46 protein-coding genes and 1 riboswitch (2 of these 47 running past the window's edge) are annotated in these 57671 nt (G+C 74.0%); of the genes, 18 read left to right on the top strand and 28 right to left on the bottom strand.

The features are described from left to right. The 4 genes from ABD350_RS20500 to ABD350_RS20485 all read right to left on the bottom strand — a co-directional run. Positions 1–1985 carry the 5' portion of a xanthine dehydrogenase family protein molybdopterin-binding subunit gene (locus ABD350_RS20500; protein WP_344349657.1) on the bottom strand. It extends 130 nt beyond the left edge of the window, so only the first 1985 of its 2115 coding nucleotides appear in the window; its start codon is at positions 1983–1985; the stop codon falls past the left edge of the window. 19 nt (positions 1986–2004) lie between these two features. Further along, on the bottom strand, positions 2005–3000 hold the full coding sequence (locus ABD350_RS20495) for an FAD binding domain-containing protein (protein ID WP_344349656.1): 996 nt from the start codon (positions 2998–3000) through the stop codon (positions 2005–2007). Next, complete coding sequence (locus tag ABD350_RS20490; RefSeq protein ID WP_344349655.1) at positions 2997–3527, bottom strand: 2Fe-2S iron-sulfur cluster-binding protein; 531 nt, start codon at positions 3525–3527, stop codon at positions 2997–2999. The genes ABD350_RS20495 and ABD350_RS20490 overlap by 4 nt, the downstream gene beginning before the upstream one ends. Positions 3528–3633: 106 nt before the next feature. Further along, positions 3634–5532 carry an ABC transporter ATP-binding protein gene (locus ABD350_RS20485; RefSeq protein WP_344349654.1) on the bottom strand — a complete coding sequence of 633 codons (1899 nt, stop codon included), beginning with the start codon at positions 5530–5532 and terminating at the stop codon, positions 3634–3636. Positions 5533–5622: 90 nt separating this feature from the next. Here ABD350_RS20485 and ABD350_RS20480 point away from each other — a divergent pair, with 90 nt between their 5' ends. Further along, positions 5623–6561, top strand: a complete 939-nt coding sequence (locus tag ABD350_RS20480; RefSeq protein ID WP_344349653.1) for a lysylphosphatidylglycerol synthase transmembrane domain-containing protein — start codon at positions 5623–5625, stop codon at positions 6559–6561. A 48-nt stretch (positions 6562–6609) separates the two neighbouring features. Here ABD350_RS20480 and ABD350_RS20475 read toward each other — a convergent pair whose 3' ends face one another. From ABD350_RS20475 to ABD350_RS20465, 3 genes are read right to left on the bottom strand one after another with little or no spacing between them, the layout of a single operon-like run. After that, positions 6610–7842 (bottom strand): NAD(P)/FAD-dependent oxidoreductase, encoded by a 1233-nt coding sequence (locus tag ABD350_RS20475; protein ID WP_344349651.1) that lies wholly within the window; start codon positions 7840–7842, stop codon positions 6610–6612. Continuing rightward, positions 7839–9242: an FAD-dependent oxidoreductase gene (locus ABD350_RS20470; RefSeq protein ID WP_344349650.1), complete on the bottom strand. Its 1404-nt coding sequence runs from the start codon at positions 9240–9242 to the stop codon at positions 7839–7841. Before ABD350_RS20470 ends, ABD350_RS20475 begins: the two co-directional genes overlap by 4 nt. Beyond that, entirely contained in the window at positions 9239–10669 is a 1431-nt protein-coding gene (locus ABD350_RS20465; RefSeq protein ID WP_344349649.1) for an FGGY family carbohydrate kinase, read from the bottom strand. Before ABD350_RS20465 ends, ABD350_RS20470 begins: the two co-directional genes overlap by 4 nt. A 326-nt stretch (positions 10670–10995) precedes the next feature. On the opposite strand from ABD350_RS20465, the gene ABD350_RS20460 reads away from it, so the two are divergent. The 5 genes from ABD350_RS20460 to ABD350_RS20440 all read left to right on the top strand — a co-directional run bounded on the left by ABD350_RS20460 (position 10996) and on the right by ABD350_RS20440 (position 18333). Beyond that, a complete protein-coding gene (locus ABD350_RS20460; RefSeq protein ID WP_344349648.1) occupies positions 10996–11982 on the top strand; it encodes a hypothetical protein in 987 nt (328 codons plus the stop codon). 62 nt (positions 11983–12044) lie between these two features. After that, entirely contained in the window at positions 12045–13580 is a 1536-nt protein-coding gene (locus ABD350_RS20455; protein ID WP_344349647.1) for an amino acid permease, read from the top strand. A 189-nt stretch (positions 13581–13769) separates the two neighbouring features. Further along, the gene (locus ABD350_RS20450) at positions 13770–14861 is read left to right on the top strand and encodes a mechanosensitive ion channel family protein (protein ID WP_344349646.1); all 1092 of its coding nucleotides are present in this window, start codon (positions 13770–13772) and stop codon (positions 14859–14861) included. A 335-nt stretch (positions 14862–15196) separates the two neighbouring features. After that, positions 15197–17416: an NADP-dependent isocitrate dehydrogenase gene (locus ABD350_RS20445; RefSeq protein WP_344349644.1), complete on the top strand. Its 2220-nt coding sequence runs from the start codon at positions 15197–15199 to the stop codon at positions 17414–17416. Between the two features lie 95 nt (positions 17417–17511). Continuing rightward, positions 17512–18333 carry an N-formylglutamate amidohydrolase gene (locus ABD350_RS20440; protein WP_344349643.1) on the top strand — a complete coding sequence of 274 codons (822 nt, stop codon included), beginning with the start codon at positions 17512–17514 and terminating at the stop codon, positions 18331–18333. 54 nt (positions 18334–18387) lie between these two features. On the opposite strand, the gene ABD350_RS20435 is transcribed toward ABD350_RS20440, so the two are convergent. Genes ABD350_RS20435 through ABD350_RS20425 form a run of 3 tightly spaced genes read right to left on the bottom strand, consistent with a single transcriptional unit; the run spans position 18388 to position 20917 of the window. Further along, positions 18388–18840: a hypothetical protein gene (locus ABD350_RS20435; RefSeq protein WP_344349688.1), complete on the bottom strand. Its 453-nt coding sequence runs from the start codon at positions 18838–18840 to the stop codon at positions 18388–18390. A 14-nt stretch (positions 18841–18854) separates the two neighbouring features. Further along, a complete protein-coding gene (locus ABD350_RS20430; protein WP_344349642.1) occupies positions 18855–19493 on the bottom strand; it encodes an RNA polymerase sigma factor in 639 nt (212 codons plus the stop codon). After that, positions 19490–20917 carry a S8/S53 family peptidase gene (locus tag ABD350_RS20425; protein ID WP_344349641.1) on the bottom strand — a complete coding sequence of 476 codons (1428 nt, stop codon included), beginning with the start codon at positions 20915–20917 and terminating at the stop codon, positions 19490–19492. Before ABD350_RS20425 ends, ABD350_RS20430 begins: the two co-directional genes overlap by 4 nt. 76 nt (positions 20918–20993) lie before the next feature. Between ABD350_RS20425 and ABD350_RS20420 the strand changes: the two genes are divergently transcribed. Further along, positions 20994–23606, top strand: coding sequence for a CHAT domain-containing protein (locus ABD350_RS20420; RefSeq protein ID WP_344349639.1), 2613 nt, complete (start codon positions 20994–20996; stop codon positions 23604–23606). Between the two features lie 28 nt (positions 23607–23634). On the opposite strand, the gene ABD350_RS20415 is transcribed toward ABD350_RS20420, so the two are convergent. Continuing rightward, positions 23635–25620, bottom strand: coding sequence for a helix-turn-helix transcriptional regulator (locus ABD350_RS20415; protein ID WP_344349638.1), 1986 nt, complete (start codon positions 25618–25620; stop codon positions 23635–23637). A gap of 94 nt (positions 25621–25714) precedes the next feature. Between ABD350_RS20415 and absR1 the strand changes: the two genes are divergently transcribed. Continuing rightward, positions 25715–26800, top strand: coding sequence for a beta-glucuronidase AbsR1 (gene absR1 / locus ABD350_RS20410; protein WP_344349637.1), 1086 nt, complete (start codon positions 25715–25717; stop codon positions 26798–26800). 105 nt (positions 26801–26905) lie between these two features. Here the strand turns inward: absR1 and ABD350_RS20405 are convergent, their stop codons facing one another. The 10 genes from ABD350_RS20405 to ABD350_RS20365 form a co-directional block, all read right to left on the bottom strand. Continuing rightward, the gene (locus ABD350_RS20405; protein ID WP_344349636.1) at positions 26906–27730 is read right to left on the bottom strand and encodes a TauD/TfdA dioxygenase family protein; all 825 of its coding nucleotides are present in this window, start codon (positions 27728–27730) and stop codon (positions 26906–26908) included. 55 nt (positions 27731–27785) lie between these two features. Beyond that, complete coding sequence (locus ABD350_RS20400) at positions 27786–28883, bottom strand: LLM class flavin-dependent oxidoreductase (RefSeq protein ID WP_344349634.1); 1098 nt, start codon at positions 28881–28883, stop codon at positions 27786–27788. Beyond that, entirely contained in the window at positions 28880–30277 is a 1398-nt protein-coding gene (locus tag ABD350_RS20395) for an NtaA/DmoA family FMN-dependent monooxygenase (protein ID WP_344349633.1), read from the bottom strand. The genes ABD350_RS20400 and ABD350_RS20395 overlap by 4 nt, the downstream gene beginning before the upstream one ends. A 21-nt stretch (positions 30278–30298) precedes the next feature. Continuing rightward, on the bottom strand, positions 30299–31507 hold the full coding sequence (locus ABD350_RS20390; protein ID WP_344349632.1) for an LLM class flavin-dependent oxidoreductase: 1209 nt from the start codon (positions 31505–31507) through the stop codon (positions 30299–30301). 152 nt (positions 31508–31659) lie between these two features. After that, entirely contained in the window at positions 31660–31773 is a 114-nt protein-coding gene (locus ABD350_RS38000; RefSeq protein WP_382466714.1) for a putative leader peptide, read from the bottom strand. 116 nt (positions 31774–31889) lie between these two features. Then, positions 31890–32909, bottom strand: coding sequence for an ABC transporter substrate-binding protein (locus ABD350_RS20385; protein WP_344349631.1), 1020 nt, complete (start codon positions 32907–32909; stop codon positions 31890–31892). A 119-nt stretch (positions 32910–33028) separates the two neighbouring features. After that, positions 33029–34012, bottom strand: a complete 984-nt coding sequence (locus tag ABD350_RS20380; RefSeq protein ID WP_344349629.1) for an amino acid ABC transporter permease — start codon at positions 34010–34012, stop codon at positions 33029–33031. Positions 34013–34183: 171 nt separating this feature from the next. Further along, a complete protein-coding gene (locus ABD350_RS20375; RefSeq protein ID WP_344349628.1) occupies positions 34184–34333 on the bottom strand; it encodes a hypothetical protein in 150 nt (49 codons plus the stop codon). Positions 34334–34365: 32 nt separating this feature from the next. Next, positions 34366–34476: riboswitch (SAM riboswitch) on the bottom strand. A 77-nt stretch (positions 34477–34553) separates the two neighbouring features. Continuing rightward, positions 34554–35441, bottom strand: a complete 888-nt coding sequence (locus ABD350_RS20370) for a glutathione S-transferase C-terminal domain-containing protein (protein WP_344349627.1) — start codon at positions 35439–35441, stop codon at positions 34554–34556. An 80-nt stretch (positions 35442–35521) separates the two neighbouring features. Beyond that, the gene (locus ABD350_RS20365) at positions 35522–35644 is read right to left on the bottom strand and encodes a putative leader peptide (RefSeq protein ID WP_344349626.1); all 123 of its coding nucleotides are present in this window, start codon (positions 35642–35644) and stop codon (positions 35522–35524) included. Between the two features lie 381 nt (positions 35645–36025). On the opposite strand from ABD350_RS20365, the gene ABD350_RS20360 reads away from it, so the two are divergent. After that, on the top strand, positions 36026–37516 hold the full coding sequence (locus ABD350_RS20360; protein WP_344349625.1) for an amino acid permease: 1491 nt from the start codon (positions 36026–36028) through the stop codon (positions 37514–37516). On the opposite strand, the gene ABD350_RS20355 is transcribed toward ABD350_RS20360, so the two are convergent. The 4 genes from ABD350_RS20355 to ABD350_RS20340 form a co-directional block, all read right to left on the bottom strand. Then, on the bottom strand, positions 37496–38782 hold the full coding sequence (locus ABD350_RS20355) for a sensor histidine kinase (protein ID WP_344349624.1): 1287 nt from the start codon (positions 38780–38782) through the stop codon (positions 37496–37498). The genes ABD350_RS20360 and ABD350_RS20355 overlap by 21 nt on opposite strands. Before the next feature lie 43 nt (positions 38783–38825). Next, entirely contained in the window at positions 38826–40580 is a 1755-nt protein-coding gene (locus ABD350_RS20350) for a sodium/solute symporter (protein WP_344349623.1), read from the bottom strand. Between the two features lie 28 nt (positions 40581–40608). Then, entirely contained in the window at positions 40609–40854 is a 246-nt protein-coding gene (locus ABD350_RS20345; protein WP_344349622.1) for a hypothetical protein, read from the bottom strand. 435 nt (positions 40855–41289) lie between these two features. Continuing rightward, a complete protein-coding gene (locus ABD350_RS20340; protein WP_344349620.1) occupies positions 41290–41811 on the bottom strand; it encodes an EF-hand domain-containing protein in 522 nt (173 codons plus the stop codon). A 510-nt stretch (positions 41812–42321) separates the two neighbouring features. Here ABD350_RS20340 and ABD350_RS20335 point away from each other — a divergent pair. Both ABD350_RS20335 and ABD350_RS20330 read left to right on the top strand, forming a co-directional pair. Further along, the gene (locus tag ABD350_RS20335) at positions 42322–44862 is read left to right on the top strand and encodes an SdrD B-like domain-containing protein (RefSeq protein WP_344349619.1); all 2541 of its coding nucleotides are present in this window, start codon (positions 42322–42324) and stop codon (positions 44860–44862) included. A gap of 301 nt (positions 44863–45163) precedes the next feature. Beyond that, entirely contained in the window at positions 45164–45844 is a 681-nt protein-coding gene (locus ABD350_RS20330; RefSeq protein ID WP_344349687.1) for a hypothetical protein, read from the top strand. A gap of 7 nt (positions 45845–45851) precedes the next feature. On the opposite strand, the gene ABD350_RS20325 is transcribed toward ABD350_RS20330, so the two are convergent. Beyond that, positions 45852–47063 (bottom strand): right-handed parallel beta-helix repeat-containing protein, encoded by a 1212-nt coding sequence (locus ABD350_RS20325; protein WP_382466715.1) that lies wholly within the window; start codon positions 47061–47063, stop codon positions 45852–45854. 220 nt (positions 47064–47283) lie between these two features. On the opposite strand from ABD350_RS20325, the gene ABD350_RS20320 reads away from it, so the two are divergent. Both ABD350_RS20320 and ABD350_RS20315 read left to right on the top strand, forming a co-directional pair. After that, a complete protein-coding gene (locus ABD350_RS20320; RefSeq protein WP_344349617.1) occupies positions 47284–48435 on the top strand; it encodes a Dyp-type peroxidase in 1152 nt (383 codons plus the stop codon). A 433-nt stretch (positions 48436–48868) separates the two neighbouring features. Continuing rightward, positions 48869–49291: a VOC family protein gene (locus ABD350_RS20315; protein ID WP_344349616.1), complete on the top strand. Its 423-nt coding sequence runs from the start codon at positions 48869–48871 to the stop codon at positions 49289–49291. A 71-nt stretch (positions 49292–49362) separates the two neighbouring features. Here the strand turns inward: ABD350_RS20315 and ABD350_RS20310 are convergent, their stop codons facing one another. Then, complete coding sequence (locus ABD350_RS20310) at positions 49363–50868, bottom strand: SulP family inorganic anion transporter (RefSeq protein WP_344349614.1); 1506 nt, start codon at positions 50866–50868, stop codon at positions 49363–49365. Positions 50869–51266: 398 nt separating this feature from the next. On the opposite strand from ABD350_RS20310, the gene ABD350_RS20305 reads away from it, so the two are divergent. From ABD350_RS20305 to ABD350_RS20295, 3 genes are all read left to right on the top strand, one after another. Then, entirely contained in the window at positions 51267–51677 is a 411-nt protein-coding gene (locus ABD350_RS20305; protein WP_344349613.1) for a MerR family transcriptional regulator, read from the top strand. 408 nt (positions 51678–52085) lie between these two features. Next, positions 52086–52595: a hypothetical protein gene (locus ABD350_RS20300; protein WP_344349611.1), complete on the top strand. Its 510-nt coding sequence runs from the start codon at positions 52086–52088 to the stop codon at positions 52593–52595. Between the two features lie 92 nt (positions 52596–52687). Continuing rightward, complete coding sequence (locus ABD350_RS20295; protein ID WP_344349610.1) at positions 52688–54217, top strand: flotillin family protein; 1530 nt, start codon at positions 52688–52690, stop codon at positions 54215–54217. A 71-nt stretch (positions 54218–54288) separates the two neighbouring features. On the opposite strand, the gene ABD350_RS20290 is transcribed toward ABD350_RS20295, so the two are convergent. After that, positions 54289–55350, bottom strand: coding sequence for a PucR family transcriptional regulator (locus ABD350_RS20290; protein WP_344349609.1), 1062 nt, complete (start codon positions 55348–55350; stop codon positions 54289–54291). A 730-nt stretch (positions 55351–56080) separates the two neighbouring features. Here ABD350_RS20290 and ABD350_RS20285 point away from each other — a divergent pair. After that, complete coding sequence (locus tag ABD350_RS20285) at positions 56081–57565, top strand: PP2C family protein-serine/threonine phosphatase (RefSeq protein ID WP_344349608.1); 1485 nt, start codon at positions 56081–56083, stop codon at positions 57563–57565. Then, positions 57565–57671: the 5' end (the start) of an STAS domain-containing protein gene (locus ABD350_RS20280; RefSeq protein WP_344349607.1), read on the top strand. It continues 385 nt past the right edge of the window; the window shows 107 of its 492 coding nt (coding positions 1–107); its start codon is at positions 57565–57567; the stop codon falls past the right edge of the window. The genes ABD350_RS20285 and ABD350_RS20280 overlap by 1 nt, the downstream gene beginning before the upstream one ends.

The raw sequence follows: 57671 nt of genomic DNA, 5'->3' as shown, positions 1-57671 counted from the left end.
ATGCCCTTGCTGCCCATGGGGTTGAGGTGGGGGTCGTCCTCCTCGATCCAGTGGGCCTCGATGTCGGGGACGTCGGCGTGCACGGGCACGTGGTAGGAGGCGAGGTCGGCCTCGGGGAAGTCGCCGAACGCCGCGTCCAGGGTGCTGTGTTCGGTCAGGGCCATGCCGAGGCCCATGACCATGCCGCCGGTGAACTGGGAGCGCGCGGTGCGGGCGTTGAGGATGCGGCCGGCGGCGTAGACGCCGAGCAGCCGGCGGACCCGGATCTCGCCGGTGACGGTGTCGACGGCGACCTCGGCGAAGTGGGCGCCGAACGCGTGCTGGGCGTAGGGGCCCTCGGCGCCGGCCTTCCCGGTGGTGTCCGCGCGGGTCTCGATCCCGTCGGCGGGCAGCGGCCCGGGGTGTGCGGCCAGCCGGGAGGCGAGTTCGGCGCAGGCGTCGTGGACGGCCCAGCCCCAGGAGGCGGTGCCCATGGAGCCGCCGGCCAGCGGGGCCGGGGGCAGGTCGCTGTGGCCGACCTCGATGCGCACCCGGTCCAAAGGCACCCTCAGGGCGTCGGCGGCCACCTGGGCGAGGACGGTACGGGCGCCGGTGCCGATGTCGGTGGCGTTGGTCCGGACGGTGAAGGTGCCGTCGGGCAGGGCGCGGGCGGCGGCCGTGGACGGGGCGGTCTGGGCGGGGTAGGTGGCGGCGGCCACGCCGGTGCCGAGCAGCAGCGGGCCCTCGCGGCGGACGCCGGGGCGCGGGTCGCGGCCGGCCCAGCCGAAGCGGCGGGCGCCCTCGCGCAGGCACTCCACGAGGTGCCGGCTGCTGAAGGGTTTGCCGCTGCCGGGCTCCTCGTGCGGCTCGTTGCGTACGCGTAGCTCCACCGGGTCCGTGCCGAGGGCGTGGGCGAGTTCGTCCACGGCGGACTCCAGTGCGTACATGCCGGGTGCCTCGCCGGGGGCGCGCATCCAGGACGGGCCGGGGATGTCGAGCGGGACGGCCCGGTGGGTGCTGAGCAGGGCCGGGGTGGCGTACATGACGCGGGAGGGCACCGCGGCGTGTTCCACGAACTCGCGCACCCGGGAGGTGGGGGTGGTGACCTCGTGCAGCAGGGCGGTGAGCCGTCCGTCGGGGGTCGCGCCGAGCCGCAGCCGCTGCACGGTGGCGGCGCGGTGGCCGACGGTGGTGGGCAGGTACCGGCGGGGGTAGGCCACGGTGACGGGGCGGCCGGTGTGGCGGGCGGCCAGGGCGGCGAGGACGACGTCGGGGCGGGGGGTGCCCTTGGAGCCGAAGCCGCCGCCGACGTGCTCGGAGACGACGGTGATGTGGTCCTCGGGCAGATGGAACATCCCGGCGAGCACGGACCGCACGGTCGTGCCGCCCTGGGTGGAGGAGTACACGGTGAGCCGGTCGCCGTCCCAGTGGGCGGTGCCGGCGTGCGGCTCCATGGGGTGGTTGTGCAGCGGGGGGATCCGGTAGGTGACGTCGACGCGGACCTCGGCGGCGGCGAAGGCGGCCTCGGGGTCGCCGTGTTCCAGCCGGCCGGGGTGGCCGCCGGCCTCCTGGGGTTCGTAGGCGTCCGGGTGGCCCGGGTCGAGGGCGGTGTCGTGGGGCTCGGGGGCGTAGTCGACGCGGACGGCGCGGGCGGCGGCGCGGGCGGTCTCCAGGGTGTCGGCGACGGCGAGGGCCACGCACCAGCCGCGGTGCGGCACCTCGGGGCCGCGCAGCACGGCGAGGGTGCCGTCCTCGGGGTCGCCGAGCCCGGCCGCGGCGCCGGGGGTGAGGACGGCGAGGACGCCGGGCAGGGCGAGGGCCGCGGAGGTGTCGACGGCGGTGACCCGGCCGCGGGCGATCGCGGCGGGTACGGGCCAGGCGTGGGCGCGGCCGGGCAGGGTGTGCTCGGCGGCGTATCGGGCGGCGCCGGTGACCTTCTGGCGTCCCTCGCGGCGCTCGGCGGGGGCGCCCAGGGCGGTACCGGTCGTGCCGGTCGTACCGGTCATGGGGTCCTCCTGTGTCGGCTCAGGCGGTCGCGGGGGCCGGGGCGAGACGGTTCAGGACGTCCAGGGCGAGGTTGCGGGCGAGGGGCACCTTGTAGGCGTTGTCCCGCAGGGGCTCGGCGTGCGCGAGTTCGAGGGCGACGGCCCCTTCGAAGGCCTCCGGTGTGGCGGGAGCGCCGAGCAGGGCCAGTTCGGTGTGCCGGGCCCGCCAGGGGCGGTGGGCGAGCCCGCCGAAGGCGACGCCCACCTGGTCGACGATCCCGTCGGCGACGCGCAGCGCGACGGCGACGGAGGCGAGGGCGAAGGCGTACGACGCCCGGTCCCGGGCCTTGCGGTAGGCGGAGGGCACGCCGGCGGTGGCGGCCGGCAGCAGCACGGCGGTGATCAGTTCGCCGGGGCGGATCCAGGTGTCCCGTTCGGGGTGCTCGCCGGGCAGCCGGTGGAAGTCGGCCACCGGCAGCCGCCGGGTGCCCTCGGGGCCGTACAGCTCGACCTGGGCGTCCAGGGCGGCGAGGGCGACGGCCATGTCGGAGGGGTGGGTGGCGATGCACCGCGCGGAGTGGCCGAGGACGGCGTGGTCGCGGTGGACGCCGTCGCGGGCGCCGCAGCCGCTGCCCGGTTCCCGCTTGTTGCAGGGTTTGCCCAGGTCCTGGAAGTAGGGGCAGCGGGTGCGCTGGAGGAGGTTGCCGCCGGTGGTGGCGGCGTTGCGCAGCTGGGCGGAGGCGCCGGCGAGGAGGGCCTGGGACAGGGCGGGCCAGCGGTCGCGGACGCGCGGGTCGGCGGCGAGGTCGCTGTTGCGGACGGTGGCGCCGACGCGCAGGGAGCCGTCGGGCAGTTCCTCGGTGGTGTCCAGCGGCAGCCGGCCGACGTCGATGAGCACGGCGGGCCGTTCCACGCCGAGTTTCACCAGGTCGACCAGGTTGGTGCCGCCGGCCAGGTAGCGGGCGCCGGGGTGGGCGGCCCAGGCTTCGGCGGCCTCCTGGAGGGTGCGGGGGCGCAGGTATCCGAAGCCGTTCACCGGATCACGTCCTCGATCGCCTCGACGATGCGGGGGTAGGCGCCGCAGCGGCAGAGGTTGCCGCTCATCCGCTCGCGGATCTCGGTCCGGTCCAGCGGGACGGGCCGGCCAGAGGGGGCGGCGGGGTCGGTGACGTGGGAGGGGTGGCCGGCCGCGGCCTCGGCGAGCAGGCCGGCGGCGGAGCAGAGCTGGCCGGGGGTGCAGTAGCCGCACTGGAAGGCGTCGCGGTCCAGGAAGGCCCGCTGGAGCGGGTGCGGTTCCTCGCCGTCGCCGCCGAGGCCCTCGACGGTGGTGATCTCGCTGCCGTCGCAGGTGACCGCGAGCAGCAGACAGCTGTTGAGGCGGCGCCCGTCGACCAGCACGGTGCAGGCGCCGCACTGGCCGTGGTCGCAGCCCTTCTTGGAGCCGGTGAGGTCCAGGTCCTCACGCAGCAGGTCCAGCAGGACGCGCCGGTGGTCGACGCGCAGGGTGTGGGGTTTTCCGTTGACCCGGAGGGTGACCTCGGAGTGGTGGGGTGCGCTGGTCATGGGCGGGGATGACCTTCCGGACGGACGATGCTGCCGTTCCCACCGCGTATCCAGTCGCCCCCGCCTCACACGTCCCGGCGGCCATCCGGCACGGTCCCGGTGCCGCTCAGCCGGCCGCCGGCGCCGTCGCGGCCATCGTCTCGTCGGGGCCCGCGAACTGGGTGCGGTGCAGCTCGGCGTAGCGGCCCCGGGCCGCCAGCAGCTCGTCGTGGGTGCCGCGTTCCACGATGCGGCCAAACTCCACGACCAGGATCTGGTCGGCGGCGCGGACGGTGGACAGGCGGTGGGCGATGACGACGGCGGTGCGGCCCTCCAGTGCCTCGGTGAGCGCCTCCTGGACGGCCGCCTCGGAGGTGTTGTCCAGGTGGGCGGTGGCCTCGTCCAGGATGACCACGCGCTGGCGGGCCAGCAGCAGCCGGGCGATGGTCATGCGCTGGCGTTCGCCGCCGGAGAGCCGGTAGCCGCGTTCGCCGACGACCGTGTCCAGGCCGTCGGGCAGGGACCGTACGACCTCGGCGAGCCGGGCCCGGCCGAGGGCGTCCCACAGCTCGTCGTCGGTGGCGTCGGGGCGGGCGAGCAGCAGGTTGGCGCGGACGGTGTCGTGGAAGAGGTGGCCGTCCTGGGTGACCATGCCGAGGGTGGCGCGCAGGGAGGCGGAGGTGAGGTCGCGGACGTCGATCCCGCCGATGCGGACGGCCCCGGAGTCGACGTCGTACAGGCGTGGCAGCAGCTGGGCGATGGTGGACTTGCCGGCGCCGGAGGAGCCGACGAGGGCGACGGTCTGGCCGGGTTCGGCGCGGAAGGAGACGCCGTGCAGCACCTCGGTGCCGCCGCGGGTGTCGAGCGCGGCGACCTCCTCCAGGGAGGCGAGGGAGACCTGGTCGGCGGCCGGGTAGGCGAAGCGGACGTCGTCGAACTCGACGGCGACCGGGCCCTCGGGGACCTCGCGGGCGTCCGGCTTCTCCTCGATGAGGGGCTTGAGGTCCAGCACCTCGAACACCCGCTCGAAGCTGACGAGTGCGCTCATCACCTCGACCCGGGCCCCGGCGAGCGCGGTGAGCGGGGCGTACAGCCGGGTCAGCAGCAGGGCGAGGGAGACGACCGCGCCGGGCTCCAGGGTGCCGTGCAGGGCGAACCAGCCGCCGAGGCCGTAGACGAGGGCCAGGGCGAGGGCGGAGACCAGGGTGAGGGAGGTGATGAAGACGGACTGGGCGGTGGCGGTGCGCACGCCGATGTCCCGGACCCGGGCGGCGCGGGCCGCGAACTCCGCGGACTCCTCCTCGGGGCGGCCGAACAGCTTGACCAGGGTGGCGCCGGGGGCGGAGAACCGCTCGGTCATCCGGGTGCCCATGGCCGCGTTCAGCGCCGCCGCCTCCCGCTGCATGCGGGCCATCCGGCTGCCCATGCGGCGGGCGGGCAGCACGAACACCGGCAGCAGCACCAGCGCGAGCAGGGTGATCTGCCAGGACAGGGTGAGCATGACGGCGAGGGTGAGCAGCAGCGTGACGAGGTTGCTGACGACGCCGGACAGGGTGTTGGCGAAGGCGCGCTGGGCGCCGATCACGTCGTTGTTGAGACGGCTGACCAGCGCGCCCGTACGGGTACGTGTGAAGAACGCGACGGGCATGCGCTGCACATGATCGAACACAGCCGTTCTGAGGTCGAGGATGAGTCCCTCCCCGAGCGTCGCCGACAGGCGCCGGCCGAGGATGCCGAGCCCCGCCTCGGCGAGCGCGACGAGCGCGATGAGCAGGGAGAGCCGGATCACGCCGGCGGAGTCGTGCCCCGCCACGATCGCGTCGACGACGCGTCCGGCGAGTACGGGGGTGGCGACCGCGAGCAGCGCGGTCGCCACCCCGATCAGTACGAACCGGGCGATGCCGGCGCGGTGCGGGCGGGCGAAGGCGGCGATCCGGCGCAGCGTGGCGCGGGCGAACGGGCGGCGCTGGGACTGCGCGTTCATCACGCTGTGCAGCTGCGTCCAGGCGGTGGTCTCCATGCTCATGCCGACGACGGTAGGACCTCAAGCTTCGTTGAGGTCAAGGTCGGCGGTTTTTCACCCGGGGTTCGCGGGGCGCGGCCATCCTCGGATGCCATGCCCCTCCCCCGTCGTGTCCCCGTCCGCCGGGTGCTGTGCCTGGTGCCGCTCGCGCTGGTCGCCGTGGCCGCCGTACGGCACCGCGCCCTGCTCGCCGAGGGCTTCGTCCAGTTGCGCGGCGCGTCCTGGCCGTGGCTGCTCGCCGCGGCCGGTGCCACTTGTCTGACCTGGGTGGCCGCGGCCGTCACCCGGCAGGGCGCGGTGGTGCAGCCGCTGCCGAAGGGCCGGCTGCTGGCCACCCAGTTCGCGGCGGGCGCCGCCAACCACCTGCTGCCCGCGGGGCTCGGCGCGGGCGCCGTGAACCTGCGGTTCATGACCGTGTGCGGGGTGCCGCTCGCCCGTTCCTCGGCCGCGCTCGCCCTGTATCTGCTGGCCGAGTCCGTGGGCCGGCTCGGTCTGCTGGCCGCGCTGCTGATCGCCTTCCCGGACGCGCTGCGGTTCGGCGCGCTGCTGCCGGACGATCCGGGGCTCCCGCTGCCGGCCGCGGCGGGCCTGCTGTTCCTGGCGGGCGCCGGCCTGGCCCTGGTACGGCCGCTGCGCGCGCGGGTGCGGTGCTTCGTGCGGGAGGCCCTGGGCGAGGCGCGGTCGGTGCACGCCCGGCCCGCCCGGGCGCTGGCGCTGTGGGGCGGCTCGCTGGCGTTCCCCGCGCTCCAGGCGGCCGGGCTGGCGGCGGTCGGCCGGGCGCTGCGGCTGCCGGTGCCGTGCGCCCACATGGCGCTGGCCTATCTCGCGGCGACGGTCGCGGTGGCCCTGGTGCCGACGCCCGGCGGGCTCGGTTCGGTGGAGGCGGCGCTGATCGTGGCCCTGGTCGCGGTGGGCGGTCCGGCGGCGGTGGCCACGGCGGTGGTCCTGGCCTACCGGATCATCACCGTGTGGGTGCCGCTGCTGCCGGGGGCGCTGACCTTGGGGGCGCTGGTGCGGCTGAGGGTCGTCTGAGGCGCCGCCGGCCCACCGCGCCGTGTTCGGCCCGTGTTCGGCCCGTACTCAACCGGTGCTCACCCGTACCGGTCCGCCCCCGGGGTCGACGCGGTCGTGCCAGCGGGCGGTGAGGGTCAGGGGGCGGTGCGGGAGCGCGGTGCCGGGGCCGAGCCGGGCGCGGTGGAGGAGGCGGCCGTCCTGGTGGACGCACAGGATGGGGCGGGGCAGCGGGGCGCCGGTGCGCAGGAGGTGGCGGTCGGGCGGGGCTTCGGGGGTGACGCGGTTGGGGGTGATCCGGCACAGCGGTGCCGACAGCAGGACGGGCACCCCGGGGCCCGGCCAGGGGGCGCCCGCCAGGTGGGCGAGGACCGCGCGGGCCGTCCGGGCGCCGTCCAGGGCCGCGGTGCGGGCGGGCTCCACGGCGTGCAGCAGGTCGCCGGCAGCGAAGACGCCGGGGCGCGAGGTGTGCCAGGCGCCGTCGGTCGCGGGACCGCGGGTGCCGGGGTCGAGGACGAGGCCGCCGCGCCGGGCCAGTTCGTGCTCGGGTACGAAGTCGCCGGTGAACACCACGGTGTCGCAGGGCAGGACCGCCGTACGGCCGTCCCGGTGGCGGACGCGGACGCCGGACAGCCGTCCGTGGCCGAGGAGTTCGGTGACCGTGGCGGAGGTCAGCAGCGGAATGCGGTGGCACAGCCGGGCCGCCTGGGCTTGGGCGCGGCCGGTTCCAGGGCGCGGGTCTTCCGTGACCAGGGCGACGACCTCGGTGCCGGCCGCGCGCAGGGTGCCGGCCGCCGCGTAGGAGACGTCCTCGGCGCCGACGACGACCGCGCGGGTGCCGATGTGCTGTCCGAACAGGTGGACGGCCCGCTGGAGTTCGCCGGTGGTGTAGACGCCGGCGGGGCGGGTGCCGGGCACCAGGCGGGCGGCGCGGGGGCGTTCGCGGGCGCCGGTGGCGAGGACGACCGCCCGGGCCGCGACGGTCTCCGGCCCGCCGGGGCCCGCGGTGGTGAGCACGGGCCCCTCGGGCGCCCAGTCCAGTGCCGTCACCCCGGTGCGCAGGGTCGCGCCGGCCCGTTCGGCGGCCTCGGTGAGCAGCCGGGCGTAGCGGGGGCCGGTGAGCGGACGGATCCGGGTGCCGAAGCCGCCGTGGGCGCAGGTCCGGGGCACCCCGCCGGGTTCGGTCTCCCGCTCCAGTACCTCCACCCGCCCGGCGCCGGCGGCGGCCAGCCGTGCGGCGGCGGTGAGTCCGGCGGGACCGGCGCCGACGACGAGGACGTCCACGTGCCGCACGGCGGTCATGACCCCGTTCCCCGTTCGAACAGCGCGCGGACCGTCGCCCCGCAGTAGAAGCCCTGGCAGCGGCCGGCCCCGGCGCGGGTGCGGCGGCGCAGGCCCTCCAGGCCGCGCGGCGGGATGGTACTGGCGAGGGCGTCGCGGATCTCGCCCCGGGAGACGCGCTCGCAGGGGCAGACCAGGGCGCCGTACTCGGGGTCGGCGGCGACCAGGTCGGCCCGTCGGCAGGGGCGGGGGTAGGCCTCGCCGAGGCGGGGCAGGGCCACCGGCTCCGGTTCGCGTACCGGGCCGGGGTCGAGCCCGGTGCCGGCCAGCAGACCGGTGACGTGGGCAGCGATGGCCATGGAGGCGGTCAGGCCGGTGGAGCGGATGCCGCCGACGGTGACGTACGCCTGCCCCGGGTGCGCTGTGATGCGGTAGTCCTCGTGTCCGGTGGCCGCGCGCAGCCCGGCGTAGACGGCGGTGACCTCCTCCTCGACCAGGGCGGGCAGGACGCGCCGGCCCTTCTCCCGCAGGGCCGCGATCCCCTCGGCGGTGGAGCCGGTGGCGCTCTTGTCGTCCAGGTCCTCGGCGGTGGGGCCGAGCAGGACGTTGCCGTGGACGGTGGGCGCGACCAGGACGCCCTTGCCGAGGGCGGTCGGCACGGGCAGCAGGATGTGCCGCACCAGGGGGCGGGCGAACTTGTCGTAGACCAGGAGCTGGCCGCGGCGGGGGGTGACGGTGAAGTCGTCGTGACCGAGGGCGCGGTCCAGGGTGTCGGCGTGCAGTCCGGCCGCGTTGACCAGATGGCGGGCGTACAGGGTGCCCCGGCTGGTGGTCAGCCGGTGCCCGCCGTCCCAGGCCACCTCGCGTACGGCGGTGTTCAGGTGCAGGTCGGTGCCGGCGCGGACCGCCTGGGTGGCGTAGGCCAGGGTGGTCGTCCAGGGGCAGATGACGCTCTCGCCGGGCACGTGCAGGGCGCCGAGCGCGCCGGGGCCGAGGTGCGGCTCGCGGGCGTACAGCTCCTCGGGGCCGAGCGGGGCGGTGTCGTGGCAGCCGTTGCGCGCGGCCTTCTCGGCCAGCCGGGGCAGGGTGGCCAACTGGTCCCCGTCCCAGGCGACCAGCAGGGCGCCGGTCCGTTCGACGGGGATGCCGGTCCGGGCCGCGTAGGCGCCGAGCAGGCCGTGGCCCTCGCGGACCAGCCGGGCCTCCAGGGTGCCGGGGGCGGCGTCGAAACCGGTGTGCAGGATGGCGGTGTTGGCCTTGGAGGTGCCCTGGCCGATGTCGTCCTGGGCCTCGATCAGGGCGACGCGCAGCCGGGGATGGCGGGCGAGTTCGCGGGCGATGGCACAGCCGACCACGCCGGCGCCGACGATCGCCACGTCGTACGGCGTCCGCGGGAGCGGTCCGGTCGCGGTGACCGTCATGGGCCGAGGAGGGCGTCGACGGCGGCGCGGAACCGGGCGCGGCGCTCGGCGGCCTGATCGGCGGGGACGCGGGGCTCGTACACGGCGGCGGGTTTCCCGTCGGGCAGGGCGTCCGCCAGGCACAGCCCGGGGTCCGCGCCGAGGCGGGCGAGGGCGGCGGCGCCGAGCGCGGTGGCGTCGGGCAGCGCGGACACCTCGACGGGACGTTGCAGCAGGTCGGCCTGGGTCTGCATGAGCAGCGCGGAGCGGGTGAGGCCGCCGTCGACGCGGAGCGTGTCCAGCGGGGCGCCCAGCTCGCCGGCGGCGGCCTCGGCCAGCTCGGCGACCTGGGCGGCGATGCCCTCGCACAGGGCGCGCACCAGGTGCCCGGCGGTGGTGTCGAGGCCGAGTCCGGTGAGCGAGCCGCGCAGGTCGCCGCGCCACCAGGGGGCGGCGAGCCCGGCGAGGGCGGGGACGAAGGTGACCCCGCCGCTGTCGGGGACGCTGCCGCCGACGGGGTCGAGGTCGGCGGCGCGGGAGATGACGCCGAGGCCGGTGAGCCAGCGGACGGCGGAGGCGGCCGTGTAGACCTGGCCGTCCAGGCAGTAGCCGGCTTCCCCGGCGAGCCGCCAGGCGACGCAGGAGACCAGGCCGGACGCGCCACGCCGGGGCCGGTCGCCGGTGTGCGCGAGCAGGAACGCGCCGGTGCCGTAGGTGCACTTGGCGGTGCCGGGGCCGGTGATCCGCTGGGCGAGCAGGGCGGCCTGCTGGTCCACGATGGCGGCGGTGAGCGGGATCTCGGGGCCGAACGCGGTGGTGGTGCCGACCGGGTGGGCGTTGTCGGTGATCTCGGGCAGGCGTTCGCCGGCCAGGCCGTACAGGCCGAGGGCGCGCGGGGACCACTCGGTGCGGTCCAGGTCGAGCAGCTGGGTGCGGCCGGCGGTGGCGGCGTCGGTGGCGAAGGCGCCGGTGAGGCGGTGCACCAGCCAGGCGTCGGAGGTGGTGACGACGCCGTCGCGGGTGCGGTGGCGGCGGATCCAGGCCATCTTGGGCGCGGCGAAGTACGGATCGAGGGGCAGCCCGGTCAGTTGCCGCAACTCGTCGGCGTGGCCGGCGAGTTCCGCGCAGACGGTCTCGGCGCGCCGGTCCTGCCAGACCAGGGCGTCGGTGAGCGGGCGGCCGGTGGCCGGGTCCCAGGCGAGGACGGTCTCGCCCTGGTTGGCGAGGCCGAGCGCGACGACGTCCTCGCCGGCCTCGGCGAGCGCGCGCCGGCCGGCCTCGACCACCGAGTCGTACAGCTCGCCCGGGTCCGCCTCGACCAGGCCGCCGGTCAGGTGGCGGGGGCGGACCTCGGCGAAGCCGGTGCCGAGGACGCCGCGTTCGGGGCAGACGACGAGCGCCTTGGTGCCGGACGTGCCCTGGTCGACGGCGAGCACCGGCCCCGTCATCGCGCGTCCTTTGCTCCGGCCCTGACGATCACCGCGCCAGCCTGCCGTCGCGGCGGTCCGGCGTCAAGCACTCCCGGCCGCGCTGCCGGCCGTCCTCACGAGCGGACCGGCCGTCACCGGACGGCGGGGCAACCGCCCTTGCCGGATGGCTGCCTTGGCAGCACCGGATGGCCGCCTTGGCAGCACCGGATGGTTGTCCTGGCAACAATGGATAGGGCGAACGGTCGCCTCTATAGTGACCGCCGACCACCCGAGATCAGTCATCACCGCCCAAGGGGAGGGCCGTTGCCACGTCAGGTACGCCGGCGGCCGGGGGCCGGCGGCTGATGGCCAGAGACGGAGCCCGCCCCTCCTACGACCCCGCCGGCCCCGACCACGCGCTGCGGGCCGCGCTCCAGGAGCTGCGCGCGGGCCGCTGGATGGCCATGCGCACCCTGCTGGCGGAGACCACCGGGTGGCCGCGGTGGACGCAGCGCACCCAGGTCCTGGCGACGGCCGCGGCCGGCACCGACGTGGTGCGGGCGTGGCTCGCCGAGGAGCCGGGCAGCGTGCACGCGACGGTGATGCTGGCCCGGGTCGGCGTGGAGCGGGCGCTGCGGGCCCGCCGGGACCGGCACCGGCGCACCCACGAGTTGTGGATCGAGGCGTGGGACGCGGCCCAGACGGCCACCGTGGCCGCGCCCCGGGACCCGGTGCCCTGGGTGTGTCTGCTGGCCCTGGCCCAACTGGACCCGGAGCAGCGCTGGGAGGAGCACCGGGCCGCCCCGCCGGAGCCGGTGCTGCCGCCGGGCCCGTGGGGGCTGCTGGCCGAGGCGGACCGGCGCGACCCGTTCAACCGCGAGGCCCACCTGCGGATGCTGCAGTTCCTGTATGTACGCGGCGGGACGCGGCGGCTGGTGGAGGCGTCCGGGTACGCGCAGTGGGCGGCCGGCCAGGCGCCGCCGGGTTCGGCACTGCACCTGCTGCCGCTGTATGTGCGGGTGGAGCGCTACCGCCGGGACCGGGGGCAGGACGCGGCGCTGGACCTGCACTGGGTGGTGGACGAGGCGGCCCGGGAGGCGCGGTGGGCGCTGGAGTCCTGGTTCGACCGGACGCGACAGGAGGAGCGCGCGCTGCCGGACCTCAACCATCTGGCCCACGCGCTGTGGGGGTCCCTGCAGTTCCGGGACGCGGCGCGGGTGTTCGAGGCGATCGGCCCCTACTTCACGCCGCCGCCGTGGATGTACCGCACCCGGGACCGGGATCGCGCGGTGGAGGTCTTCACCCGGGCCCGGGACCGCTGCCGGGCCGCCGCCGACGGCTTCGACCCCTGAACGCCCCGTAGGAACACGTCAGTTCGACACCGTTCGGCAACCACGACCCGGAGGTCCCCCGCGTGTCCCCCACCCCCGATCCCTCGCCCGTGCCCTCCCCCGGGCTGCCGCAGCAGGACGAGGAGCAGCGGCTGCGCGAACTCGGCTACCGGCCGGTGCTGGCCCGCCGCATGGGCGGCTTCGGCAACTTCGCGATCAGCTTCTCGGTGATCTCGATCCTGTCCGGCTGCATGACGCTGTACGGCTTCGGCCTGAACACCGGTGGCCCGGCCGTGATGCTGTGGGGCTGGGCGGGCGTGGGCCTGTTCGTGCTGTGCGTCGGCCTCGCGCTCGCCGAGGTGACCAGCGCCTATCCGACCTCCGGCGCCCTGTACTACATGGCCGACCGGCTCGGCGGCCGGCGCTGGGGCTGGTACACCGGCTGGCTGAACCTGCTCGGCCTGCTCGGCGCGATCGCCGGCATCGACTACGGCGCCGCCCTGTTCGCCGGGGCGTTCGCCAACCTCCAGTGGGGTTTCGTGCCGACGCCCGGCACGACCATGCTGATCTTCTGCGTCATCCTGCTGCTGCACGCGGTGCTGAACCTGTTCGGCGTGCGCCTGGTCAGCCTGCTGAACTCGGTCAGCGTGTGGTGGCACCTGGCGGGCGTGGCGCTGATCGTGGGGGCGCTGGTGATCGTCCCGGACCACCACCGGTCGGCGTCCTTCGTGTTCACCGAGTTCGTCAACGAGACCGGCTGGGACAACCAGGTGTACGTGGCGGCGATCGGCCTGCTGCTCGCGCAGTACACCTTCTCCGGGTACGACGCCTCCGCCCACCTGTCGGAGGAGACCTCGCACGCCTCGGTGGCCGCCTCCCGGGGCATCGTCCGCGCCATCTGGGTGTCCTGGCTCGCGGGCTTCGTACTGCTGGCCGGACTGACCTTCGCCATCCAGGACTACGACGCCACGCGCACCACGGACACCGGGGTGCCGCCCGCGCAGATCATGCTGGACGGTCTCGGCACCGACGGCGCGAGCGCCCTGCTGCTGGTCGTGATCGTCGCCCAGTTGTTCTGCGGGAATGCCGAGGTCGCCGCGGCCAGCCGGATGGTGTTCGCGTTCAGCCGGGACGGGGCGCTGCCCGGCTCGCACCTGTGGCGCAAGGTGAGCGGACGCACCCAGACCCCGGTCGCCGCCGTCTGGCTCTCGGTGAGCGTGGCCTGCGTGCTCGCGCTGCCGTCGCTGTACTCGGCGACGGCGTACAACGCGGTGACCGCCATCAACGTCATCGGCATCACCCCCGCCTACGCCATCCCCGTGCTGCTGCGGCTGCGGGCGGGCGACCGCTTCCGGCCGGGGCCGTGGCACCTGGGCCGCTGGAGCCGGCCGGTGGGGTGGATCGCGGTCGGATGGGTGGCGTGCGTGACCGTCCTGTTCTGCCTGCCGCAGGCGTCGCCGGTCACGGTGGGCACGATGAACTACGCCTCCGTCGCCCTCGCGGTGGTGCTGGTCCTCGCCACCGTCTGGTGGTTCGTCGCCCGCCGGTCGTACGGCACGCCCTCCGCCGCCTACGGCAGCGGCCGTGACCAGGCGGATTTCGCGGAGGGCATCGTCTGAGGCGGTGGTCCGGCGGGCGCCGCTCCGGGTACGGACCGGTGTGCGGGATGCGGCAGGATGAACGAACGCGCCGGTGCCCGGAGTTCCTCCGGCCGGCGCGGTCGCACATCCCGGACATCGAGCAGGTGACAACGTGACGAGACTTCACAACCGGCCTCCCGCAGCCGCCGAGCGCCCCGGAGGTGACCGGTGAACCGCGCGCTGACCCTGGACGACCTCGTCCTCGCAGGAATCGCCCTGGCGGCCGGGTTGACGCTCGCCTTCATGTCGCGCACGCTGCTGCGCTGGCTCGCGAAGCACGCCAAGCGGACCCGCTGGAGCGGGGACGACGTCATCGTGGACGCGTTGCGCTCGGTCGTCCCCTGGGCGGCCATCGCGGGCGGCGCGGCGGCGGCAGCGGCCGTGCTGCCGCTCACCGGAAGCGTCGAGCACCACATCGACCAGGTGCTCCGGGTGTGGGTGATCGCCGTGGTGACCTTCTCCGCGGCCCGGGTCGTCGCCGGCCTGGTCCGCTCGGTCACCCAGTCCCGCTCGGGGGTGGCGGGTTCGGCGACCATCTTCGTCAACATCACCCGGGTGCTGGTGCTGGCCATCGGCTTCCTGGTCGTCCTGCAGACCCTCGGCATATCCATAGCGCCGCTGCTCACCGCCCTGGGCGTGGGCGGTCTGGCCGTGGCGCTGGCCCTCCAGGACACGCTCGCCAACCTCTTCGCGGGCATCCACATCCTCGCCTCCAAGACCGTGCAGCCGGGTGACTACATCCGGCTGAGCAGCGGCGAGGAGGGCTATGTCGTCGACATCAACTGGCGCCAGACGACCGTCCGCGAGCTCTCCAACAACCTGGTGGTCATCCCCAACGGACAGCTCGCCAAGGCCAACATGACCAACTACACCCGGCCCGAGCAGGAGCTGACCGTGCTGGTGCAGGTCGGGGTGAGCTACGACTCCGATCTGGAGCACGTGGAGCGGGTGACGGCGGAGGTGGTCACGGAGGTGATGCGGGACGTCACGGGCGCCGTCCCCGACCACGAGCCCGCGATCCGCTTCCACACCTTCGGCGACTCGCGGATCGGCTTCACGGTGATCCTCGGCGTGGGCGAGTTCAGCGACCAGTACCGGATCAAGCACGAGTTCATCAAGCGCCTGCACCGCCGCTACCGCACCGAGGGCATCCGCATCCCGGCCCCCGCCCGCACGGTGGCCCTCCAGCAGGGCTCGGTGACCATCCCGCAGCAGCGCAACGCCGAGGACCCGGTGTCGGGGGCCCCGGCCGCCGAATAGACCGACGGCCGGGGGCGCCGTGAAGGGCCGCGGCAGGGGCCGGGGGCGGAGGATGGCGGAGGGCGTTCCGGATCCGGTCCCGTCCCGGCGGATGGGACCCGGTGACCGCCCGCCGTAGGGCCGGCGACCCTGCGGTGGCGGCCCCACGGCCTGACCGCCCGGCGGGCCGGCGCCGGACCGGATCGAACATGCGTACGTGATGGACGTCGTCTGCCGCTGGATCGGGCGTGAGACGGCGGGCCGTGGATTTTCCGGGGCGGACCCCTGTCGAGCGGAGGGCGATCACGAGATATCTTGATGTCGAGCAATGTTGCAGACGTGGAGCGGAGCACCCGGTGACTGACTCGACCATCATCTACACCTACACAGACGAGGCCCCGGCCCTGGCGACGCATTCGTTCCTGCCGGTGATCCAGGCGTACGCCTCGCAGGCCGGTGTGCCCGTGGAGACCCGCGACATCTCGCTGGCCGGGCGCATCATCGCCGTCTTCCCGGAGTACCTGAACGAGGACCAGCGCATCCCGGACGCGCTGACCGAGCTGGGCGAGCTGGCCAAGACGCCGGCGGCCAACATCATCAAGCTGCCGAACATCTCGGCGTCCATCCCGCAGCTGAAGGCCGCCGTCGCCGAGCTCCAGGGCAAGGGCTACGCGCTGCCGGACTACCCGGACGACCCGAAGACGGACGAGGAGCGCGAGATCCGCGCCCGCTACGACAAGGTCAAGGGCTCCGCCGTCAACCCGGTGCTGCGCGAGGGCAACTCCGACCGCCGCGCCCCGGCCTCGGTGAAGAACTACGCCAAGACCCACCCGCACCGCATGGGCGCCTGGACCCCCGAGTCCAAGACGAACGTCGCGACCATGGGCGAGAACGACTTCCGCTCGACCGAGAAGTCCGTGGTGATCTCCGAGGCCGGCACCCTGCGCATCGAGCTGGCCGCCGAGGACGGCACCACCACCGTCCTGAAGGACTCCGTACCGGTTCTTGAGGGCGAGGTCGTCGACGCCTCCGTCATGCGCGTCGCCGAGCTGAACGAGTTCCTCGCCGCGCAGGTCGCCCGCGCCAAGGCGGACGGCGTCCTGTTCTCCGTGCACCTGAAGGCCACGATGATGAAGGTCTCCGACCCGATCATCTTCGGCCACGTGGTGCGCGCCTTCTTCCCGAAGACGTTCGCGAAGTACGGCGAGACCCTCAAGGCGGCCGGCCTCACCCCGAACGACGGCCTCGGCGGCATCCTCAAGGGCCTGGAGAGCCTGCCCGAGGGCGCCGAGATCAAGGCGTCCTTCGAGGCCGAGATCTCCGAGGGCCCGGCCCTGGCCATGGTGGACTCGGACAAGGGCATCACCAACCTGCACGTGCCCTCGGACGTCATCATCGACGCCTCCATGCCGGCGATGATCCGCACCTCGGGCCACATGTGGGGCGCCGACGGCCAGGAGCACGACGCCCTCGCCGTCATCCCGGACTCCTCCTACGCCGGTGTCTACCAGGCCGTCATCGACGACTGCCGGGCCAACGGCGCCTACGACCCGTCCACCATGGGCTCGGTCCCGAACGTCGGCCTGATGGCGCAGAAGGCCGAGGAGTACGGCTCCCACGACAAGACCTTCGAGATCCCGGCCGCGGGCACCGTCCGCCTGGTCGACCAGGCCGGCAACGTCCTGATCGAGCAGCCGGTCGCGCAGGGCGACATCTTCCGCGCCTGCCAGACCAAGGACGCCCCGATCCGCGACTGGGTCAAGCTGGCCGTCACCCGCGCCCGCGCCACCGGCGACCCGGCGGTGTTCTGGCTGGACGAGAACCGCGCGCACGACGCCAACCTGATCGCCAAGGTCGAGCAGTACCTGCCGGAGCACGACACCGAGGGCCTGGACATCCGGATCCTGTCCCCGGTGGAGGCCACCAAGCTGTCGGTGGAGCGCATCCGCCGCGGCGAGAACACCATCTCCGTCACCGGCAACGTCCTGCGTGACTACCTGACCGACCTGTTCCCCATCCTGGAGCTGGGCACCAGCGCCAAGATGCTGTCGGTCGTCCCGCTGATGGCGGGCGGCGGCCTGTTCGAGACCGGCGCCGGCGGCTCCGCGCCCAAGCACGTCCAGCAGCTGGTCAAGGAGAACTACCTGCGCTGGGACTCGCTCGGCGAGTTCTTCGCGCTGGTGCCGTCCTTCGAGCAGTACGCGGAGGCCACCGGCAACACCCGCGCCAAGGTCCTCGCCGACACCCTGGACCGGGCCACGGCGACCTTCCTGAACGAGGACAAGTCCCCGACCCGTCGGGTGGGCGGCATCGACAACCGCGGCAGCCACTTCTACCTGTCCCTGTACTGGGCGCAGGAGCTGGCCGGGCAGACCGACGACGCCGGCCTCGCCAAGGCGTTCGCGCCGCTCGCCGAGACCCTCGCCGCGAACGAGCGGAAGATCGTGGACGAGCTGAACGCCGTCCAGGGCGAGCCGGCCGACATCGGCGGCTACTACCAGGTCGACAAGGCCAAGGCGGACGCCGTCATGCGCCCGTCGGCCACCTGGAACGAGGCCCTGGCGTCCCTGAGCTGACGCCCGCGACGCCCTGAGGACCGCGCCCCGGACGGCACCGCCCGTCCGGGGCGCGGTCATGCGGGCCCGGCCCGTTGTCGGTGGCGTGTGGCACCGTGATCACGCACGATGCCACCGACACGCCCCTGGAGCAGCCCGTGACCTCCTTCGACCTCCTGCCCGGTGCCCCGGACTCCCCCGTGCTGCTGCACGTGCCGCACTCGGCGCGGGCGATACCGGACGACGTGCGGGCGGGGATCGTACTGGACGACGACGGGCTGGAGCGGGAGCTGGACCACATCACGGACGCGCACACCGCCGAGCTCGCCGAGCGGGCCGCCGCGCTCGCCGGGCTCCGGCCGTGGCGGTTCGTCAACCGGCTGTCGCGGCTGGTGGTGGACCCGGAGCGGTTCCCGGACGAGCGCGAGGAGATGGCCGCCGCCGGCATGGGCGCCGTGTACACGCGGACCACGCACCGGGCCGTACTGCGGCCCGCGGACACCGACCCGGAGCCGCTGCTCGCCCGGTACTTCCGGCCGTACGCGAAGGCCATGACCGAGGCGGTGGCCGGCCGGCTGGCCGCGACCGGGCGGGCCGTGATCATCGACGTGCACTCGTACCCCGCCGGGCCGCTCCCCTACGAGCTGCACGGCACCGGTCCGCGCCCGCCGGTGTGCCTGGGCACGGACGCCTTCCACACCCCGCCCGCGCTGACCGAGGCCGCCCGCGAGGCGTTCGCCGGCTGCGGGGAGACGGGACTGGACAGCCCGTTCGCCGGGACGTACGTACCGCTCCGGTTCCACGGCACCGACGCCCGGGTCACCGCCCTGATGGTGGAGATCCGCCGGGACACCTACATGACGGAACCGGGCGGCCCGGCCGGCCCCGGCCTGGACCGCCTGGCCACGGCCCTGGCGAGGCTCGTCGACACGGTGTAGCCGGCTGTGCGGCACGGGCCCGGCCCGAGGGCACCGGCCCGCGCCGCGGCCGGGTCAGGCCCGCAGCCACTCCGTCACGATCACCTCCGCGCCGGTGCGCAGCCGCAGGGCGAACGGGCCGGTGGGCGGCGGGCCGCCGGTGAAGCGGCCGAGGGGGTCGGCGGTGAGCGGACGGACGTGTCCCGGGGCGCCGAGGAGTTCGATCCGCGCCGACTGCGGCGGCAGCAGCTGGCCGATCAGCCCGTCCCCGGTGACCTCCACGTCCACGGTCACCTCGCCCGCGCGGAAGGTGAGCATGCGGGGCGGGTCGAGGGCGCCCCTGACCGGCAGGGCGTCCACGAGCGAGTCGAAGGTCAGCTCGGCGAGCCGGGCGTCCAGGTCGTGCAGGGCGAACGCGTCCAGGGCCGACTGGAGCAGTTCGGCCGGCACCGGGTCCAGTACGGCGGCGGCCTGCCGCAGTTCCTCCTCCAGCAGCCCGTCCGCGGGCTCGTCCGGCCCCTCGGGCATCCCGTCGTCCCCGTTCACTGCCCACCTCGCGCGTCCATCCGGGCCCGCAGCCGGCGCAGACAGCGCTGGCGCAGCGGGCCGATGCTGCCGACCGCGATACCGAGCGCGGCCGAGATCTCCCCGTAGCTGGGCGGCGGCGAGGCCATCAGCACGCGCAGCAGCTGCCGGCAGCGCTCGCCCAGTCCGTCCAGCTCCTGCCACAGCCGGCGGACCCGCTCGGCCCGGTCCGCCGCCTCCTCCGAGTCGATCAGCGTCTCCTCCGGCGTCCGCTCCTCGCTGGCCCGGTCCAGCACCCGCGGATCGTCGGTCAGGGTCAGCCGCGCCAGGCCCTTGAGCACCTTCAGGCACTCGTGCCGGGCCGTACTGGCCAGCCAGGCACCGGCCTTGTCGGGTTCCCGGATACGGCCGAGGTGCTGGGCGAAGCGGAACCACACGGTCTGGAAGACCTCGTGCCCGTCGGCGTCCGAGAGCCGGTGTGCGCGCACCACCGACCACACCAGCGGGCTCAGCCCTTCCACCAGCGCCTTCCAGGCCGCGGCGTCCCCGTCGACGGCGGACCGGACCAACGCGCCGACCTCTGTTCGGTCCACGACTCCACCCCTTGTGTACGGCACGCCATCGTACGCCGTGCGGTGAAGGGTCCCGGCGCTCATACCGGCAGCGCCGGGATCGCGGCCGGGGCGGGGCGCCAGGTGGGCGGGCGGAGCGCCGGAGCGCGCGCCCCGCGCACCTCGGCCCGGTCCGTGGCGGCCGCCAGCAGCCCGGCGCCGGCCACCCGCGGATCGCGTTCCCGGAACCGCGTCATCCGGGCGGCGACGAGCCCCGCGACCACCGGGGTGGCGAACGAGGTGCCGCTCCACTGCGCCAGCCCCTCGAACATCACCTGGTCCGGTTTCCCGCCCGTGCTCGCCAGGCCCTCGCTCAGCACGCCGGTGTGCGGCGGGTACTGGCAGGTGCAGGGGTAGTCGCCGGCGACGAACCGGCAGGTGTCGTAGGTGGAGTGCTGGTACACGTACGGCACCGGGGTCCGAAAGCCCGTGAGGGCGCTGGTGAGGCGCTCGCCGGGGGCGTACACCCGCACCCAGGGGCCGTGGTTGCTGAAACAGGCCCCGCCCTCTCCGTCCGCGCGCAGCGCCCCGACCGACAGCACGCTGCCGGCGTACTCGGGCAGCCCGGCGTAGGCGGCGGGCCAGAACGGGGTGGCGCTGCCGTTGTTGCCGGCGGCGGCCACCAGCAGGGTGTGCTGGTCGCGCAGTTCCCGCATGAACGCCTCCAGTCCGATAGGGCCCTCGGGGTCCTCGCCGGGCGTGCCGGCGGACAGGCTGATGATGTCCGGCCAGCCGTCCCGGTCCACCGCCTCGAACAGCAGGGCGCCGAACTCCGACTCCAGCACGGCGCCGGCGTCGTTGAGCGTTCCCCGGACGGTGATGTCGGTGTTGGGGGCGACGGCGGCGAGGATCCCGGCGATGAACGTGCCGTGGCCGACGTACTGGCGCAGCAGGCCGTCGGCGTCGGTCTCGGCGCGCTGGGCGTCACCGGTGGTGTGGGCGAGCAGCGGATAGTGACGGTGGTCGTGCACCAGGCCGGTGTCGACCACCAGGACGCCGACCGCGGTGGCCGGGTCGTAACGTCCCCTGGCGGGGGCCGGGTTGGCGGGTTCGGCGCGCGGGACGGGCACCGGCTCGTCGCCCGGGCAGGCGTTGACCGCGATGTGCACGACGTGGTTGCGACCGGCCAGCCGGCGGCCCCGCCGGTCCTCGGCCTGCCGGACGGCGCGCAGGGCGTGCGGCACGGTGTCCTCGCCCCCGGCCGGGTCGCCGACCCGGATGCGGGTCACGCCGGTGCGGCCGGTCTGCGGGCCCTCGCGGCGTACGTGGTCGGGGACGAGACCCCGGGTCTCGGTGAAGTGGGTGCGCACCGCGTCCTCGACGAACGGGGCCTCCTCGCCGTCCCGGACGAGGAGGACCCCCTTCTCGTAGAGGCAGCCGGCCGAGTCGTCCGGTCCCATGGTCAGCGGGACGTCCGGCAAGGCGCGCTGGATGTGCTGGAACTGCTCGTGGAAACGCTGAGGTGCCACGTGTGTCCTCCCCCGTAGACGGTGCTGCGTCAGTTGAGAGTCGCCGGACCGTCGTCTGATACAGCGGGCTACTACCATGCGAGGCGTGACAGCGGGAAGCGAGGCGGTTCTCGAACTGCTGCCCATGGTGTTCGCCGACCCGGGCGAGGCCCGGGCGCGGGCCGAACACGTGCTGCGCGCGGGTCCGTCGCCGCTGCACGCGAGCGTGGCCCACCAGGTACTCGGCATCTGGCAGCGGGACTTCGGTGACCTGCGGATCGCGCTGCGGCATCTGCGGCGGGCCCGGGACCTGGCGGCGCGCGCCGAGTCGGCCGACCGGGAGGCCGACGTGCTCGCGACACTCGGGGTCGCACTGGTGCACGCGGGGCGCACACGGCAGGGACTCGCCTCGTTCGAGCGGGGGGTCGCCCGGGGCAGCGGGCACACCCGGGCCCGGGTGCTGTACCGGCGCGCCTACGTGTGGTGGGTGCTGGGCCGGCACCGGGAGGCGCTGGAGGACGTACGGCGGGCGCTGCCGGTGCTGCGCCAGGCCGCCGACGACATCTGGACCGCGCGGGCGCTGACGCTGCGGGCCACCGTGCACCTGGCGCTCGGCGCGGTGGACCGGGCGGTCGCGGACTTCACGGCGGCGGAGCGGCTGTGGGACACCACCGGCCAGGAGCACGACAAGGCGGACGCGGTGGAGAGCCGGGGCCTGGCCGCCTTCCGGTCCGGGGACATCCCGGCGGCGCTGCGGCTGCTGGACGAGGCCGAGGAGCGCTACGCCAAGCTGGGCACCCCCACCTACAACCTGTCGATCCGGCGCTGCGAGGTGCTGCGGGCGGCGGGGCTGGCCCCGGAGGCGCTGGCCGAGGCGGACGCGGCGATCGCGGAACTCGACCGGATCGGCGGGCAGTCCACCCGCAAGGCCGAACTGCTGCTCGCCGCTTCCTGGGCCGCCCGCTCGGCGGGGGACGCGCACACCGCCATAGCCCGCGCCGCCGTGGCCGTACGGCTGTTCGCGGCGCAGCGCCGGACCTGGTGGGAGACGCACGCGCGGCTGGTGCTGATCGAGGCGCGGGTGGCGGCCGGGCGCCGGTCGGGGCGGATGGTCGCGGACGCGGCGGCGGTCGCCGAGAAGCTGGCCTCCTTCGGCTCGCCCGCCGCGCCGGAGGCCTCGCTGCTGGCCGGCCGGATCGCGCTGGCGCTGGGCTGGACGGCCGACGCGGAACGGCACTTGGCGGTGGCCGCGCGCAGCCGGCACGGCGGGCCGCCGCCGGCCCGGGTGACCGGCTGGGCGGCGCAGGCGCTGCGGGCGCGGGCGGCCGGGTCCCGGCGGGGCGTGCTGGAGGCGTGCCGGCGCGGCCTGGACGTGCTGGACGACCACCGGATGACGCTGGGCGCCCCGGAGCTGCGCGCGCACGCGACCGCGCAGGGCGCCGAACTGGCGGCGCTGGCGCAGGAGGTGAGCCTGGCGCAGGGCAGTCCGCGGCGGCTGCTGGTGTGGAGCGAGCGGTGGCGGGCGACCGTACTGTCCGCGCCGCCGACCCGGCCGCCGGACGATCCGGCCCTGCTGAGCGGGCTGACCGCCTACCGGGAGATCGCGGCCCGGGCGGAGGCCGCCCGGATGGAGGGCCGCCCGGTGCCTGCGCTGGAGCGCGAACAGCGGCGCCTGGAACGGGAGGTCCGCTCCCGCACCCGGCACATGGGCGGGGCCGCCGCGGGCGCCGGGTACCGCTTCGACGTGGACCGGCTGCTGGACCGGCTCGGCGACGGGCGGCTGGTGGAACTGGTCGTGGTCGACGGCCGGGTGCACGTCCTGCTGTGCGGGCAGGGCCGGGTACGGCGGTTCGCCGGCGGTTCGCTGGCCCAGGCGGTGGCCGAGGCCGGGCATGTGCAGGCGGCGTTGCGGCGGCTGGCGCATCCGGGGGCCGAGGCGCGGCTGCCGCTGGTGGAGGCGGCCGGCCGGCGGCTCCAGGAGCTGCTGCTGGGCGGCGCGGTGCCGCATCTGGGGTCCGGCCCGGTGGTGGTCGTGCCGCCGGGCGCGCTGCACCAGGTCCCGTGGGCGCTGCTGCCCGCGCTGCGCGAGCGGGTGCTCAGCGTGTCGCCGTCGGCGGGCAGTTGGCTGCGCGCCCGGGAGACGGAGCCACCGCCCCGGGGCCGGCCGGTGCTGGTGCGCGGGCCGGGTCTGGCGACCGGCGGCGCGGAGGTGCCGGAGCTGGCCGACCGGTACGGCACGGCGACGGTCCTGGAGGACGACGAGGCGCGGGTGCCCCGGGTGCTGGCCGAACTGGACGGCGCGGGCCTGGCACATCTTGCCGCGCACGGCACGTTCCGCGCCGACAGCCCGCTGTTCTCGGCGCTGCGGATGGCGGACGGGCCGCTGATCGTGCACGACTTCGAGCGCCTGGCCCGCAGCCCGTATCGGATCATCCTGTCCAGCTGCGAGACCGCCCGCCTCGCCTCGGTCGGCGCGGACGAACTGCTGGGCGTGGTGACGGCGTTGCTGCCGCTGGGCACGGCCGGGGTGGTGGCGAGCAGCGCGCCGGTGAACGACGAGGCGGTGGTGCCGCTGATGCTGGCCCTGCACAAGGGGCTCGGCGCGGGCCTGTCGCTGGCCGAGGCGCTGCGGGACGCCCGCGCCGCCCTGCCGGGCGACGCGGTCCACCAGGCGACGGGCTGGGCGTTCGCGGCGTTCGGGGCGGCCTAGCCGGTGCCCGGGCGGCGGGCGGCGGCTGTCATGCCGTCTCCCGGTCGGGGCCGTCCAGTAGCCAGGGCAGCGCGGCCCGGTCCCCCGTGCCGAGCCGGGTGTACGCGCCGTACAGGTGGTTGCCCACCGTCCGTACCGACAGCGTCAGCTTCTCGGCGATCTCCCGGTTGCTCAGCCCGGCCGCGGCCAGGGTGACGATCTGCCGCTGACGGGCGGTGAGTTCGCCGAGGGCCGGTCCGGCCGGCGCGGGTGTGCTCGCGCCCTGGCAGCGGCGGGCCAGGGCCACGGCCCTGGTCCGGGAACGCCTCGCGGCGCTCGGATCCCGGTGTGCCCGGGCGGCCTGCGCGTACGCCTCCGCCGCGTAGAGCGTGAAGCCCCGTTCCGCCAGCGCCTCGGCGGCCCGGTCCAGCGCGGGCCCGTCCGCGCGTGCGAGGGCGTCGGCGTGCCGGGCGAGCACGCTGCCGGCCGGCAGCCGCCCGGCGGCCCGGGCGGGCTGCCCGAGGCGTACGGCGGCGTAGCGGGCGTGGACGTCGTCCGGGCCGGCCGTCTCGTCCGGTTGGCCGTCGGCCAAGCTGAGTTCGCCGCGGCAGCCGTCGTCCGAGGGGGTCGCCCGCAGCCCCTCCCGGGCCCAGGCCGCCGCGTCGCGCAGCTCGCCGCGCAGGCGCGCGAACCGGGCGCGGACCTCGGCGTACCGGGCGGGCGGCAAGCCGCCGTGCGCCACCAGCCAGTCCCCCACCGGCGTGGGCACCGGCCGGACGTCCAGCCGCTCCATGCGTCGTGCCAGGGTGTGCCGTTCGGCGTCCAGCGCCGGTCCGTACGCGGGGGCCGCCCCGCCCAGCCGCCGGGCCCGCAGCCGGCCGGCCGTGGCGCGCAGCACGGTGCCGTGCAGGGGGTGGGCGAGGGTGACTCCGCCCCGGTCGCCGACATCGATCAGGCCGTCCGCCTCCAGGCGTTCGAGGGCGGCGGGGGCGAGCTCGTCCAGTTCGTCCAGCGGCACGGGCAGGGGTTCGGCGAAGGCTAGACGGTCCAGGATGTCGCGTTCGCCGGGGCCGGACCGCTCCAGGGCGGGGGCGAGCCGTTCCCGGACCGCCGGGGTGACCGGCAACGGCCCCCGCCAGGCCCGCTCGCCGGTACCGGGAACGGCCTCCAGCCGGCCGGGCCCGGCGAGCCCGGCCCCCCAAACGGGCATCACCCCCACGGATCCGGCGATCCCGGCCGGCACAGCGGCTGCCGACAGCCCGGATCGAGCGAGCGCGGTCCCCGGAGCGGACGCCGGCACCCCGCACCCCGCGCATACCGCCCCCGGGTGGGGCGTCGGCATCCCGGATGCGGCGAGCACCGCTCCCGGGCCGGGCACCGGCCCATCGGCTGCGGCAGGCTCCGCCCCCGGAACGGACGTCGGCGGGCCGGATTCGGTGAGTGCGGTCAGCAGGTCGCGCAGGAGGCGCAGGTCGCCCTGGCAGGCCTGGTGGAGCCGGCGCGCGGTGAGCGGCTCCAGTTCGGCGCCGGCGAGCAGCCGGGCGGTGTCCTCGCGGGGCAGCGGGCCGAGGGCCAGCCGGGGCAGCAGTTCCCCGGTCCACAGCCGGGACACCGCTTCGGGCGCCGGTACCCCGTCCGCGGCGGCCACGATCAGCCGGGTGCGGCCGTGCACGGCCAGCTGGTGGACCAGGGCCGCGGAGGTCTCGTCCAGCAGCTGGGCGTCGTCCACGACGAGGACCCGTACGCCGGACAGTGCGCGGACCGCGTGGTGCAGCGACGCGGTGTCGGGGAGCAGAGGGGCGAACGCCGCGAGCGGCAGGTCCCGGGCCTCGGGCGTGCCGGTCACCCGGGCGTGGTCCAGGCCCCGGACCGCCTCGGTGATCAGCCGGGTCTTGCCGTGGCCCGCCGGTGCGGTCACCACGATGCCGGGCCGGCCCCCGGCCAACGCGGCCCGCACCCGCTCCAGTTCCTCCGTCCGGCCGGTGAACGGCCAGGGCAGTTCCAGGGTCTTCGCGTCCTGTCGGTAAGTCCTCACACCATGCTGAGCGCGGGTACTCGGTCCTGATACAGGGCGACTTGAGTAGCCCCCGACTCAGGTGTGCGGCCGGGGCGGGCGGCACTCTGAGGCCATGACCCGACGCCTCTGCTCGCTTCCGCGGCAGCCGGTCCCGTCGTATCCGCCGGGACTGACCGCCGAGCGGCTGGGCGCCCTGCTCGCCGGGCGGCGGATGTGGGTCAACGGCACGGTGCTGCACTACTGCTTCCTGGACGCCCGCACGGACGCCTCGGTCATCCCGGTCCCCGGGACCGGGGAGCTGCGCCGGGTGCCGTGGGCGGGCGGGGAGGGGCAGCGGGAGGTGGTCCGCGACTGCTTCCGCGAGTGGCAGGACCTCGGCATCGGCGTCACCTTCGCCGAGGTCGCCGACCGGCACGAGGCGGAGTTGCGGATCGGTTTCCAGGCCGGTGCCGGGTCCTGGTCGGCGGTGGGCCGGGACGCGCTGGCGGCGGGCCGGGGCGAGCGCACCATGAACCTCGGCTGGGATGTGACCGCGCCCGGGGAGCGCGGCACGGTCCTGCACCAGATCGGGCACGCGCTCGGCATGGTGCACGAGCACCAGAGCCCGTACGCGGGGCTGCACTGGGACGACGAGGCGGTGTACGCGGAGCTGGCCGGACCGCCCAACTTCTGGAGCCGGGAGACGACGTACACCAACGTGCTGGACCGGCTGGACGCCTGTGACACGGGGGCACCGGCGTGGGATCCGCAGTCGGTGATGACGCTGCCGCTCGGGCCGGGACTGGTGCTGGAGCCGGAGCAGTACCGCGGGGGGCTGCGGCCGCCCGGCAGCCCCTCCCCGGCCGACAAGGAGTTCGTGCTGCGCTGGTATCCGCCCGCCGGTCCGGCGGAGCCGGCCGCGCTGGCGCCGTTCCGGTCGGTGCCGCTCGGCCTCGGGCCGGGCGAGCAGGCGGACTTCGCCGTCGAGCCGTCGGAGACCCGCGAGTACACCGTGGGCACCTTCGGCGAGGCCGACACCGTGCTGGTGGTCTTCGAGGAGCGGGACGGGGAACCGCGCTTCCTCACGGGACGGGACGACGGCGGCACGCCGGACAACGCCGCCGTCCGGGTCCGGCTCGTCAAGGGCCGCCGCTACACCGTCCGGGTCCGCCTGTACTCCACGTGGGGGTCGGGAGAGACGGCGGTCATGTGCTGGTGAGGGCACACGGACGGCGCTGAGCCACAGTCCGGCACCGGGGGGAACGGGCGCGGACGTCACCTACGGGGGAGGTGACGTCCGCGCCCACGCCGTGCCGTTTTCCGCTCAGGACGCGGTGCGCAGCGGCTCCACGCCGATGACCTTGCGGTAGACGCGGGCGCCGTCGCCGTAGTCGTCGACGGCGTAGTGCCAGGTGGCCTGGTTGTCCCAGAGCACGAAGTCGCCGGGACGCCAGCCGAAGCGGATCGTGTAGTCCGGCGAGGCGGCGTGCCGCAGGAGGTGGTCGAGCAGGACGCGGCCCTCCTGCTCGGTGACGCCGGTGAGCCCGAGCGCGGAGGAGCTGAGGAAGAGTCCCTTGCGTCCGGTGAGCGGGTGTTCGAGGACGACCGGGTGTTCGGTGGTGGTCTGGCCCGGGGCGGTCTTCCGGCTGCCCTGCGCGTAGTTCTCCGGGTTGCCGTCGTAGACCGCGTTGACGCCGGCCAGCAGCGTCTTGAAGGGCTCCGACAGCTCGTCGTAGGCGGCCTGGAGGTCGGCCCACAGGGTGTGGCCGCCGAGTTCGGGCACCTCGTCGTAGGTCAGTGACTCGATGGCGAAGGCGGGGGTGCGCCACAGGCCGCCGATGTGCCAGGTGCTGGCCTTGCCGGTGTGCCGCACGTTGTAGGGGTAGACCAGCGGGTGGTCCGGGTGGCGCGCGGCGGTGGGGTGGTCGAACGGCTCGGCGAACAGCCGGACGGCCTCGACGTGCTGCCGGGGTGTCAGGTGCTGGTCGCGGAAGACCAGCACCTTGTGGTCGCGGAAGGCGGCGCGCAGCGCGTCGGCGGTGGCCGTGTCGACGGGGCGGGTCAGGTCGACGCCGGTCACCTCCGCGCCGATGCGCGGGCCGGTCCGGTGGATGACGAGGTGGGTGCCGGGATCGGTGACGGTGGTCATGTCCATCTCCTCGGTACGAAGCTCGGGGTGTGCGCTCGTGTGGACAGGAGGCGGCTCAGTGGCCGGCCGGCACGGGGGCCGGCGCGGGCGTCGGGCGGGGAGCGGCCGGGGCCCAGGGGAACGGGGGGTCGGGGATGTGGCGGCGCAGTACCGGGGCGACCTCGGACTGGAAGAGTTCGAGGGAGTCGCGGTGCCGGGTGGGCGTCAGCCCGTTCGCGTCCGCTCCCACGTGCAGCACGGTGTGCCCGAACTCCTCGTGGTAGCGGTGCACCTTGTCGATCACCTGCTCGGGGCTGCCGATCAGGGCCGAGCTGCGGGCGACGAAGTCCTCCAGGGTCTCGAAGACCACGGGCAGGCCGGCCGCCCGCTGGAAGGCCAGGTTGGCCTCGAAGACCGGGCGGTACGCCGTCAGCGCCTCCTGCGAGGTACGGGCGACGTACAGTCCGGCCGTGCCCGCGCCCACCGCGATGTCCGCCGGGTCGTGGCCGTAGTGCGCCCAGCGTTCCCGGTAGTGGCGGATCAGCGCGGCGTACGGCTCGATGGGGTGGGTGACGTTCGCCGAGAACAGCGGGTCGCCGTAGCGTGCCGCGAGGTCGACGGACTCCTCGCTGGTGGCGCTGCCGTGCCAGACCCGCACCGGCCGCTGGTACGGCCGCGGCCACACCTCGGCGTCCTTCAGCGGCGGCCGGAACCGGGTGTCGGCGGTGACCTTGTCCTCGCGCCACAGCCGCCGGAACACCTCGTAGCTCTCGGCGTTGCGGGCCCACTGGTCCTCGGGGGTGACCTGGAACAGCTCGCGCTGCGCGGAGCCGTTGCCCTTGCCGATGATCAGGTCCAGCCGGCCGTCGGACAGGTGGTCCAGGGTGGCGTAGTCCTCGTAGGCGCGGACCGGGTCGAGCAGGCTGAGCGTGGTGACGGCGGTGAACAGCCGGATGCGGCGGGTGAGGGCGGCGATGTGGGCGAGCACCACCGTCGGCGCGGAGGAGAGGAACGGCCGTTCGTGCCGCTCCCCCACGCCGAACCCGTCGAAGCCCAGTTCCTCCGCCAGGATCGCGTTGTCCAGTACCTCCCGGAACCGCTCGTGCGCCGGCCCCGGCAGTCCGGTGGCGGGGTCGGGGCGGTGCACGATCAGGGTGATGGCGAGGAACCTCACGACGCGGCCCGCTCGGCCCGCTCGGCCGGGGCTCCGGAGCGGCGGCCGGCGTCGGGGTGGGCGAGGCCCAGGTGGTCGCGCAGGGTCGTGCCCTCGTAGTCGGCGCGGAAAACGCCCTGTTCTTGGAGCAGCGGGACCACCTGGTCGGCGAACGGGTCGAGCCCGCCGGGGGTGATGTGCGGGACGAGGATGAAGCCGTCGGAGGCGTCGGCCTGGACGAACTCGTTGATGGTCCGCGCGACGGTGGCGGGCGAGCCGATGAAGGTCTGCCGGTTGCCGGTGTGGATGACCAGGTCGCGGATGGACCACTTGTTGGCCTCGGCGAGCTGCCGCCACTCGCGGGCGATGGCGACCGGGTCGCGGTACATCCGCACCTGGGCGCGGCCCCGGGAGATGTGCTCCTCGGCGACCACCGGGTCCACGTCGGGCAGCGGCCCGTCGGGGTCGTACGCCGACAGGTCCCGGTTCCACACGAATTCCAGGTGCTTGATCGCGGTGGCGCCGCTGACCTGCTGCCGGCGGACCTCGTGGGCGAGTTCGGCGGCCTCCTCGTCGGTGTCGCCGAGCACGAAGGTCGCGGCGGGCAGGATGAGCAGCTCCTCGGGGCGGCGGCCGTACTTGGCGAGGCGGGACTTGACGTCCGTGTAGAACGCCTGGCCCTCCTTCAGGGTGGAGTACCGGCTGAAGATGGCGTCCGCGTCGGCGGCGGCGAACTCGCGGCCCTCGTCGGAGTCGCCGGCCTGGAAGATGACCGGGCGGCCCTGCGGGGAGCGCGGGACGTTGAACCGGCCCTCGATGTCGAAGTGCTGTCCCCGGTGCGTGAACGCGCCGGCCCGGGCGTTGCGCAGGAAGGCGCCGGTGGCCTGGTCGGCGAGGATCTCGTCGCCGCGCCAGGAGTCGAACAGCTCGTGCGCGGTGGCGAGGAACTCCTTGGCGCGGGAGTAGCGCTCCTCCTGCGGCAGGAAGCCGCCACGCCGGAAGTTCTCGCCGGTGAAGGCGTCCCAGGAGGTGACCACGTTCCACGCGGACCGGCCGCCGGAGAGGTGGTCGAGGCTGGCGAACTGGCGGGCCACCTCGTACGGTTCGTTGAACGTGGAGTTGATGGTGCCGGTCAGGCCGAGCCGGTCGGTGACGGCGGCCAGCGCGGCGAGCACGGTGAAGGTGTCGGGGCGGCCGACCACGTCCAGGTCGTAGATCTTGCCGCCCTGTTCGCGCAGCCTCAGTCCCTCGGCGAGGAACAGGAAGTCGAACTTGGCGCGTTCGGCGGTCCGGGCGAAGTGCGCGAACGAGCTGAACTCGATGTGGCTGCCGGCGGCCGGGTCACTCCAGACGGTGGTGTTGTTGACACCGGGGAAGTGGGCGGCCAGGTGGATCTGCTTCAGCGGCTTGCTCATGGTGGGGCGAGTCCTCCCGGCTCAGGCGGCGGCTGTGGCGTAGCGGTTGGCGGGGCGGGTGAGGCCGAGGAGGCCGCGCAGGGTGGTGGCGTCGTAGGCCGTGCGGAAGCGGTGGCGGCGCTGGAGTTCGGGCACCAGGTCCCGGGTGATGCGGGGCAGGTCGTGTCCGGTGACGGCGGGCCGCAGCCGGAAGCCGGCCAGTCCGGCTGCCGCCAACTCGTCCAGCAGGTCGGCCAGTTGGGCGGCCGTGCCGGTGAAGATCCGGGCGTCGCCGGTGTACTGCTCGCCCGCGAGCGTGTCGAGCCGGTCCAGCCGGGCCCGTGCCGAGGCCTCGCTGTCGTCGAGGAGGACGACGAGGTCCCCGAAGACGTGCAGCGGCTCTCCGGCGCGGCCGGCCGCCCGCTGCTCGGCGCGGATCTCGGCGACGATGGCGCGGGCCTGGTCCGCGTCGTGCGGGGTGACGTAGCCGATGTCGGCCTGGCGGGCCACCAGCCGGTACGGGATCGTCTGGTGGGCGAGGGCGGTGACCAGCGGCTGGCCCTGTGGCGGGCGGGGGGTGATGGAGGGGCCCTTGACGCTGAAGAAACGGCCCTCGAAGTCGATGTAGTGCAGCTTGTCCCGGTCGATGAAGCGGCCGGTGGCCGCGTCCCGGATCTCGGCGTCGTCCTCCCAGCTGTCCCAGAGCCGGCGGACGACCTCCACGTAATCGGCGGCCTCGTCGAACAGGTCGGTGAGCGGTTCCCGTGCCTCCGGGCCGTCGTAGGAGTCGATCCGGCCGATGGTGCGGCGGCCGAAGTGGGCGGCCTCGTCGGGGCGGGCGCTGATCCGGACGCGCAGGCCCGCGCGTCCGGTGCTGACGTAGTCCAGGGTGGCGATGGCCTTGGAGATGTGGAACGGCTCGGTGTGGGTGGCCACCACGGTCGGGACCAGGCCTATGTGCCGGGTGAGCGGGGCGACGCGGGAGGCGACGAGGACCGCGTCGAGCCGGCCGCGGACCTGGTCGGTGCGCTCGTCGGGCGCCAGGAGCCGGGAGGACTGCGGGGCGAGGCCGTCCTCGATGGTCACGAAGTCGAGCAGACCGCGTTCGGCCTCGGTGATCTGCTCGGCCCAGTAGCCGGCGGTGAACAGGTCCCGGGGGCGGGCGGCCGGCTCGCGCCAGGACGCGGGATGCCAGCCGGTGCCGTCCAGGGCGACGGCGAGATGCAGGTGTGCGGAGGGAGTCGGCGACACGTCGGTGCCTTCCTTGATGTCCGTACGTCGGTGAGCGGCGCGCGGCCGGGCACGGGCCGGGGGGTGCACGCGGCGAGGGCCGGGCGGGCGCGCGAAAGGGGAAGCGGAAGGGGAAACGGGAGGAGCTGCCGGGCCGGGGGTCCGGGCGGGGGTCAGCGGCGACAGAGCGCGGCGGACACGCGCTGGAGGTCTATGTGCGGCCGGGAGTGCAGCCGGACGGAGCGGTACGGGCACGGCACGCGCGGCGGACGGGTCTGTCCGGGCATCCGGGTCACGGCCGTCACCTCCCTCCGTCGGTCGCGGCGGGCCGGTTCGGCGTCCGCCGGATGGATCTCGTCATGACGGTCAACGCCTCGCCGCCGCGGGTTGTTCCCGGGCCCGCTCAGGAGTTGTCCAGGGGCAGGCCGGGCGGGTTGATCTCGGACTTGGGCACGGCTTCGTCCGACAGGTTGTAGGCGGCGAGCCACTTGTCGTACTGCCCGTGGTCGATGAGGTGGTTCAGGGCGTCGGCGAGCGGCTCGGCCAGTCCGCTGTCCTTCTTGGCGGTGGCGGCGATCAGGCCCTGGACGGTCTCGCCGGCGCCGGAGAAGGTGCCCGCGTTGCGGGTCGGATCGGGGGTGCGCGCGGTCTGCCGGGCGCGGTAGGCGACGGCGGGGCCGGGGCCGAGGAAGGCGTCGACCTTGCCGCTGCGCAGCGCCAGGTTGATGGCGTTCTGGTCCGGGAAGTACTTGACGGTGAGCTTCTTGCCCTCCTTGGCCAGTCTGGCCTTCCACTCCAGCAGGATCTTCTCCTGGTTGGTGCCGGCGCCGACGGTGACCGTCTTGCCGGCGAGGTTCTCGTAGTCACCGTCGAAGTTCCAGGTGCTCTTCTTCGGTACCTCGAAGGCCAGGTCGTCCTTGCGGTAGGAGGCGAACTCGTACTTCTTCTTGCGTTCCTCGGTGACGGTGACGTTGGAGAAGGCGACGTCGGTCCTGCCGCTGTCGAGGCCGACGAAGAGGTTCTCCCAGGTGGAGTTGCGCAGTTCGGGCTTGAGGCCGAGCACCGCGGCCACCAGCCGGCCGAGGTCGGGTTCGGAGCCGGTGAGGGTCTTCTGGTCGCTGCCCACGAAGTTCAGGGGTGCGGAGCCGGAGGGCAGGCCGCCGACGCCGATGACGAGCTTGCCGCTCTCGCGGACGGAGGCGGGCAGGCGGGCGCTGATGGACTTGACCTCGGAGACCTTCAACTCGGTCGGTTCGGCGGCCCCGTTGGACAGCCGGCCCACGGTCACCGTGCCGGCCGGGCCGGCGGTGGTGGCGGCGTCGCCGTCTCCCCCGCAGGCGGCGAGTCCGCCGGCCAGGGAGAGGGTCGTGGTCGCCGCGGTGAGGCCGCGGACGAGGCGGCGTCGGGAGAACTGGCTGGGCATGGCTGTCCTTGTCGTTCGGGTGTCGGCATCCGGCGAGGCGGGCGTGGTCTTTCCGGGCGCCTTTCCGGGCGTCTTTCCGGGCGTCTTTCCGGGCGTCTTTCCGGGGGTCCGCGCGGTGGTCATACGGCGGTTTCCCGGCGCAACCGGGCGCGCAGCTCCGTGAGTTGGGCGCGCAGCCGCTGGAGCGGGGTCGGCGGCAGGGCGCGAGTGGCGCCGCGGGCGTAGTACCGCTCGACGTAGAACTGGGCGACGGAGACGGCGCTGGTCAGGATCAGGTACCAGACGGTGGCGACCATCAGCAGCGGTACCACGTCGCCGGGGTAGGTGCTGCCCATCGACTGCACCACGCCGAACAGGTCGAGCAGGGACACGTAGAACACCAGGGACGTGCTCTTGATCAGGCCGATCAGCTGGTTGACGTAGTTGGGGGTGATGGACCTGAGGGCCTGCGGGAGGACGATCCTGCGGAACCGGTGGCCCCGGGGCAGGCCGAGCGCGGCGGCGGCCTCGTGCTGGCCCTGGTCGACGGAGAGGATGCCGCCGCGGACCACCTCGGCCGCGTACGCCGCCTCGTTGAGGGTGAGGCCGACGACGGCGATGGTCATGTCGGTGGCCAGCCGGGACTCGTCGAAGGTCACGAAGGCGGGGCCGAACGGCACCCCGAGGCTCAGGGTCTTGTACAGGGCACTGAAGTTGTACAGGAAGATCAGCACCACGATCAGCGGGACGGAGCGGAACAGCCAGGTGTAGGTCCAGCCGACCGCGCGCAGCACCGGGCTCGCGGAGAGCCGGCCGAGCGCGAGCAGGACGCCGCCGAGCAGCCCCAGCACGGCGCTGAGCGCGGCCACTTCGAGGGTGACGAGGAGTCCGTCGAGGACGGCGGGGCGCAGGAACCAGTAGCGGAAGCGGTCCCACTGGTAGAAGGGGTTCGTGACCAGTCCGTGCAGGATCTGCGCGACGAGGACGAGGACGACGGCGGTGACGATCCACCGGCCGGGCCGGCGCTGTGGCCGAACCAGTGGCGCGTCGGGGTCCTTCGACGGTGTGTCGGTGGGTCTGGGCGCCTCGGCGAGGGAGACGGCGGCGCCTGGGGGTTCACTCATGAGGGGCTCCGGCGGGATCGGACACCCCGGGCCGCGGCCGGGCGGGCGTGCGCCGCGACGGCTCTGGGGCACGGGGCGGCGCACGGGCCGGCGCTAACCGGGGGCTGGGCGGACAACGGCACACCGGGCGAGCGGGGTGTGCGGCGGGAACGCGAGGGCGATGAGGAGTGGTCAGCCCTGGCGGCGGGCGATGCCCGGCGCGGTACACAGCGCGCTGTTCACACGGAGCAGATCGACGGCACGGTCCGCGACCAGGAGACCGGCGTACGACGGCACGCGGCCCTGGGGGCGGCTCGGGGCCGTCCTGGGAGCTGCGTACATGGCGTCACCTGTCACTGTCGTGGCCCCGGGGAGCCTCGCGCTTACCGAATGCGTCGTCCGGTCCGGTCGTCACCTGGGGCACCCCACCGCGGTGCGAGGGTTGCCGGTCAGCGAGCCAGGGCTTGGCGCTGACGCTCATGACCATTCTGAGCCGTAAGTAAGGCAGTTGCCTGTTCGAATGTCAACGCCCGTCCGCCCAGTGGACCCCGGCATACCGCCCTCACCTGCGGCAGGCGCCCGGGGTGTGCGCGGCGTGGCCCGCCCAGTCCAGGATCTGGACGGCGGCTCCGGCGGCCTCCAGGCCCTGGCAGCGGCCGTGGTGGCGGCGGGCGATGCCGTCGAGGTCGAGATGGCGGCCGAAGGCCGGGTGGGCGGCCAGCCGGCGGGCGTAGGCCCACAGCGCGCGGTGCCCGGCCACCCGGTGCACGGCGGAGGCGTCGAGATGGCAGCGGTGGACGGTGTCGAGCTGCACCAGGGACACCCACAGCTCGATGTCGGCGGCGGTGAGCCGGCCGTCGGCCAGGTACTCCTCCCCGCCCAGCCGGCGCTCCAGCCGGCCGAGGGTGTCCAGCAGGGTGTCGAGCGCGGCGGCCCGCTCCTCCGGGTGGGCGCCCGCCCGGCCGGCCCGCTGGGCGGCCTCCTCGATACCCTCGGCGCACATCCGCTCCACCGCCTCGATCACGGACTCCAGGCCCGCGGGGTACAGGCCGGCGCGGTCATCCGGGCGGAACCGGTCCAGGTCGCGCAGGATGTCGGGGGTGTGGGTGCTGACGATGCGTCCGGACCAGTCGTCGCTGAGGACCGGGTCGAGCGCCGGGCCGGTGTAGTGGTGGGCGCTCGCCTCGTACAGCGGGCGCAGCGCCGTGTGGCCGCCGTCGGGACAGTCGGGGGCGGCGGGCAGGAGGGTGACCGGACAACGGGTGTCCAGGCCGAGGAGGCTGTGGCCGACGGCGAGGCGCAGCCCGTCGGGGCCGGCGGTGGACAGGTGGAGCCGGTAGCGGTGCGGCACGGCGTAGTGGCCGCTGCGCGCGTCCCGGCCGATCCGGCCCCGGAACCCGGGGGCGGTGCGGTGGGCGGGCCGGGCGGCGGCGAGCGGAGTGATGGACATGCGTCTCCCCGGGTGGTGGGCGTGCGGACGGGCGCTCCGGCACGGGCGTCGGCCGGCCGGCGGGGGCCGAGGGGCCCGGTTCAGCGGTGGCGGCTGATCGCGCTGCAGACACGCTGGAGGTCGATGTGACGGCGGGAGGTGAGCAGGGGCGCGCGCGACGGGGCCCGGTCCGTTCGGCCGGTGCCCGGTGCGAGGCGCGTCATGATTTCCTACCTGTTCACTAGGATTCCCTCCCTGGAGTGTCGATCCGGCTCGGTACGACGTCAAGGGGGCGTCCACACACCGGAGTCGGGGGTCTCTCCACTCACCCCGGTGTCCAGCAGCTCCAGGTGCTCCTCGGGCAGGCCGTCCACGCGATCACGACCCGGCGTCCGGGGCATGTGCGCGGGCCGGGGGCGGCGGACCGACCTCGACCGACGCCGGACATCTGGCGGCGGGAGGTCCACACCGCGACGTTTTTTGCGTGATCAAGCGGCCCTCGCGGAACAAAAAACGGCGATTTTGAGCCAGATCGGCGCATCCCCGACCATGGAGCCCGTCCCGGTGATCCCGGGAACGTCCGTTCCATGAGAGGCGCACCACCCATGCACAACACCGGAACCGTCGCCCGGTCGGCTCCGGCCTCCGCGGAGACCCCCGCGGCGCCCCCCACGGTTCCCGCCGAGGCCCCGCACCGCGACGCCGGCCGGCACGCCCGCCGGTTCGGCCTGCCCGTCGCCACCGCGCTGGTCATGGGCAACATCATCGGCGGCGGCATCTTCCTGTTGCCCGCCTCCATCGCCCCTTACGGCACGGTCAGCCTGGTCGCCTTCGTCGTGCTGACCGTCGGCGCCATCGCGCTCGCCCTGGTCTTCGGCCGGCTGGCCGCCCGGGACCCGCGCACCGGCGGCCCCTACGTCTACGCGCGCGAGGCGTTCGGCGACTTCGCCGGCTTCCTCGCGGCCTGGTCGTACTGGATCACCACCTGGGTGTCGAACGCGGCCCTCGCCGTCGCCGCCGTCGGCTACCTGGACGTGCTGATCCCGGTCAACGACCACCGCTGGACCGCCTGCCTGGCAGCGCTCACCCTCCAGTGGCTGCCCGCCCTCGCCAACTTCGCCGGCACCCGGTACGTCGGCGCCGTCCAGCTGGTCTCCACCGTGCTGAAGTTCGTACCGCTGCTGCTGGTCGCGGTCGGCGGGCTGTTCTTCTTCGACCCGGACCGGCTCGGCCCGTTCAACGCGAGCGGGCAGGGCGCGGTCGGCGCGGTGTCCGCCTCCGCCGCCCTGCTGCTCTTCTCCTACCTCGGGGTGGAGTCCGCCGCCGTCAGCGCGGGCGAGGTCAGGAACGCCCGCCGCAACGTGGGCCGCGCCACCGTCATCGGCACCGCGGGCGCGGCGCTGGTGTACCTGCTGGGCACGATGTCGGTGTTCGGCACGGTCGCGCACGATCGCCTGGTGACCTCCACCGCGCCGTTCTCGGACGCCGTGAACACGATGTTCGGGGGCAGCTGGGGCGGTACGGCGGTGGCGCTCGCCGCGCTCGTGTCGATGACCGGCTGCCTCAACGGCTGGACCCTGCTCAGCGCCCAGACGCCGTACGCGGCGGCGCGCGACGGACTGTTCCCGAGCGCCTTCGCCCGCCGCCGGCGGGGCGTGCCCACGGTCGGCGTGGGCGTGACGGTGGTCCTGGCCTCGCTGCTCACCGTCTACAACTACTTCTCCGGCTCGGCCAAGGTCTTCGACGTCCTGGTCCTGGTGACCACGTTCACCGCGACCGTGCCGTACCTGCTGGCCACCGCCGCGCAGATCTTCCACCTCGTGGCCGGGCGGCCCGGGGCGGTCGACCGGGGGCGGCTGGCGCGGGACTCCGTGACCACCGCGGTGGCCGCCGCGTTCTCCGTCTGGCTGATGGCGGGCGCGGGCTACGCGGCGGTGTACCAGGGGGTGCTGTTCCTGTTCGCCGGGATCATCGTCTACGCGGTGATGGCGGCGCGGCGGCAGCGCGGACAGGCGCCGGCGGACGCGAGGCCGACGGCCGGCGCGCCGACGGCCGAGACGTCGGCGACCGAGACGTCAGCGGTCGAGGCGTCGTAGCCCACCGTCCCCCGGCTCCGTGACCCCCGGCACCTCGGTGTCCGGGGGTTCGCTGTCCGGGGGCGCGGTGTCCGGGGGCGCGGTGTGGACTCCGGGCCGGTACTTGGGGACACGGAGGGTGACCTTCGTCCCGGCTCCGACGCCGGTCTCGATCACCAGGCCGTGCTCGTCGCCGTAGACCTGGCGCAGCCGCTCGTCCACGTTGCGCAGCCCGATGCCAGCCGTCGGCCCGTCCTCGCCGCGCAGGATCCGGCGGAGGCGGTCCGGCTCCACGCCGACCCCGTCGTCCTCGACGACGATCCGGGCCGTCGCCCCCTCGTCCCGCGCGGTGATCGTGATACGGCCGCGCCCGGCGCTCTCCTCCAGCCCGTGCTTGACCGCGTTCTCCACCAGGGGCTGGAGGCACAGGAAGGGAACGGCCACCGGCAGCACCTCGGGGGCGATCCGCAGGGTGACCTCCAGCCGCGGCCCGAACCGGGCCCGGACCAGCTCCAGGAACTGTTCGACGGCGCGCAGCTCCTCGGCCAGGGTGGTGAACGCGCCGTGGCGGCGGAAGGAGTAGCGGGCGAAGTCGGCGAACTCCAGCAGCAGTTCGCGGGCCCGCTCGGGATCGGTACGGACGAAGGACGCGATCGCCGCCAGCGAGTTGTAGACGAAGTGCGGGGAGATCTGCGCCCGCAGCGCGCGGACCTCCGCCTCGATCAGCCCGGTGCGGGTCCGGTCCAGGTCGGCGAGTTCGAGCTGGACCGAGACCCAGCGCGCCACCTCCTCGGTGGCCCGGGCCCCGGACCCCGGCTCCCCCGCGCCGAGCACGACGAGGGCGCCGGGTACGCGCCGGTCGACGGTGAGCGGCGCGGCGGCGCCCCAGCGCACCGGGCAGTCCGGGTCGGCGCAGGCGACGGCGAAGGTCTGCGCGCGGCCGGTGTCCAGCACCTGGCGGACCCGTTCCAGGGCCGCCTCCGCGTGGTGCCGGCCCGGTCCCTCCCAGGCCAGCAGCCGGTCCTCGGCGGTGAGCCCGAGCGCGGCCGTGCCGAACAGCGGCCGGAGCCCGCGGACCGCCTTGCGGGCGGCGTCCGGGGTGAGTCCGGCGCGCAGCGGGGGCGCGGCCACCGAGGCGGTGTGCAGGGTGCGGAAGGTGGCGCGTTCCACGGGGGTGCCGGGGTCCGTGCCGTCCCGGGCCGCCCGGCGGGCCGGCAGGCGACCGATGGCGAGCCCGGCGGCGAAGAGCAGCGGGGCTCCGGCGGCGAGCAGGGCGAGGCCGTTCACGGGCGCGCGCCACGGGCCGTGGACGGCCGGAGCGGGCGGGTCGTCATGGCGTCGTCACTCCTCGGCGGGTGCTGGGCAGGTCCCGGCCGGCCGGGCGTTCGGGCAGGTGCAGGCGGGCCATGGCGGCCTCGGTGCCGGGCGGGACGCGGTGCCGGGTGGCCAGGGACACCAGGATCATGGTCAGGAAGCCGAGCGGGACGGACCACACGGCGGGCCAGGCGAGCAGGGAGCGCGCCCAGCCGCCGGCCGGCGGCCCGGCGATGGTCAGGGTGACGGCGGTGAGGGCGCCGCCGCCGCCCGCCAGGAGCCCCGCGATCGCGCCGGGCGGGGTCAGCCCGCGCCACCAGATGCCGAGCACCAGCAGCGGGCAGAAGGCGGAGGCGGCCACGGCGAAGGCGAGTCCCACGGCGCTGGCGACGGGGAGCTGGCCGGCGGCCACGCTCACGGTGCCGGGCACGGCCACCGCCGGCAGCGTGGCGAGCCGGAAGCGGCGGACGCCGAGCGCGGGCAGCACGTCCTGGCTGAGCACGCCCGCGACGGACAGGGTGAGCCCGGAGGCGGTGGACAGGAAGGCGGCGCAGGCCCCGGCGGCGATCAGCGCGCCGAGCAGGTCACCGGCGGTGCCGCCGAGCAGCCGCTCGGGCAGGACGAGGACGGCGGCGTCGGTGTCGCCGGTGAGCAGCAGGTCGGGGGCGTAGAGCCGGCCGAGCAGGCCGTAGAGGGGCGGCAGCAGATAGAAGCCGCCGACGAGAGCGAGCACGATCACGGTGGTGCGCCGGGCGGCGCGGCCGTCGGGGTTGGTGTAGAAGCGGACGAGGACGTGGGGCAGCCCCATGGTGCCGAGGAAGGTGGCGCAGATCAGCCCGTACGTGGCGTAGAGCGGGTGCTCCTCCTCGCCGCCGGACAGCGGTGCCGCCCAGCCGGCGGCGCCGCCCGGCCGGCCGTCGCCGGGCGCGCGCTCGGGCACCGGGGTGCCGGGCGGGAACCGCAGTGTGGTCCCGGCCCGGATCTCGTGCACCCCGGGGTCCAGCACCAGCGGTCCGCCGTGGTAGGCCCGGCCGTCCACGGCACCGCTCGCCACGGCCCGCAGCGGCGCCTCGATCCGCAGCCGTACGGTGCTGTCGACGGTGACCTGGGTGTGCCGGCGGAAGGTCGGCGGCTCCTCCATGGCACGGGCGGGGCGCGGGTCGCCGTGCCAGGCGAGCAGCAGGAACACCGCGGGCACCAGGAGCGCGGTCAGCTTCAGGCAGTACTGGAACGCCTGGACGAAGGTGATGCCGCGCATGCCGCCGGCGGCCACGGCGAGCGTGACGACTACGGCGACGAGCACACCGCCGAGCCAGTGCGGCGCGCCCGTGACCAGGCCGAGGGTGAGGCCGGCGCCCTGGAGCTGGGGCAGCAGGTACAGCCACCCGACACCGACGACGAGCACCCCGGCGACCCGCCGGGCGGCCGTGGACCCGAGCCGTGAGTCGGCGAAGTCGGGCAGGGTGTAGGCACCGGAGCGGCGCAGCGGGGCGGCGACGAACGCGAGCAGGACGAGATAGCCGGCCGCGTAGCCGACGGGGAACCAGAGCATCTCGACGCCCTCGGCGGCGACGAGCCCGGCGATGCCGAGGAAGGAGGCGGCCGAGAGGTACTCCCCGCTGACCGCCATGGCGTTGAGGTACGGCGGTACGGTGCGGGAGGCGACGTAGAAGTCGGAGGTGGTGCGGGAGACGCGCAGCCCCACCGAGCCGATCACCAGCGTCACCAGGACCGCCGCCGACACCGCCACGATGCCGTACGTCTGGTTCACCCGGCGGCTCCGGACGCCCGGACCCCGGTCACGGCCAGGCCCCTTGGTCCCGCTCCAGGGCGTGCCGTTCATTGCGTTCGGCCCGTACGACGTACCACCGGCCGAGGACGACGAGCACGGGGTAGGCACCGACCCCGAGTACGGCCCACACGAGCAGCGCGCTGCCCGGCCGGGCCGCCGGGTCGGGCAGGGCCGCGAAGAGGAGGGGCAGCAGCCCGATCACTGCGACGAGCATGCCGAACGCCAGCATGCCGAGCCGGAACTGACGTCGCATCAATTCCTTGAGTACGGCGGTGTCCTCGGGGCGGGTCCGGGCGGGTGGGGCCGGGGCGGGGACCGGGCGGGACGTCCGGGGAGCCCCCGTGACCACTTCACGCCGGGGAGTCCCGGGTCCACCCATGCCGCGCCCTCCGGCCCGCGAAGATCACACGTCGCAGTGGAGTGTACGCACCCCAAAACCAAAGGGACAGTTCCCGGTCGACGCCGATCGCCACGCCGTACCGGGCCGGCACGCGCGAGCGGCCACCACTGGGACCCCGCTCGGATCCCGCTCGGCTTTCCGTGGTGCCGGGGTGGTGGGACCGGATCAGCGAAGGCGTGCCCGGCGACCCGTCCGACCGCCGACTCGGGGAGGCCGAGGGGACGGACGGTCGCGCGGATGGCCGGCCTTCAGCCCCTCCCCCGGGTGCCGGAGTCCACAAGGCCCCCGTCAGGAGCGGATCCGCGGGGCCGGCCCGGTGCCGTACGCCGCGGCCATGGGGGAGTCGCCCGTGGTGACGAAGTCCCGGATGCCCGCCAGGTAGGCGTCGCGGTCGATCAGCCCGTCCCGGTCGGTGTCGAGGGCGTCGAACGCCGCTCCGGCATCGGTTGCGGCGTTCCCCGCCGCCGTGCGCAGCCGGGTGAACGCGGCGCGGTCCAGGTACCCGTCGGCGTCGGTGTCGGCGATGTCGAACAGCGAGCCCAGCGCCGGCCGGCAGGAACGCTCGAACGCCTCGTGCCCGACCCAGGTGCGGTATTCCTCGAACGTGACGCGCCCGTCGCCATTGGCGTCCATGTCCCTGAAGACGGCCTCGTGAGCGGCCCGGGAAGCGGCGACGACCGGGTGGCCGGCGTCACGGCCCATCGCGGAGGCCACACGGCCGACCCGCGCGAGGTACTCCTCATGAGTGATCGCGCCGTCGCCATCGACGTCCAGCATCGCGAAGATCCGGTGTTGAGGTGAGTCGGACACTGCGTTTCCTCCTGGTGCGTCCACGACTTGACCACCGCCAAATTACCCATGAACAGGCCCAACTACCCGCGAACATGGATGAATCCATGAATCCGCCGGCTCACCACCCGGCCGGGCAGTACGGTGACCGCCCCGCCTTCGATCGCGTATACGAGTCGGTAACCCTTGAAGATGCCGGTGAAAATGGCGGATACCGATGGTTGTGAGGAGTTCCGCTGGTGGCCACCGGACGCCCATGGATAGACTGTCGCGCGCTGCTCGCGACGGCGGTCGGCGAGGTCGGTGGTGGGGGCGAGGGTAACCGTGATTGAGCTGCGCAAACTCCCAGCCCGGGGTGGTCCCGCGCGAGAGTTTGAACGCGTGTTCGCTTTTTTCGGCCCGCATTCCTTACGGCTCGCCCGCAAAATCCTCGAACGATCGCCATAAAGCGGTCCACGCAACAGCGGCGGGCCCTTTTTCTTTGCCTCGGGGGCTTCGTTTTCAAGACAAGGGAAGTGTGAGTGTGATGCCATGAACCGAGTCGGCAGAGACTCGCGCCGGGCGGCCGGAGGGCTTGTGGAGCCACTGGCGCGCACCGGCTTGTCCCTCCTCTTACTGGCGGGCGCCGCCGTCGGAGCGACGGCAGGACCGGCCGCCGCCGCGGCCGACGACGGCACGCTGACGGTCCAGGTGCTGCGCGACTTCTTCGGCACCGGCGTGATCAACACGACGATGGACGTGCCGCAGCGGGGCATGCGGGTGGAGGTCTCCGACCCCGCCGGGCACCGGGTCACCGGTGTCACGGACGCCACCGGAAAGGTCGTGGTGCCGGAGTCGGCCGCGCTGACCGGCGGCAGGTACCGCGTCGACGTCAGCGTCCCGCAACCGTACAGCCGCTATCTGCGGGCGGCGCCCGCCTCGACGGCGGACAACCACTTCGACAGCTTCACATCGTTCGTGGACGTGTCGGACGGGAAGGACGCCTCGGTGGTGACCGGGGTGTGGGATCCGGCCGACTACGCGCTGCCGGACTCCCGGTACTTCGTGCCGGTCCACAACGGTCCGAACGGGAACGACAACCGGGCGTTGGTGGCGTTCGGGACCAAGGCCCGGCGCACGTGTCCCACCGACGCGGCGTGCCCGGCCACGCTGGCCACGCAGGACCAGGTGGGTACGACGTTCGGGCTCGCCTACGACACGTACCGGACCCGGCTGTTCCAGAGCGCGTTCGCCCGCCGGTACACCCCCTACGGGCCGCAGGGCGGGGGCGCGATCTACACGGTGCCCGTCGACGGCTCGGGTGCCCCGAAGCTGTTCGCGCGGGTGCCGGACGCCACGGTGACGCGGCACGACACCGCCAACATGATCAAGGACGCCGGGTTCACCGACGCGCCCGGCAAGGAGAGCATCGGCGGCCTGGCCCTGTCGGAGGACGGCACCACGCTGTACGCGGTGAACCTGCGCACCCGCAGCCTGGTGAGCTTCGACGCGACCGGCGCCACCGCCTCCGCGCCCAAGTCGACGGTCCCGATCCCGGACCCGGGGTGCGCGAGCCGCGACGACTGGCGGCCGTTCGGTCTCCAGACCCACGACAACACGCTGTACGTCGGCGGCGTGTGCAGCGCGGAGAGCACGCAGAAGCGCGAGGACCTGAAGGCTGTCGTCGCCACCTTCGACGGCAAGCGGTTCAGCACGGTGCTGAGCCATCCGCTCACGTACGAACGCGGCAGCGTCTTCGGTTCCGGCGACAAGGCCACCCACTGGAACCCGTGGAACACCGGCCTGGACACGTGGGACGACCGGAAGGTGCGCAACACCTTCATCGATCCGCAGCCGGAGCTGGCCTCCCTCGCCTTCGCCCGCGACGGCTCGATGATCCTGGGTTTCCGCGACCGCTTCATGGACGTGCTCAGCTGGGGAGGACTGGACCCCCGCCCGGGGAACAACGACCAGGAAAACGGCATGTCCGGTGGTGACATCACCATGGTCTGCGCCACTCCCACCGGCGAATACCAGTGGGAAGGCACCGGCAGCTGCCCCAACCACGCCAACCCCGCCAACAGCGGCGGCCAGCCCACCGACGTCGTCGAATACTTCCCGGGCGACTCGTTCGCCAACGCGCACCAGGAGACCGCGCTGGGGTCCGTCGCCTACATCCCGCAGCAACAGTGGGTGGTGAGCACCGAGTTCGACCCGGTCGTGGACGTCGCGACCTCGGGGACCGGCTACCACGACATCACGACCGGTGAGGGCCCGGGCAACGCTCCGAAGGCCAACGGGTATCAGTTCGTCAGCCGGGAGCAAGGCGGGTTCGGCAAGGCAGGCGGGCTCGGTGACATCGCCTACGCGGCGGCGAACGCGCCGATCCAGATCGGCAACGTCGTGTGGTTCGACGGCGACCACAACGGGATCCAGGACCCGGGGCACGTGCTGCTGCCGGGGGCGACGATCAACCTGCTGGACGCGGACGGCAAACAGGTCGCCACGACCCGGACCAATGCCGCCGGCGAGTACTACTTCGGTGGTGTCGGCGCCGCGTACGAGCTCACGCCGGGCGCGAAGTACACGGTGCAGTTCGACGTGTGCACCGCGGACACCAGTCAGGTGCCCGAGCAGCCCGCGGCGAGCGAGCTGAGGTTCACCCTCCCGCGGGCCGGAGCCGATCGCGCACACGACTCCAATGTGACCCCGCCGACCACCGGGGAGCTGTGCAACGGCTACGCGCCCGTCACCGCACCGGACAAGCCGGGCGGCGTGGACCACACCATCGACGCCGGGGTGTACATCCCGAAGGAGTCCCCTAGCCCGAGCCCGACCCCCACGCCCAGCCCGACACCGACTCCCAGCCCGACTCCGACACCCGGCCCGAGCTCGCCGCCGGCCTCGCCGCCGGCCTCGACGCCACCGTCACCCGCGCCGCCGGTCAACCCGGCCCCGGGCGGTGGGGGCGGTTCGATGGCGAACACCGGTATGGCGGGGACGGCGCAGCTGATCGGCCTGGCCGGTCTGCTGGTGACCGCGGGCCTGGTCATCGCGTTCGTGACCCGGAACCGTCGCGCCCGGCAGCACTGAACGAACCGCACAACGGTGATCTGCCCGGCCGCGCTCCTCAGGACGCGGCCGGGCGGGTCACGTCCCGGCCGGTCCACGAGGACCGGCCTCGACGTCGTCTGCCACCGCACCGCCGGGTGCCGCCGGGAGCGCACGGCGACCGAGCGGGTGGTGAGCGAAAGGGTGAATCAGCACAGTGCCAGCGTCGAACCGCGTACGGAGCGGGAGAATCCGGCAGGCTCCACCGGGCCGTGCGCCCGCCCGGCGCCGCCGGTCGTGGCCGCGCTGGGCGGCGGCCGCCGTCGGCCTGGCGGCCCTCGCGGTGGCCGCCTTCCTCCTCGCCGACGGCGGCTCCGGCCCGAGCGGTCCGCGCGCGCTGACCGAGGACGAGGCGAACCGGCTGGCCATCACCCGGTTCCGCAACTACCAGGCGGGAGGCCGCGCGGTGACGATCACCGTGCCGGGCACCGCCGGCGGGCTGACCGTCACCGGGTCCGTCGACTACCGGGGCAAGGTCGGCTACGGCGTGGTGCACGGCACCGGGCGCGGCACATCCAGCGACGGGCTGATCCAGTGGACGGCCACCTCGGTGCACGTTCACCCGATGGCCAACGCCCCGGCGCACGCCCCCGCGTCACCACCCGGCTCGGGCTGGTACGACCGTCCGCTCCAGGCATCCGGCAGCGCGCTGGACAGTTCGCTGGCCATCGCGCTCAAGCTCGGCAGCGACCGGCCGGACAACGCCGAACTGCTGCCGCAGAACGGCGCCGCCTGGCAGGGACGGGACCGAGTGGACGGGCACCGGGTGGACGTCATGACCGGGCCGTCCTCCCCCGACCGCTCCGGTACGGCGGGCACCGTGCGTTACTGGATCGGCTCCGACGGCACCATGTACCGGGTCCGCGTCGGCGTGGCGTCCGAGCCGCGGCCGGTGGTCATCGCCTTCGACACGCAGAAGTACGTTCCGGTCCAGCCGGTACCCGGGGTCACCCCGGCCCGGTAGCCGCCGTTCAGGGCGTCCGCACCCGCGCGTGCGCGGCGAGCAGGGACGCCGGCGGCAGGGCGATGTCCGCCGTCTTCGGCAGGGCCGGAACGGCCGGGACGACGGTGGCGCCCGCGGTGACCGCGTGGGGGAACTGCGGCTGCGGGCCGGGCGCCGCGACCTCGGTGAACGGGATGCCGCCGGGTGCCGTCGGCGCCGCCCAGGTGCCGCCCGGCGTGGGCGTCCCGGGGGGCAGCGGACAGGCCGCGGTCGACGCGAGCCGGGCGGGCACCGTGCTGTGCAGTTCGTTGCCGCGCAGGCAGTTGCCCCGGCCCCGCGTGGCGGTGGGGAACGACCAGCCGATGTCGACGCCGTTGCCGTCGAACATGTTGTCCACGATCTGGTTGCCGACCGGGGGGATGTCGGCGGTCGCGGTGATCACCAGTCCGGCGTTGCTGTTGCCGGTGACACGGTTGCGGAGGAACCGGTTGCCGCTGCCTCCGTCGACGCCGATGCCGGTGCCCCACCCGCCGTCGGCCTGTTCCGGGGTGGCCCGCTGCTGGTTGGCGGCGATCAGATTGCCCGCGATGACGGCGTCCCGCTGCGGGAGCAGTTTCTCCTGGTGGTCGGAGTTGGTGGTGAGTCCGACCCGGTTGCCGACGAGGCGGTTGCCGACCACGTACATGTCTCCGCCGGCGTTGGTGCCTTCGTAACCGACCGCGTTGAGTTCGGCGATGTTGTCCCGCACCACGATGCGGCAGGGCTTGCACTGGCCGACGTAGATTCCCGAGTCGGCCGCGCCCGAGGTGTACGAGTGCTCGATGACACCGTTCTGCGCGGAGAACGCGTAGATGCCGTACAGGCCGTTGCGGGTCGCGGTCACATGCGAGACCAGGAACGACTTCAGGAAGGTGACCGGCTCGTCGCCGGTGTCGTAGCCGCCGGAACGCCCCGGCAGCCCGGCGGCCGCCTTCGCCGAACCGGTGACCAGGACCCCGTTCTGCGTGTTGTTCCGCACGGTCAGGTTCTCCACGGCCACTCCGGGAGCGGAGACGACGACGCCGTTCGGCTGCCGCGTCCGCCCGTCGATGACGACCTTGTCCCGGGACTCGCCACGCAGGGTGACCCGGGGCGTGGAGACCTTCACCGACTCGTGGTACACGCCCGGCGCGACCAGCACCAGGTCGCCGGGGCGGGCGAGGGACACCGCGTCCGAGATCGTCGGGGCGTCGGCCGGCACCCTGATCGTCACGTGCTCCCCGGAGGGCCGCCGGCCGTGGTCCGACCCGTCGCCGCCGGACCCGCAGCCCGCCAGTACGCAGACCAGGGTGCTCAACAACGCGGCCATCACACGCAGACGCAGACGCAGACGAGGCATGGCCTCATCCTGGCATGAAACGGGACCGGCGCGGTGCCGCTCAACTCGCCCCGCCCGGAAGGAATATGGCATTCTGCACACCGTGAGCCGAGCCGAACCCCGTCCGTCCCGCCGCGCGTTCATCGGCGCCACCGGGGCCGTGGCGGCCACCGGGCTCACGGCCGGGTGCGAAGCGCCCGCGGTCCGGCAGGACCGGCCCCCTTCACCCGCGGCGACGCCACGGGTCCCGCCCACCGGTCGCCATCAGGCGGGCGTCACGCTCCCACGGCCCGCCCAGCCGAACCTCCTGGCGGTGGTGGCCGATGTCGACGACGGCGTGGCCGTCGGCCCGCTGCTGGCCGAACTGGGCGAGGCCGTCCTCGCGCTCACCGCGGGGACCGATCCGCGCCTGCTGGGCCTGCCGCCGGGCGATCTCACCGTGACGGTCGGGGTGGGCCCCCGCCTGGTGCGCAAAGCCGGTCCCGCCCTGCCCGGCGCGGCGGACCTGCCCCGGTTCTCCCGCGAGCGGATCCCCGCGCGGTCGCGCGGCGGGGACCTGCTGTTGCAGATCTGCGCCGGCGACCCCCTGCTGTTACCGGTCGTCGCCGCCGCGCTGCTGGCGCGGGCCGGGGACCGGATGCAGGAACGCTGGCGGCAGTCCGGGCGCCGCGGCCCGGACGTTCCCGTGGCCGGGGACGTCTCCGCGCCCCGCAACCTGCTCGGTTTCATCGACGGCATCGTGGGCCCGCACACGCCCGCCGAACAGCGGCGCCACCTGTGGCTGGCCGGACCGGCTCCCGTCGCCGGCGGCACGATCGCCGTGCTCCGGCGCATGGAACTCGATCTGCCGCGGTTCGCCGCGCTCTCCGTCGCCGAGCAGGAGGCGGTGTTCGGCCGGCGGCGAGCCTCCGGCGTGCCCCTCTCCGGGGGCAACTCTGCCTCGAACGCGGACCTCGGTGCCAAGACACCGGACGGGCGCTACGTCGTCCCGGCCGACGCCCACGTCCGCCGGGCCCACCCCAATGTGGTCGGCGTCGGCCTCATGCTCCGCCGCTCCTACAGCACCGACGGGCCGTCCCCGGGCCTGCTCTTCATCAGCTTCCAGAACGATCTGCGCACCTTCACGAAGACCCTGGCCCACATGGACGGTTCCGACGCGCTGCTGCGCTTCACCACCACCACCGCCGGCGCGACCTTCCTCATCCTCCCCGGCTTCGACCGGCAACGCCCGCTCGGCGCCGGGCTGTTCCCCTGAGCAGACCAGGCCTTGGAGAAGGGGTGCGCACCACTTCCGGGTGATAGATGGTCAGACAACTGCTTCTGTGACGGAGTACCGGACATGTCCGTAACGCGCGCCGTCGAGGGCGGTCGTGCTGGTCGGCACCCTCCTCCTCGGAAAGGACCTGCGGCTTGCCTATGACCGCACCACCACCCCGGCGTCCACCGCGGCGGCAACAACTTCGAGCCGGCTATCGCGGTCGCCATCGCCGCCTTCAGGGTCACCTCCGGTCAGGCCCCTGCCCGGCGTAGTCGGACCGCTCACCGGACTCCCGGCGCTCATCGGGGCCGGGTCACCCACCGCAGAGCCCCGCGTCGCCGGTCACCTGAGGCGTACCGCCCGAGCAGGGACGGCGTGCGGCCCCGGGATTCCGGGGCCGCGGCTTGCCTACCGGCCTACGATAAGCGGCATGTCGCCCGATGCCTTCCCGTCCTCGGTCTGGCCCATCCTGCACTACGACGACACGAGGAAGGCGCTGCGTTTTCTGGTCGGTGTGCTGGGTTTCGAGCAGGTGGTCGCCGCGCCGGACGACCATGGCGGAATCGGGCACGCAGAGCTGCGCTGGCCTGGCGGTGGAGCGCTGGTGTTCGGTTCGACCCGGCACACGGACAGCGTGCACGGGCGGATGCGGGCTGGCACCAGTGCGGTCTACGTGGTGAGCGATGACGTGGACGCGGTGCACCAGCGGGTGGTCGACGCCGGCGGTGAGGTTCTCCAAGCGCCACATGAGACCCGGTTCGGATCGGGTGCGGCGGCGTACGTGTGCACGGTGCGAGACCCTGAGGGCAACTTGTGGACCTTCGGCACCTACGGCGGCCCCTCAGCGGCGTAGGCCCCCGGGAGAACAGCAGGACCCCGGCCTGTGGCCGGGGTCCTGTGCGGTGGGTGCGGGGCGGGCAGGGATCAGTGGCTGCCTGTGAGTTCGCCGGCGAGCTTGCCGTGGAGGGCGGCGCTGGGTTCGTTCAGGCCGGTGATCTCGACGGTTTTGCCGCGCTGCCTGTACTTGGTCTCGATCGTGTCCAGGGCGGCGACGGAAGAGGCGTCCCAGATGTGGGCGGCCGAGAGGTCGATGACGACCTTGTCCGGGTCGCCCGCGTAGTCGAACTGGCCGACCAGGTCGTTGGAGGAGGCGAAGAACAACTCGCCGGTGACCCGGTAGACGACCGTGTGGCCGTCGGGGTCGGTGACGGCGGTGACATGGGCGAGGCGGGCGACACGCTTGGCGAAGACGACCATGGCGGTGACCGAGCCGACGACGACACCGATGGCGAGGTTGGAGGTGGCGACCACGACGATCACGGTGATGACCATGACGGCGATCTCCCCGGCCGGCATCCGCTTGAGCGTCTTGGGGGCGATGGAGTGCCAGTCGAAGGTGCCGAAGGCGACCATGACCATGACGGCGACCAGGGCGGCCATGGGGATGTCGGAGACGACCGGGCCGAAGACGATGCACAGCACCATCAGGAAGACACCGGCGAGGAAGGTGGAGACGCGGGTGCGGGCGCCGGACACCTTCACGTTGATCATGGTCTGGCCGATCATGGCGCAGCCTCCCATGCCGCCGAAGAAGCCGGTGACGATGTTGGCGATGCCCTGCCCGATGGACTCCTGGGTCTTGGAGGAATGGGTGTCGGTGATGTCGTCGACCAGCTTGGCGGTCATCAGCGACTCCATGAGGCCGACCAGCGCCATGGCGAGGGCGTAGGGGGCGATGGTGGTCAGAGTGTCCAGGGTGAACGGCACGTCGGGCAGGCCCGGGACCGGCAGCGAGGACGGCAGTTCGCCCTGGTCGCCGACGGTCGGCACGGCGACGCCGGCCGCGACGGTGATCACGGTGAGGACGACGATGGACACCAGCGGCGCCGGGACCACCCTGGTGACCTTCGGGAAGAACACCATCAGCGCCAGGCCGCCGACGATCAGCGGGTAGACCGGCCAGGGCACGTCGTGCATCTCCGGCACCTGCGCCATGAAGATCATGATGGCGAGGGCGTTGACGAAGCCGGTCATCACCGAGCGGGGCACGAACCGCATCAGCTTGGCCACGCCCACCGCGCCGAGGACGATCTGGAAGAAGCCGGCCAGGATGACGGTCGCGACGAGGTAGCCCAGGCCGTGTTCACGGTTCATGGGGGCGATGACGAGCGCGACCGCGCCGGTGGCAGCGGAGATCATCGCACGGCGTCCGCCGACGATCGAGATCGTCACGGCCGTGGTGAACGAGGCGAACAGCCCGATCGCCGGGTCGACACCGGCGATGATCGAGAACGAGATCGCCTCAGGGATCAGGGCCAGACCGACGACGAGGCCGGCCAGGATCTCGGTGCGCCAGACCTTGGGATCGCTCAGCCAGTCCGGCTTGAGGCCGCGCAGGCGCGCGGCGGGAGTCACGACGGTGGAAGACAAGGAGACGTGTACCTGTCCGTGTTCGGGCACACCCGGTCGGCAGCAGGGGCGTGCGGGAGAATGCGCGGGGCCGGGCCGACACTCCGCGGACGGCCCGCGGGACGGGCCGGAAGTCGTGGAAGACGTGAGACGGCGGCGCGCGCACGGGCGGCCGGGCAGCTCACATCGAGGGGCGAAGGGTCACGGCGGGCAGACGGCGGCGATCGGCGGCATGGGCTCGCGCACGCTCTCTCCCACGGACTCGGTTCTTCGCCGGGGGCGGCATCGGCCCCGGAACGGCAACAGCGGGGCAACGGAGCCGCCCTCACCACCGCGACTCTACCCTAACGTTAGGGTAGAGGTCGGTGGGGTCGCGTGGGACGCGGCCCGCCACGGCAGGAAGGGCCAGGGACACAGGCGTGGACGGCAAGCACATGCAGATCGGCGAGGTCGCCGCGCGGACGGAGCTGTCCCTGCGCACCATCCGGCACTACGAGGAAACCGGTCTGGTCACTCCCTCCGCCCGCTCCCAGGGCGGGTTCCGCCTCTACACCGAGACCGATGTCGCCCGGCTCATGGTGATCCGCCGGATGAAGCCGCTCGGCTTCACCCTGGAGCAGATGCGCGACCTGCTGGACGCCACCGACCGCCTGGACAGCGGCGACGCCCTCGACGCCGGCAAGCGCGAGGCCCTGCTGGAGCGCGTACGGACCTACGAGCGGGCCGCGGCCGAGCAGGTGGAGAAGCTGCGCGTCCAGCTGGCCCGTGCCGAGGACTTCGCCGCCACCCTGCGGGCCCGTCTGCCCGGGAGCGTATCCGCCAGCCCCTGACCGCACCGGACGCCCGGCGAACCAACCTGTTCCGGCGGGTCGCTGACGGCCGGGCTGCGCGATCGGCGAGGCCGACATCGCACCAGACGGCGTGATGACGTCCGAGGACGCTCCGGCGTGCCGACAGCGCGCTGCCGGGCACACGTTCGCGGCGGTTTGGCGTGCGGCGACGGGTGCCCCGATGCCGCCCGGCTCGGCTGCCCCGGGTCTTGTCGGCGGGCCTGTGACCTTCTTCATCGGGCGGGCTTTCGCCGCCGACGTCGGTGAAGCCCGTAGGGACAACACGGCGAAGGTCGGCATTAAAGACGCGTAAAGATTGCCGGGACCAGGAAATGAAAAGCCGCGCCGTGCCGTGTGAGTATCCGTCGAGCCGGAGATGAGCGACAGGGCGAGAGGGGGACGGCACGCATGGCCTGGTTCCTGGGACTCGGCATCACGGGGGTTGTGCTGCTCGCCCTGTCGCTCGTCTTCGACGGGCTGCTGGACGGCGCGTTCGACGGCGCGCTGGGCGGCAGCCTCGACGGGTGGCTGTCGCTGCCGGTGATCGCCGGGTTCCTGGCGATGACCGGGTTCGGCGGGGTCATCGCCCAGGCGGCCCTGGGCGTTCCTGTCGCGGGTGCCGCCGGCGTCGGCGCGCTGACGGGGGTGGGCACGGCGTGGCTGACATACCGCTTCAGCCGTGCCCTCATGCGCGGCCAGACGGCCCTGGCGCCCACCGGGGACGACCTGATCGGCGCTTCCGGCAGGGTGGTGACCGCGATCCCGGCCGACGGGTTCGGCGAGGTCATCGTGCGCCTCGCGGGCCAGCCGGCCAAGTTCTCCGCGCGTGCTGCCACGCCGGTGGCCCGGGGCGCCGAAGTGTGGGTGGAGGCCGTACCGTCCGCGAGCTGCGTACTGGTACGCCCCGTGGACGGCTGAACCGCCGCTCCCGCTCCGGCCGCCCGTCTCTTCGCCGCCCCGTCCGGGGCCTCTTCCTACCCTCCGGGGTGCAACGTGTCTGGGGGCATGTCATGAATCCTGTCGTCTTCGCCGTCATCGGAGTCGCCGTCCTTCTCGCCCTGCTGGCGCTGGTCGTGGTCAGCCGCTACAAGGTGGCCGGCCCGAGCGAGGCGTTCATCGTCACCGGCCGGCGCGGCAAGAAGGCCACCGATCCCGAGACCGGCCGGGTCTTCACCGACAACAGCGGGCAGAAGGTGGTCGTGGGCGGCGGAGTGTTCGTCGTGCCGTTCGTGCAGCAGAAGTTCACCCTCGACCTGTCCTCACGGCACATCCCGGTCGCGGTACGCGGCGCGGTCACCCTGCGGGGCGTGAAGGCCAACCTGGACGGTGTCGCGATCGTCAAGGTCGGCGGGACCGAGGACGCCATCCGCGCGGCGGCCCAGCGGTTCCTGATGCAGCAGGACGGCATCGTCGGTTTCACCCAGGAGGTGCTCTCCGGAGCGCTGCGGGCGATCGTGGGCCGGATGTCGGTGGAGGACGTCATACGCGACCGTGCCGCGTTCGCCGGGCAGGTGGCCGAGGAGGCCGAGGCCAGCCTTTCCGGGCAGGGCCTGGTGCTGGACGCCTTCCAGATCCAGGACATCACCACCGAGGGCTCCTACCTGGAGGACCTCGGCCGCCCGGAGGCCGCGCGGGCCAAGCAGGAGGCCGACATCGCCGAGGCCGAGGCGCGGCGGGCCGCCGAGCAGGCCAGGCTGAAGGCGGAGGAGGAGATCGCGGTCGCGCAGCGCACCCTCTACCTGCGGCAGGCCGAGATCAAGGCCGAGACCGACCAGGCCGCCGCCCGCGCCAACGCCGCCGGCCCGCTCGCCGAGGCGGCCCGGCAGCAGGAGATCCTCACCGAGCAGGAGAAGGTCGCCGAGCGGCAGGCGGCGCTGACCGACCGCCAGCTCGACACCCAGGTCCGCAAGCCCGCCGACGCCCAGCGCTACGCCGCGGAGCAGGAGGCGGAGGCCCAGCGGGTCGCCCGGGTCAAGCAGGCCGAGGCCGAGCGGGCGGCCGGCATCGCCGCCGCGCAGGCGGAGGCCGAGCGGTCCCGGCTGACCGGTGAGGGCGAGAAGCAGCGCCGCTCGGCACTGGCCGAGGCGGAAGCCATCGAGGGGATCAAGCAGGGCGAGGCCGAGCGGTCCCGGCGTGCGGCGATCGCGGAGGCCGTCCGGCTGGAGGGCGAGGCCGAGGCGGCGGCGATCGCGGCGAAGGGCGGCGCGCAGGCCGACGCGATGCGGAAGAAGGCCGACGCCTACGGGCAGTACGGCGAGGCCGCGATCCTCCAGATGCTCGTCGAGGTACTGCCCCAGGTCGTGGCCAAGGCGTCCGAGCCGCTCAGCGCCGTGGACAAGATGACGGTGATCTCCACCGACGGCGCGGGCCGTCTGCCGCGGGCGGTCGCCGACAACGTCGCCCAGGGCCTGGAGCTGCTCGGCTCCACTACCGGCGTCGACCTGACCGAGCTGCTCAAGGGCCTGACCCGGCAGACCTCCGGCAGCGAGCCCGCCGAGCCGGCAACCCGGCCCAACGGAAAGATCGAGATCACCGGCTGAGAAACCCGGCCGCCGTGCGGGACCGCCCCTTCGGGTGGCGGGTCCCGTACGGCGTGCCGTCGCGTGAAGGCTCAGATCTCCTGCGCCGGCCACCCCAGCAGCCGGGCCCCGATGACCGCGGTCTGCAGGCTGTAGCGGTGCAAGGGGTCGGCGGGATCGCTCCCGGTCAGCTGGTGGATGCGCGCCAGCCGGTAGGTGAGGGCGCGGACACTCAGCGACAGGCGGCGCGCCGCCTCGGCCGCGACGCATCCCGTCTCGAAGTACACCTCCAGCGTCCTGAGCAGCGGCTCGGCCCCGCCGCGGGCGCCCCGCAGCGGTCCCAGGGCACTGAGCACGAGGTCGGCCATGGCCTGGCGGTCACGGGTCAGCACGGGATAGACGAGCAGGTCGGCCGCGCGCACCAGCGGCTCGTCCAGGTCCAGCCGGTCGGCGAGTTCCAGGGTGCCCAGCGCCTCCTCGTAGGAGTGCACCACGCCGCCCGCGCCGGGCTGGGGCCGGCCGATGGCCACCCGGCTGCCGTCCGTCGCCGCGTGCGCCTGCTTGGCGAAGTACGTCAGGACTTCCTCCTGGTCGCCGGGAGCGATGCAGATCAGCTGACCGTTCTTCGTGGCCAGCAGGATGCGTCGGTCACCGAACCGGGCGTTGACCGCCGTCTCCACCCGGCGGGTGACCGGGGAGGTGTCCTCGTAGGCCTCGGGACCGGCGGCCACCGCGACCGCGTAGGCACGGGAGAGGACGAGACCGAAGCGCTCCGCCCGCTCCGCGAGCCGACCCAGGTCGCTGCGCCCGTACAGCAGGTCGTCGATGAACTCCCGGCGCGCGCCCTCCTCCTGCCGCACCGCCAGCCGCTGCGCCCGTTCATATCCTTCGGCGAAGGCGTCGACGGCCTGCTCGACTGCGGCCAGGACACCGTCGACAGCGTCCGGTGCCGCGCGGTCGGGCCAGGACGCCCTGGTCTCGGCCAGATGCTGTCGCACGAGGCCGCGCAGGCTGTGCCCGGCGTCGGCGGCCCGCTCGCCGAGGGCGCGACGCTCGTCCAGTTCCGCCCGGGTGAGCCGGCGTCCGGTGGCACAGACCTCGGCCAGGATCCCGGCGTACCCGCGCAGGTACTCGGCCGTGTCCGACTCCGTCACCACGTCCTCCCCACCCTCTTGCCACACTGTTGACGAGTCCTTGACGGTGTGCGGCTCCGGGAGGGTAGCCAATCCTGCCGGGAACCGGCAATGCAGCCCGGCACGGCCGACTGGAGGGGGCACGCGTGCCGCAATGCGGGGAACAGCTGAATCCCGACTTCAACGACGTCTTGCCGGAGCCGCACACCGACTCCGCCGCCATGGCGCCGGCCTTCCGCCATGTGCCCGTCCGTCACTCCAGTGAGACCACTTGAGCGGGCAGCCAGCCCTCTCAGTAACCGTCGACGAGGAGGGGCAGGGCCTCGGGCTCGACCGCGGCACCGCTCTGCCGCAGCCCTGCCGTGTCCCACCACCGGGCCGAGGGTGCCCTCAGGGCACGGGCATCCTGCGGCCAGTCGCCGGACGCGGGATCCTTGAGTGAACGTCCGGAGCGGCCTCTCGGGCGCAAGTGCCGGGGACCTTGCGCTGCAGCGGATGCAGATGCATGGCCGCCTCTCAGCCCTGCGCAGCGCGGAAGAGCTGTGCGTCACCCAGCCCGGCCACCTATTCCCTCCCCTTTCACCGCCGGCCGACGCGACGAGAACGCGAAGCGGAGCGCCTGTGCATCTCACCGGAGGCCGCGGTCGGGTGCCCGGCTGGCGGCGCTATTGGCGTTCGGCCGTGTGGTCGATTTAGGCTGCGTCGGTTCGTGCCGTTCACGGCGGCAGCCCACCGACGGAGAGGAAAGCCGATGATGCAGCAGGCATCGGCCACCGACCCGGCTCCCGGGCGCCGCCCCGAGCTGGTCCCCGACCCGGATGCGGAGGCGGCCCGTATCGCGGCGGTGCGCCGCTACGACATCCTCGACACTCCCCCCGACGGGGCGTTCGACCGGGTGGCGGCGATGGCCGCCCGGCTCTTCGATGTGCCGGTGGCGACCGTCACGATTGTGGATACTGATCGCATCTGGTTCAAGGCCGCCCACGGCCTGGAGGGTGTCGCGGAGATCGGTCGTGATCCGGGCCTGTGCGGCTCGGCGATCCTGCGCGATGACACGATGGTCATCCCCGACACCCTCAAGGACCCCGTCGCGGCGGACAATCCGCTGGTCGCTGGAGAGATGGGGGTGCGCTTCTACGCCGCCGCACCGATCATCACCCCGGATGGGCACCGGCTGGGCACGGTCAACGTCCTCGACACCCGGCCGCGCTCGATCACCGAGGAGGACACCGCCACTCTTGCCGATCTCGCCGCGATCGTGCTGGACGAAATGGAGCTGCGGCTGTCGGCGCTGCGTGCCCTGCGCGACGAGCAGGCCCGCCGGGAGGCGGAGAAGCGGCATGCCGAGGCGGAACGGGCGCGGGCCGAGGCGGAACGGGCGGCGCGGGAGAAGGCGGAGCAGGACAGGGCCGCCATCGCCGCGTTCGCCTCCACCCTCCAGCGCACCCTGCTGCCCCCGGCCCTTCCCGTGGTGCCGGGCCTGGAACTGGCCTGCCACTACCGCACCGCCTCGGTCCACGACGTGGGCGGCGACTTCTACGACGTCTTCCCCCTCGACGGTGACCGGTGGGCGTTCTTCCTCGGTGACGTGTGCGGCAAAGGGCCCGAGGCGGCGACCGTCACCGCCCTGGCCCGCCACACCTTGCGTGCCGCGGCCCAGATCAACGCCGATCCCGTCACGGTGCTGAGCGCGCTCAACACCGTGCTGCTCACCGACGTCACCGCCGGCCGCCGCTTTTGCACCGTCCTCTTCGGCCTCCTGGAGCCCCGGGAGGCCGGCGGCTTCACCGTCACCGTCGCCACCGGCGGCCACCCGCCGGCCTACCACCTGCGACCCGACGACAGCGGCGCCGTCTGGGTGCGGGCCGTACGCCCCCAGGGCGGGATGCTCGTCGGCGCCTTTCCCCAGGCCCCCTTCGCCCAGACCACGTTCTCGCTGACGGCCGGGGAGAGCCTGTTCCTCTACACCGACGGGCTGATCGAAGCCCGTAACACCGAAGGCGCCATGCTCGGTGAGGACGGCCTGACCGGTTTCCTCCACCAGCGCACCGGGCCCGTCACCGCCACCTCCCTGGTCGAGGACAGCATCACCTTGCTGGCCTCGCTGCCCGACGGAGCCGGTGACGACGTGGCTCTGCTGGCCCTGTCCGTCCCCCACCCTGACACCACACCCGACGGCGGTGTCGCCGCCACCGCCCACACCGCCGCCACGCCCGACCACTTCGGCCAGGAGTGATGACCGACGTGACCGACACGCTGCAGCTGACCGTCCAGCACCCCCGACCCGGCCTCGCGATCGCCACAGTCCTCGGCGACGTGGACACCCGCACCGCGGACATCCT

Source organism: Streptomyces nogalater, assembly GCF_039532885.1.
In the GTDB taxonomy this organism is placed as follows: Bacteria; Actinomycetota; Actinomycetes; order Streptomycetales; family Streptomycetaceae; genus Streptomyces; species Streptomyces nogalater.
This window is presented reverse-complemented; position numbering and strand designations above follow the sequence as displayed.

Excerpts from the sequence above, each read along its gene's own strand:
- ABD350_RS20490 (WP_344349655.1), bottom strand. The coding sequence starts at position 3,527 with ATGACCAGCGCACCCCACCACTCCGAGGTCACCCTCCGGGTCAACGGA.
- ABD350_RS20485 (WP_344349654.1), bottom strand. The coding sequence starts at position 5,532 with ATGAGCATGGAGACCACCGCCTGGACGCAGCTGCACAGCGTGATGAAC.
- ABD350_RS20480 (WP_344349653.1), top strand. The coding sequence starts at position 5,623 with ATGCCCCTCCCCCGTCGTGTCCCCGTCCGCCGGGTGCTGTGCCTGGTG.
- ABD350_RS20475 (WP_344349651.1), bottom strand. The coding sequence starts at position 7,842 with ATGACCGCCGTGCGGCACGTGGACGTCCTCGTCGTCGGCGCCGGTCCC.
- ABD350_RS20470 (WP_344349650.1), bottom strand. The coding sequence starts at position 9,242 with ATGACGGTCACCGCGACCGGACCGCTCCCGCGGACGCCGTACGACGTG.
- ABD350_RS20465 (WP_344349649.1), bottom strand. The coding sequence starts at position 10,669 with ATGACGGGGCCGGTGCTCGCCGTCGACCAGGGCACGTCCGGCACCAAG.
- ABD350_RS20460 (WP_344349648.1), top strand. The coding sequence starts at position 10,996 with ATGGCCAGAGACGGAGCCCGCCCCTCCTACGACCCCGCCGGCCCCGAC.
- ABD350_RS20435 (WP_344349688.1), bottom strand. The coding sequence starts at position 18,840 with ATGCCCGAGGGGCCGGACGAGCCCGCGGACGGGCTGCTGGAGGAGGAA.
- ABD350_RS20430 (WP_344349642.1), bottom strand. The coding sequence starts at position 19,493 with ATGAGCGCCGGGACCCTTCACCGCACGGCGTACGATGGCGTGCCGTAC.
- ABD350_RS20420 (WP_344349639.1), top strand. The coding sequence starts at position 20,994 with ATGCGAGGCGTGACAGCGGGAAGCGAGGCGGTTCTCGAACTGCTGCCC.
- absR1 (WP_344349637.1), top strand. The coding sequence starts at position 25,715 with ATGACCCGACGCCTCTGCTCGCTTCCGCGGCAGCCGGTCCCGTCGTAT.
- ABD350_RS20405 (WP_344349636.1), bottom strand. The coding sequence starts at position 27,730 with ATGACCACCGTCACCGATCCCGGCACCCACCTCGTCATCCACCGGACC.
- ABD350_RS20395 (WP_344349633.1), bottom strand. The coding sequence starts at position 30,277 with ATGAGCAAGCCGCTGAAGCAGATCCACCTGGCCGCCCACTTCCCCGGT.
- ABD350_RS38000 (WP_382466714.1), bottom strand. The coding sequence starts at position 31,773 with ATGCCCGGACAGACCCGTCCGCCGCGCGTGCCGTGCCCGTACCGCTCC.
- ABD350_RS20385 (WP_344349631.1), bottom strand. The coding sequence starts at position 32,909 with ATGCCCAGCCAGTTCTCCCGACGCCGCCTCGTCCGCGGCCTCACCGCG.
- ABD350_RS20380 (WP_344349629.1), bottom strand. The coding sequence starts at position 34,012 with ATGAGTGAACCCCCAGGCGCCGCCGTCTCCCTCGCCGAGGCGCCCAGA.
- ABD350_RS20375 (WP_344349628.1), bottom strand. The coding sequence starts at position 34,333 with ATGTACGCAGCTCCCAGGACGGCCCCGAGCCGCCCCCAGGGCCGCGTG.
- ABD350_RS20370 (WP_344349627.1), bottom strand. The coding sequence starts at position 35,441 with ATGTCCATCACTCCGCTCGCCGCCGCCCGGCCCGCCCACCGCACCGCC.
- ABD350_RS20365 (WP_344349626.1), bottom strand. The coding sequence starts at position 35,644 with ATGACGCGCCTCGCACCGGGCACCGGCCGAACGGACCGGGCCCCGTCG.
- ABD350_RS20360 (WP_344349625.1), top strand. The coding sequence starts at position 36,026 with ATGCACAACACCGGAACCGTCGCCCGGTCGGCTCCGGCCTCCGCGGAG.
- ABD350_RS20345 (WP_344349622.1), bottom strand. The coding sequence starts at position 40,854 with ATGCGACGTCAGTTCCGGCTCGGCATGCTGGCGTTCGGCATGCTCGTC.
- ABD350_RS20335 (WP_344349619.1), top strand. The coding sequence starts at position 42,322 with ATGAACCGAGTCGGCAGAGACTCGCGCCGGGCGGCCGGAGGGCTTGTG.
- ABD350_RS20315 (WP_344349616.1), top strand. The coding sequence starts at position 48,869 with ATGTCGCCCGATGCCTTCCCGTCCTCGGTCTGGCCCATCCTGCACTAC.
- ABD350_RS20300 (WP_344349611.1), top strand. The coding sequence starts at position 52,086 with ATGGCCTGGTTCCTGGGACTCGGCATCACGGGGGTTGTGCTGCTCGCC.
- ABD350_RS20295 (WP_344349610.1), top strand. The coding sequence starts at position 52,688 with ATGAATCCTGTCGTCTTCGCCGTCATCGGAGTCGCCGTCCTTCTCGCC.
- ABD350_RS20285 (WP_344349608.1), top strand. The coding sequence starts at position 56,081 with ATGATGCAGCAGGCATCGGCCACCGACCCGGCTCCCGGGCGCCGCCCC.